Source organism: Mesonia sp. K7, assembly GCF_003233725.1.
Lineage (GTDB): Bacteria > Bacteroidota > Bacteroidia > Flavobacteriales > Flavobacteriaceae > Mesonia.
Window position 1 is genome coordinate 1 of the sequence record NZ_QKQV01000010.1, and the last position, 56,090, is coordinate 56,090.

The window sequence follows — 56,090 nt, forward strand, 5'->3', positions numbered from 1 at the left end:
TGGACTACCCGGCGTTCTTCACTCCGAACAACGATGGCTACAACGACACCTGGAACATCTACGGACTGGCGGAGAGCAACCCATCGGCCAAGATCTATATTTTTGACAGGTACGGCAAGCTCCTGAAGCAGATCAGCCCAATAGGTGAAGGTTGGGATGGAAGCTACAACGGCACGCAGATGCCAAGTGGCGACTACTGGTTCAAGGTGGAATACCAGGAACTGGATGTAAACACCGGACAATTGGTGAGAAAGGAACTGGTGGACAACATCACCCTGAAGCGATAACGAATGATTTGATAATTTAGATAGACAAAACCCCACTTGAAAGAGTGGGGTTTTTATTTAATTAAAGTAGAAGAGAAAACATACAGAACTTTTGAGTAAAACATCCGAAGCTTTTACCAAGATATGCGGAATTTTTAATCATTTAATCTGGAGGAAATTATTATTGGTCAGCATGTATTTGGATTATAAAGAAAATTCGATGGAATAAAGAGATAAGCTCAATTAAAAATTTATCGCTAAACAAAAAAACTTAATTAGTAATGCAAATTTTGGTATAGATTTTAATACTGTAATTTCATAACAACATCTGATATAACAAAAATAAGAGCAACAAGTGTAATTCAAAAGTAGATAATTCAAGAATAAAAAATGTGATTTTATAATTTATTAATCATACATGGTTTAACCATAGAAATGATTATGGAATATAATCCATATTAGTGTTGAGTTTTCTAGTATAAAGAGAAGTTTAGATAGGTGATTTTGAAAACAAATCAATAACTATATTTATTTTTCCATCTGTTTTTTAAAAAATTCTTAATCGATTCTTCGCGACTATTATTTCCTGGGGTATAAAGTTGTTTTCCGTTAATTTCTTCAGGAAGGAAGTTGGTTTTCACAAAATTATTTTCATAATTGTGCGCATATTTATAATCGTTTCCATAGCCAATTTCTTTCATCAATTTGGTAGGGGCATTTCTTAAGGAAAGAGGTACAGGTAAGTCTCCAGTCTGCTTTACAAGAGCTATCGCGTCATTTATCGCCATATAACTGGAGTTACTTTTTGGTGAAGTCGCTAGGTAGATTACACACTGGCTTAAAATGATTCGAGATTCGGGGTTTCCAATCTTAGTTACCGCATCAAAGGTATTGTTGGCCAGTATAAGTGCGGTAGGGTTAGCATTTCCAATATCTTCACTAGCTAAAATAATAAGCCTACGCGCAATAAACTTGATGTCTTCACCACCTTCGAGCATTCTGGCAAGCCAATAAATGGCAGCATTAGGGTCGCTTCCGCGGATAGATTTGATAAAAGCCGAAATGATGTCATAATGTTGTTCTCCTGTTTTGTCATAGCGGACTATTTTGGTCTGAATTTTTTGTTCGACCAAATCATTAGTGATGATGATTTTATTAGAAGTTTCTGAATTGACTATGAGTTCAAAAATATTGAGCAGCTTTCTGGCATCACCACCGCTATAGCGAATTAACGATTCTGTTTCTTTTAGCTGAATATTTTTTGAACGGATAACTGTATCTTCCTTTAAAGCTTTTTGTAATATTTTCTTCAAATCTTCTTTCGAAAAAGAATTTAAAATATAAACCTGACATCTTGATAAAAGTGCTGGAATAACTTCAAAACTCGGGTTTTCTGTGGTTGCACCAATCAATGTTACCCAGCCTTTCTCTACCGCTCCCAAAAGCGAATCTTGTTGAGATTTACTAAATCGATGAATTTCATCAATAAAAAGGATGGGGTTTTTTGCAGTAAACAGACCTTGATCTTTTTTAGCTTTTTCTATCACCTCACGTACATCTTTTACGCCACTATTGATGGCACTTAGAATATAAAAAGGGCGTTTAGAAGTTTCAGCAATGATCTGTGCTAAAGTTGTTTTTCCCACGCCAGGAGGACCCCAAAAAATAAGTGAAGGAATAATTCCTTCTTTAATTTGGTGATATAAGACACCTTTTTTACCCACCAAGTGTTCTTGGCTCACATATTCTTCTATGGTTTTGGGTCGTAATCTTTCTGCAAGTGGAGTATTCATAATTACAAAAATACTTATAAAACTGACAATTTTGCATTAGTTCCATTTTGGTTTTTTATTTGCTATCTTATTGGTATGAAAAATAAATCGGCTTCAAATTTTCAGTTTTCTATCTATACAGTTTTGCTGCCAATAGTTTTTGTTTTGATGATGTGGTTGGTCTATTGGGTAGAAGTACGATTTCACGTAAGTTTAAATAAATACGGATTGCAACCCAAAAAACTTATCGGGTTAAGAGGAATTTTCTTTTCACCCTTTTTACACGGGAGTTTAAAACATTTGTTTAGCAACACTTTACCGATGTTAATTTTGTTTTCTGGCCTAAAATATTTCTATACACAGCTGAGCAATAAAGTTTTTATCATTGGTTTTATTCTTTCGGGTGTTTTCACATGGTTGTTAGGAGAGAAGGGAAGTTTACATATTGGGGCAAGCGGAATGGTCTATTTCCTCACTAGTTTTCTTTTTTTTATGGGTATTTGGTCTAGACATTACCGGATGATTGCTTTATCGTTGGCTGTTGTTTTTGTATACGGAAGTTTGATTTGGGGTGTTTTCCCTGGTGAAGAAGGGATTAGTTGGGAAGGCCATCTCGCAGGTTTTATTGCTGGTTTTATCATCGCTTTTGTGTATCGAAAAAACACCATCGAAAAAGAAAGTTTTGAATGGCAAAAGGAAACCTATCAGGAAGAAGAAGATGATTTCCTCAAACATTTTGATGAGAATGGAAATTTTATTCCTTCCTCTGAATTAGAAAAGCGTCAACTTCTCGATAGAGAGGTTTTTGATGAAATCGAAATTAAATACCATTTTAAAGACGATAAACAGAACTTATAACCTTTGTCTTATCACTTCGTATAAAATAGCACCGCAAGCTACAGAAACGTTTAGAGAGGAAGTTTTTCCTAACATAGGTAACTTTGCCTTTTCGTCCACCATTTTTAATAGACCTTGTGAGACACCATTGCCTTCACTTCCCATAATAATGGCAAGCGGTTTTTTGAGGTCAAGATCATAAATCATATGTTGTGTTTTTTCTGTTGCGGCAATCGTAGAAATACCATAGCTTTTAAGGTAAAATAAAGCATCTTTTAGATGACTTACTTTACAGATAGGAATATGAAAAACCGCTCCTGTTGAAGTCTTAACAGTTTGTTCGTTTATTGGAGCGCTTCCCTGCTGGGGGACAATAATTCCGTTAACGTTAAGTGACTCTGCGGTTCTAATAATAGCTCCAAAATTTCTGACATCAGTTATTTCATCTAACAATAAAAAAAGTGGGGTAGAAGAGTTGTTTTCCATATTTTCTAATAAGCTTTCTAAACTTATATAGGAAATAGGTGAGCTATAAGCAAAAACACCTTGGTGATTACTGTTTTTAGAAAGTTTGTTTAGTTTTTCTACAGGTACATAAGAAATAGCAATATTTTCTTTTTTAACCAAAGATTCTATATGACTGACTTGAGGGTTTTTAATACCTTTCTGAATATATACTTTTTCTAAATTTTGTTTCGCTTCAAGCGCTTCTATTACTGGGTGAATTCCAAAAATTGAATTTGACATAGTTGATGTTATGATAAACAAAAATAGGGTTTGAAAACTTCAAACCCTATTGAATTTTAAAAATAATATGATTTATTCCTTTATAATCTTTTTCTGAATAGAATCTTCTCCATCAGTTATATTTAAAATATACATACCAGATTGTAAACTTCTAGTATCTATACTAATTTGAGTATTAACATTGTTATAAGAACTAGAAATAACTTTTCTACCTTGAATATCTATTAATGATATTTCAATATTTGAGGCATTTAATTCTTTTAAATCAACATTTAGTATACCGTCTTTTTTAACAGGATTTGGCCAAATAGAGATACTTTTGTTATTAAATGTTTCTGTAGAAACAGTGCCTTCAAGACCTGTAACAATTAGACTATAATTTTGGGTGCCACCACTAAGAGTTCCTTTATGTGATACGATAATGGTATAAGCTCCTGCTGATGGAAATTCTATTTCTACTTGTTCTACGTTATCAACATTATTATCCGCACGAGTTGCGGCAGATGCTACATTCGATAAATTTAAACGATATGGCATATGCGTTTCGTTGTCAGCATTTTCGATAATTCTAATATCTAAATTGTTTACTAATGCAGGGCTTGGAGAATTTAACTGTCCGTTTCTAGGTGTTCCTACAGGATCTGTCCAAGATATTGTCGCTTTTAATGGCTCAGAACCATCTGTTTGCACCTGTATGTTATAGGTCTGTCCTTGAGATAAAGAACGCTCGTCTATGATAGATCGGTTTATATCTGTGTTTTGAATAGTTTCTATAGCGTACTTTGAGTTTAAAAGCCCCCACCCAAAAATGGCATCTGGGCCATTATTTCCTGCGTCATCAGCAGTATGACATGCTAAGCCTTTAAGGGTTGCAGCTAAAAGGTAGTTACTGTTAACTTGATTGTAATATTGTTGAATTAAAAGTAATGAACCTGCAACATTAGGTGCTGCCATAGAGGTTCCAGTTAAGCTAGCGTATGAAGTATTTGCAGCATCAGAGGTTGAAAATACATTTGTTCCATTGCCTGTAATATCAGGCTTTATTCTTCCGTCATCTGAAGGACCTTGGCTACTACTAGAATTGATAAATAAAGAACCTAAAAGCTCACCACTTCCGTTTGGGTTTATCAAAGCATCTTGAGCATTAGCAACCACTAAATTATTTTTTGAATTTTTATTCCCAGTTAATTTGTCATAACCATTCTTAAGACCACCCGTATAGGAAACATCTCCGTCATTCCCAGCAGAGACCACTGCTAAAAAATAAGGTGCAGAGACATATACTTGATCCCAAGCTGCTGAGTCAGAGCTGTAACACCCCGGAAGCCATGTGGGTACCTGAAAATTCCCATTACTATCTGCAATAGGAATACCATACGAATGATTAGAAATCAATAAACCGTTTGTAGTTGCTTCAGCGAGTACTTCTTGTTCATCATTATCCCAGTCGTATGATGTTAATAAGCATTCTGGTGCCATCCCTTTAGCTTGAGGACTTAATCCTGCGGCTGCGATAGTTCCGGATACGTGTGTAGAGTGCATACTTTGGTCGTTAGAAGCAGAAGCATCAGGAGTTGTAATTCTGGAGTTTCCGTTGTCTTGGAACTCGATATGTGTTTTTAGAGTTGGACCACCGTCCCAAGTAGCAATGTGCATGTTTTCCCCATTCACATTTACACCTAAACTTCCGCCTGTGTGCAAAAAGTTAGTTCTTGTAGATTCAGCAGCGTCAGTATTATCTACTTTATAATATAAAGGGATTGTATCTGAAATTACTTTTTTTAAGTATGCATAGGTATCGTCGTTATATTTAATTTTTTCAGGATAACCCTTTACATTAATTAAATAATCAACTAGTAGGTTGTTTTTCTCAGATTTTTTTTGCAGTTCACTTTTTAGGGAATTTATTTTTCCAGTATTATAATTTGATATAATCTCTGTTTTTTCAGCATTATTTTGAGAAAAAACAATAATAGGGAAAAATAAAATGAATAGGATTATTTGTTTCATTTCTTTATAAATTTTTTAACAATATTACTGCTTTTTTTTGAAATAAAAAAGCCAGCATATGCTGGCTTTTTAAAAATAACTAATATTAATCAGTTCTGAACTTACTACTATTGAACTTTTGTAAGTTGAACAGTAGTTTGTTGTGGTTCACCGCATCCAGAAGTTGAATCTTCTGTAAAAGTGATTGTAAACGTGCTGTCGTCAGTCTCGTCAAATGTCGCATTGGTATCTGGAGAGCCTATGTTTAAAGCAGCTCCACTACAAGCAAGGTTAGAGTTTTGGTCGTCTGGAACCTTTACTTCCCCGCAATCAAGTTCAAACATTACGGTAGCAGCTGGTTGACCTATCCCTAAATCAGGATAGAAAACAGTTTCAAACTGTCTTCCAAATTCAGAAGTTTCCGTTAATTCTAATACAGTGCCGTCACCAAATGTTGGTACACCTCCAGCAGCTTCTAAACCAGGGGTTAGTTGTGTTACCGTATATTCCCCTAAGAAAGTACCTTCTGCTAAAGGACAACCATACTTAATTAACAAGGTAAACTTATTTCTAAAATTAGCTATTCTACCGTCTTCTAAACTCACTAGATTTAAAATTAATTCTTTACCTGCAGTTGTTGCGGCATCAACATCACCTTGTACTTGAATAGAGGCTCTTGTTTTGCCACTTTCAACAAAATACGAGGTGTTCAAAATCTCAAAATCAACTCCTTCCATAGCTGAAGAGCTTGGGTCTATTTCTACCTCATAACTAAGATTTTTGCTAGGAGCATCAGATATAATTAAATTTACATCATAAATATTCTCATCGCCTTCAGCAACAAAGAATGTACCTGAGTTTGCAGAAAAGAATAGACTAGGATCATTTTGTTGTATATCATCCACTTTATCAGGGTCACAAGAAACAAAGAACCCTAAGGTAAGAATGATCATTAAAGTTTTATATAATTTCATAGTTTTAAAGATTAATTTGTTTGTAATACTTCTGGCCAACCGTTAGGGTTAGTAATTGTTGCTCTACCTCCATCACCATAGGTATTGGACCAATCAATAACCATTTCAGTCTCACTTACTGAAACTATAGTATAAGTGTATGAATCACCATATTGGTCGGTTGTATTTGGGTCAACAGTGATTTCAGCGCAATTGTGAGTAAACTGTATTCCAGTGGCTGGACCATCATTCCAGCAAGATCCAAATTGTCCGAAGCTAGCATCAGATGTAGAATATCTACCTTCTTCAACTTCTGTCCAAGTAACTTCACCTGTTGCATCAGGACAGCTGTCTCCAGATTGTCCTTGAACTAAATTAGTAGAAGTGTAAGAATAAGTTCCTGATAATTCAGAAGTACAGCTTTTTGATAAAATCATCATATAATTATACCTAAAATCTGCCACGTCAGCTCCTGAAATACTAAAAGCTAAAGTGTCTTTTACTTCTGTAGAAAGTTCATCAAAATTTAAAGTTACAGGGATGTTTCCTATATGACTATCAGCAGGAATTGTTACTGAAGCTGGCATAGTGTATTGAATACCTGCTTCAACTGTACTTACTTCTTCATTGATAGTAATACTGTATGATCTATCCGATGAAGTTTTATCAGTCGAACCGATAGCTACATTTATAACATTATCGTCTTGAACACCCAATGCAACTGTTTGTATAGTATCTTGTTCTGCAAAATAGGTTAGACTATCGCCATTGTAGTTATGTCTGTCTAAATTGTTATCTACTTCACAAGAAGTAACAATTGCACTAAGTGCTAAAAGACCTAAAAATATTTTTTTCATAGTTAAATAATTTTAATATTTTAAATTATTAATAGTCAGGATTTTGTTGTAATTCTGGATATACGTTAATCTCTCCTAATGGTATAGGTAACTCCCATTTATGACTGCTTTCTGGTAAGTTAGTAAAGGTCGTTGGAGTTCCAGTTCCATCAAAAAACTCTCCTTCTGATGCTGATCTAGTAACGGGAAGATTCCATCTTTTTAGGTCAAAGAAACGGTGCCCTTCGAAAGCTAACTCTAATCTCCTCTCAAGCATAATAGCATCCATTAAAGATTGACCGGTTTCACCCGGACTTGTAAAGCCAGCATACCTGTTTGAACGGACTTCATCTAAAGCAATTAAAGCTTGAGCATCATTTTGTAATCTAGCATAAGCTTCTGCTTTGTTTAAATATACTTCTGCAGCTCTAATTATTTTAGGGTCAACAATACCATTGTTTTGACCAGCCTCTCCAAGATATTTGATGATAAAATTATAAATATTCCCTGCAGCATCTTGTTCTACAGACAAATAGGCATCTTTTCTGATGTCTGCATCTTCAAACTTTTCGAAAAACTCATAAGTAATTACATATTCAGGAACTACTCCAGTAGGAGTGGTTTGGCTATATTCAACGCCAATCGCTATTCCGTCTAAATTTCTATCTTGGTCTATTTTAAAGATTACTCCGTCGTCGTTGGAATCTGTCCATACACCAGGGAAAACGTCTCTAGCTGCAACTTCAGTAGTTACTGCATCTGCATTGTCAATTGCTTTTTGATATTCTCCATTGTAAAGGTAAACTCTAGAAAGCATTGCATAAACAGTATTTCTACTGATATTGTTTCCTACTGCTCCATTTTCTAAAAGTAAATCTTTAGCCTCTTCTAATTCATCAATAACAAATTGCATAGATTCTTGAACGCTAGGTCTAACGGCAGTAAAAGTAGGGTCTGTAGTAGTGTTTATAGGCATGCCTAAAGCACCGTTTGCTTCAGCTCCTTCTTGAGGAATTACGGAATATACTCTTAACATATCAAACATAGCTATTGCTCTTGCAGCTTTTGCTTGACCAAGAAAGTTATCTTTTTCAGCCCCATCAGGCAAGTTATCGATATTTTCTATAATTCGATTAGCTCTATTGGTAATTAAATATGGGGATACCATAATATTCCAAGTAATTTGAGGGTTGTACCTCCATTCATAAAAAAACTGATTAGTTCTTCTACCTTGCTGAGCCAATATTAAGTTATCAGTCATAATATCAGGTCTGCTTATGTATGATCCTCCATAATAACCAGCACCTAAGAAACCTGAGTAAACACCTCTCATTGCGTTTTGAAAGTCATCACTAGTTTGATAATAGGTGTCAGGAACAAAAGAATTATTTGGTAATTGTTCTAACTCGTCTTCACAAGAAGAAAATAAACCTGTAATAATAGTTATTACAAATAATTTATAAAATATTTTTTTCATTTTCATTAATTTTTAAAATTTAATATCTACTCCGACAGAAACCGATTGTGTAGTTGGGTAACTATATAGACTATAAGCACCAAAAGTGTCAAAGTTTGTTGTTTCTCCACTACCAATACCAATTTCTGGATCACCTTTATATTCTGGAGCAAATACCCATAAGTTTTGTCCTTGAACAAATAGTTTAACTCCATTAAAGAACGAATCTTTTAACCATCTTTCTGGTAGATTATACCCAAATGTTAAGTTTCTTAAACGGATGTAGTCACCTTTTTGAAGGAATCTATCTGAAGTTTGATTTGATTCATTTCCATAGATAGGGTTAGGTAATACATTGGTTTGACCAGGTGTAGTCCAGTAATTAAAGGCGTCGAGCCTTTGATTAGAGTCTACTGAGGTACCATCACTTAACATGTTTTGCTCCATAATGTTATAAACATAATGTCCAACTTTAAAATAGAAATCTGTGGTTAATTCCCATCCTTTATAAGAAGCATAAAGATTGAATCCACCATCAAAATCTGCTGTCGGAGATTTTCCTGAGAGTAATTCGTTAGCATCTGCATCATATTCAGAAGTTATATTGCCATCAGAATCATAAAATAACGGTGCTCCGTTGGCAGGGTTAACTCCAGCCCATCTTGGGATGTAAAAAGTATTGATTTCTTCACCTACAGCTATTCTTGTGTAAGAACCATCGATAGGAGCTCCATCAGGATATTCTACTGTTGATACTAATTTAGTTACTTCATTATCTAAGAAGGCGATATTGGCTCCTAAGCGTACTCTCCAGTCTTCATTTCTTACTACATCTCCGTTTAATGAAATCTCAATACCTTTATTTACCATCTCTCCGATGTTACTAAAAATAACGCCATCAGGCTCACCTCCAATAGATGATAGAGGTCTGTTTAATAATAAATCAGAAGTAGTTCTCTCGTAATAATCTATAGTACCTCTCAATCTGTTTTTAAGCATAGCAAATTCTACACCGATATCCCAAATGCGGTTTTTTTCAAAACCTAAATCTTCATTTCCATTATCAGTAGGGACTGCAGTAGTCAATCCTCCTAAACTTCCAAAGCCTATAGTAGCAACAGCTGGATAAAAACCTATACCAGCTCTGTTTCCTGAAGTACCTATAGAAGCTCTAAGCTTTAACGCATTAAAGAAAGAATCTTGCATAAAGTCTTCTTTGTGAATATTCCATGCAGCACTTGTAGACCAAAAAACACCATACCTGTTATTTCTTCCGAACACAGAACTTTCATCCCGTCTTATTGAAGCGGTAAAGAGGTATTTTTCCATATAGTCATAATTAGCAAAGGCGCCAATACCTAATAAAGAAGACTCTGAATAGTTTGTGCTTACTGCAGTAGGTTCTGCTGAAATAGATTGTACTGACAAATCTTCAGAAGCAAAACCAATACTAGATAAAGCATAGGTTCTAAAAGTATTTCTGTTAAATTCGAATAAACCAGAAATAGAGTAATTGTGCTTTTCATTAATTTGATCAGCCCAAGTTAAACGATTAGTAATGGTATAGTCAAAATTATATGATCCGTTGTCAGTTTTTGAACCAGGATTAGTAGCGTCTCCCACGATGTCGTCTAGTATAGAGCCTGGTTTTACAAAATATTCTCTTCTGAAATTGTTATTTGTAGCACCAACTTGAAAGAAGTTAGATAAGTTTTCAGTAAGATCTATATTTGCAAACATTCTTCCAGTAATGGTATTATTTTGATTCATTTCAGGGTTATTTAAGATCGCTTCAGAAATAGAGAAACCTTGACGAGTTGGGTTAAATTGTTTTTCACCGTTTTCGTCTAATAAGAAATCTCCGTTTGCATCCAATAAAAACTCTGGTTCGTATGGGTTGTAATCGTAAATAGCTCTAAAAGGGTTTTGTACGTTATTTCTATCACGAGGTTCGTCACTTTTAGAATAAGTGTAACTCATGTTAGCCCCTACTTGTAACCAGTCTTTTGCTTGGTATGTAGCGTTAAGACGTGCGGTCATTCTCTCAAAACCGGATAAGTGGTCTATAATACCAGAATTCCTATCATGACCAACACTAGAAAAATAAGTGAAATCTTTAGAACCTCCTTGAATAGAGAGCTGATTTGACTGAACAACACCTCTTCTTAATAAAGTTTCAAACCAATCATGACCATTATTTACCAAGTAGTCGTAATCTTCTTGAGTTGCAGTATTGGCTCCTGGCAGTCCTTGAGCATTGGTTACTCCTAAAGCTGCAAGCTCAGCTTCATATTGAAGCTTTTGAGCTGCATTCATCATTTCATATGGGTTTTCAACCATTTGAGTCAAACCGTATCTTGAGTTGAAATTGATGATTGCATCTTGTCCTTTAGTACCTTGCTTAGTTGTAATTACGATTACACCGTTTGCTGCTCTAGAACCATATAAAGAAGCTGTAGCAGCATCTTTTAAAATAGAAATACTTTCGATTTCATTAGGATTCACAGAATTCATATTTGGTGCAACAACCCCATCAATCACATACAATGGAGCACTACTTGCATTGATAGAGCCAACACCCCTGATTCTTACAAATGCAGTTTGCCCTGGTTTACCATTACCTGCGGTAACATTGACACCAGCAGCCTTACCTTGAAGTAATTGGTCTACTGAAGTAGTAGGAGACATTTCTGTTAACTCTTCTCCTGTAACCACTGATACTGCTGACGTTAACTTGTCTCTTTCGGTCGTACCATAAGCTGTAACAACTACCTCGTCGAGTTCATTATCTGGAACCATACTGATAGAGTATGAGTTTTGAACTCCAACTGTGATTTCTTGTGTAGCAAAGCCAACATAGCTAAAGACTAACACGTCGCCACTTGCAGCCATCAACGAATAATTTCCGTCAAAATCTGTCTGTGTACCAACCGTGGTTCCTTTAATAACAATGTTAACTCCTGGTAACGGCATGCCCTGATCATCAGTAACAGTACCGGAAACAGTTTTTTGTTGTGCAAAAGTGAGTTGCACCATAAACGCTAGGAATAGCGTTAAAATTCCACTAAACTTTGTTCTCATTTTATAATTTATTTGAATTAGCCAATGTCAAAAATCTTAATAAAAACTTAAATAAACAAAAAAAACTAAGGGAATTTTAAAAATTCTGTTAATCTAAATTCATTTTTGGTTATTAAAATGTTACGGTGTAAACAATATGAACTTTAGTACTATTGAATTGAAAGTTCTGATTTTCAGTCTTTCCATTGGCAAACATTAGGTGTAATATGCCAGAATTGGTCATGAGTTTTAAGCCAAAACCTATAGATGTTAAAGTTTCAGATGTAGTATCGATGTTGTTTTTGAAATAGGCGAAATCAGTTATGCTGTGCAAAACTAAATTGCTGGAAGCTAAATATTGATACTCCAACTGTGTTATGGTGTATAAATTTGCGGGAATACTGTTTTCTTGGAAACCTCTGATGGTGTTTATTCCGCCAAAACGTGGTAACTCATTTAGGAGGTAGTTATCCGAGATCAAATAAAAGTTGTGGTTGTTAAGGTAAATAAAGTTTCTGTCGTTTAGCGGAAACTGAAACTGGTAATTCCCTATTAGGTCTATTTGGTCGGTCTTAAGGTCGCCGACATCTCTGCTTCCAAAGCCTATCTCGGTGTAAAGTCGGTTTGGTTCTCGGGTTAAATTATTTTCAATTTGATTTAAAATAAGATTAGCGCCCACATAAACTTTGTTGCTTTTAAAATCTTGAACTGCATTAATGAGATTTTCGTTAGCCAGATTGGTTGAACTTGTAAACCTGTATTTTGTAAAAAAAGTGCTAGTTGAATTGAGAATGTAGTTGAGTCCGATTTTTTGTTGTGTATTGTTGAAGGTGGAATCTTTTCTGAAAATATTCAATCCGGCTTCAAGACCAAAAGGAGTTTTAAAAATGTAAGGAAAATTCATGTCGAGGTTAAACTCAATCTGTCCTTCACCGTCGTTTCGGTATAAGAGTTTAAGGCTTTCACCGAAATTCAAATTGTTCAATAAATTCAAATCTACCAAACCATTTAGTTGAAGGCTGTTGTCAACTTCGTTAGTGGCAAAGCCCAAATAACCATTAAAATTGTTCTGATTTCTTTTTTTGAGGTAAACATACAAGATCGTCGAATCCTTTTCGAAAAGAATTTCGGCGGGTTTTGCGATTTCGACAAAGTTTAGTGTTTTTAGCGAATTTATTTTTTTGTCGATAATACTTTTGTTGAATTTCTGATTGGCTTTTATTTTCAGAAAATGCTTGAGATAGCCTTTCGGGAATTTCTCGTAACCGAGAATTTTAATCCCGTCAATTTTTCTGTCTTCCGAATAGTAAAAAACCAAATTCCCAAAAAGTAAATTTTCTCGTTTAAAAATGTCCTTTATATATAGGAGAGAAAATGGCTTTCCGGAATTGGAGATCTTCTGGTTCAGATTCTGTAAATAAATTTCCGTTTCCGAAAAAGAAATTTTTAAGGTGTCTTTGAGTGGGATTTGCAATTCTTGCTCAAGAAAATCACGATCTTCTTGCGAGGTTAAAAGATGTATGGTTTCAATTTTATTACCGGCTATATATATAAAGGTGTAAATATTTTCATTTTTATTGAAATCTTTCCTTGTGATTTTCGCGTCGATATAACCCATTTTCTGAAGGTTGTTCAGGAGTAAATTCACTTCGCTTTCAGCGGAATTTAAATCTTGATGGTTTTTTTGGTAAGAAATGTTTTCCAGAAGCTTTTTGTCGTATTCTTTTTCACCAATTATTTGCAACGTGATGTTTTGTGCTTCCGCGAAAAACGAAATGAAAAAAAAGAGAGTGAAAATGTATCGAAAAATATTCAAAGAAGTAATTTTAAGCAAGAACGAAATTATGTTTTATTTAGCGTTCTAATTTCCGAAAAAATAATCTTATTGAAAATTAATATGTTATTGTTTGATTAATAAAAAAATATATATACATTTGCAAACCCAAAAAATGGGTATTATATAAATTAAAATTAGTGTAATTAAGAATTTATGCCAACAATTCAACAATTAGTAAGAAAAGGAAGAGCCAAAATAACCAAGAAGAGTAAATCGGCTGCTTTAGATTCTTGCCCTCAAAGAAGAGGAGTTTGTACGCGTGTTTATACTACTACACCTAAAAAACCTAACTCGGCTATGCGTAAAGTAGCAAGGGTTAGATTAACCAATGGTAAGGAAGTAAACGCATACATTCCTGGAGAGGGTCACAATCTACAAGAGCACTCGATAGTATTGGTTAGAGGTGGAAGGGTAAAAGATTTGCCTGGTGTTAGATATCACATCGTGCGTGGTGCATTAGATACTGCCGGTGTTGAAGGAAGAACTCAACGTAGATCTAAGTACGGAGCAAAACGCCCTAAAAAGTAATTTAAAAACTTTTAAAGAGAAGAAATGAGAAAAAGACAGGCAAAAAAGAGACCACTATTACCGGATCCAAAATTTAATGATCAGTTGGTGACACGTTTCGTTAATATGATGATGTGGGATGGTAAGAAATCGGTTGCTTTCAAAATATTTTACGATGCAATTGCTATCGTAGAGGAAAAAAATCAAGACGAAGAAAAAACTGCTTTAGAGTTGTGGAAGGATGCATTATCTAATGTAATGCCACATGTGGAAGTAAGAAGTAGAAGAGTTGGTGGTGCTACCTTCCAAATTCCGATGCAAATTAGACCAGATCGTAAGGTTTCTACCGCGATGAAATGGTTAATTTCTTTTTCGCGTAAGCGTAATGAAAAAGGGATGGCTGCAAAATTAGCTGCAGAAATATTAGCTGCTGCGAAAGAAGAAGGAGCTGCGGTGAAGAAAAGAGTAGATACGCACAAAATGGCAGAAGCAAATAAAGCATTCTCACACTTTAGATTCTAATAAAAAATGGCACAAAGAGATTTAAAATTTACAAGAAATATTGGTATTGCAGCGCATATTGATGCGGGTAAAACAACTACTACCGAACGTATTTTGTTCTATACTGGTGTTTCTCACAAAATAGGAGAGGTTCACGACGGAGCTGCAACAATGGACTGGATGGAGCAAGAGCAAGAAAGAGGTATTACTATTACTTCTGCTGCAACCACTTGTACATGGAAGTTCCCAATGGAAAACGCGCAACCGCTTCCAGAAACTAAAGATTATCACTTTAACATCATCGATACTCCTGGTCACGTTGATTTTACCGTAGAGGTGAACCGCTCGTTGAGAGTATTAGATGGTTTAGTGTTCTTGTTTAGTGCTGTAGATGGTGTTGAGCCACAATCAGAAACTAACTGGAGACTTGCAGATAACTACGGTGTTCCAAGAATTGGTTTCGTTAATAAAATGGACCGTCAAGGTTCTAACTTCTTAGCGGTTTGTAACCAAGTAAAAGAAATGTTAGGTTCTAATGCAGTGCCTATCGTTTTGCCAATTGGTTCTGAGGCTGATTTTAGAGGAATCGTAGATTTAGCAAAAAATAGAGCGATTGTATGGCACGACGATAACTTTGGTTCTACTTTCGACGTAGTAGATATTCCTGCAGATATGCAAGAAGAAGTGCGTGAGTACCGTGCAAAACTTATCGAAGAAGTTGCAGAGTATGATGAGAATTTGATGGAGAAGTTCTTCGAAGACGAAGACTCTATTACAGAAGAAGAAGTACACGCGGCTTTAAGAGCGGCGGTTATGGATAGAGCTATCATTCCTATGGTTTGTGGTTCTTCATTCAAAAATAAAGGAGTTCAGTTTTTATTAGATGCGGTTTGTCGTTATTTGCCTTCACCGGTAGACAAAGAAGCTATTGTGGGAACTAATCCAGATACAGGTGCTGAAGAAAAAAGAAAGCCAGATGTAACTGCGCCTTTTTCAGCTTTAGCATTCAAAATTGCTACCGATCCTTTCGTAGGTCGTTTGGCATTCTTTAGAGCATATTCAGGAAGATTAGATGCAGGATCATACGTGTTGAACAATAGGTCTGGTAAAAAAGAAAGAATTTCTAGAATTTACCAAATGCACTCTAACAAACAAAATGCAATAGAATATATTGAGGCTGGAGATATTGGAGCTGCTGTAGGGTTTAAAGATATTAAAACGGGTGATACTTTATCAGACGAAAAAGCGCCAATCGTTTTAGAGTCTATGGATTTCCCAGATCCGGTAATTGGTATCGCTGTTGAGCCAAAAACAAAAGCAGATGTAGATAAAATGGGTATGGCTTTAGCTAAATTAGCAGAAGAAGATCCAACTTTTACAGCTAAGACAGATGAGGCTTCAGGTCAGACGATCATCTCAGGAATGGGTGAGCTTCATTTAGATATTATTATCGATCGTTTACGAAGAGAGTTTAAAGTAGAAGTAAATCAAGGTCAACCTAGAGTTGAATATAAAGAAGCAATTACCAGAAAAGCAGATCACAGAGAGGTTTACAAAAAACAATCGGGTGGTCGTGGTAAATTTGCTGATATCGTATTTACGCTTGAGCCTGCAGAAGAAGGCAAGTCAGGTTTAGAGTTTATTTCTGAGATTAAAGGTGGTAACGTTCCTAAGGAATTTATCCCTTCAATCGAAAAAGGATTTAAAATGGCAATGATTAACGGTCCTTTGGCAGGTTACGAAGTAGATGCTATGAAAGTAACCTTGACAGATGGTTCTTACCACGATGTAGATTCTGATCAATTATCGTTCGAGCTTGCTGCGAAATTAGGTTTCAAGGCTGCGGCAAAGGCTGCAAAAGCTGTAATTATGGAGCCAATTATGAAGTTGGAAGTATTAACTCCGGAAGAAAGTATGGGTGATATCGTTGGTGACTTAAACCGTCGTCGTGGCCAAGTGAACAATATGAGCGATAGAGCAGGTTCTAAAGTAATCAAGGCTCACGTTCCGTTATCAGAAATGTTTGGGTATGTAACGGCTTTACGTACATTATCTTCTGGTAGAGCAACCTCTACAATGGAATTTTCTCACTATGCAGAAACTCCATCGAATATTTCGGAAGAAGTGATTAAAGAAGCAAAAGGTGGTAACGATTAAAAGCTAAGAAAATGAGTCAAAAAATTAGAATAAAATTAAAGTCTTACGATCATAACTTAGTTGATAAATCAGCTGAAAAGATTGTAAAAACTGTAAAAACAACAGGTGCTGCGGTAACGGGTCCAATTCCATTGCCAACACACAAGAAAATTTTCACAGTATTGCGTTCGCCGCACGTGAACAAGAAATCAAGAGAGCAATTTCAATTAAGTTCTTACAAAAGACTTTTAGATATTTATAGCTCATCATCAAAAACGATTGATGCTTTAATGAAACTTGAATTGCCGAGTGGAGTTGAAGTAGAGATCAAAGTCTGATGATTTGAATACTGAACTTTGGTTTCAGTTACATGTCCTGAGCTGCGGGCGAGGGAAAAACGGAAGAAAATACATTCAGGATTGAACGTGTTTTCAATCCTGAAGTTTTTTAAATAATAAATAAAATAGTAATTAATAATTAAATTTTTATGTCTGGGTTAATAGGAAAAAAAATCGGCATGACTAGCGTTTTTGATGAAAACGGGAAAAACATTCCTTGTACAGTAATTCAAGCTGGTCCATGTGTTGTTACCCAAGTCAGAACCACAGAGGTTGACGGGTATGAAGCGCTTCAACTTGGTTTCGATGACAAGGCAGAGAAAAGTACTACAAAAGCGACTCAAGGTCACTTTAAAAAAGCGGGTACTTCAGCGAAGCGTAAAGTTGTCGAATTCAAAGGATTTGAAGGTGAGTTTAAATTAGGTGACGAGATCACTGTAGAGCATTTTGTTGAAGGAGAGTTTGTAGATGTAGCTGGTACTTCAAAAGGTAAAGGTTTCCAAGGTGTTGTAAAAAGACACGGTTTTGGTGGTGTGGGGCAAGCGACTCACGGTCAGCATAACCGTTTAAGAGCTCCAGGTTCTATTGGTGCGGCATCTTATCCTGCAAGAGTTTTCAAAGGAATGAGAATGGCGGGACAAATGGGTAACGAGAGAGTAAAAGTTGAAAACTTAAGAGTATTGAAGGTAGTACCAGAAAAAAATCTTTTAGTATTAAAAGGTTGTGTTCCTGGTCACAAAAATGCTTACGTAACAATTGAAAAGTAATGAAAGTAGCAGTTTTAGATATAAAAGGAAAGAAGACAAGCAAAGAGGTAACTCTTTCTGACGATATTTTCGGAATCGAGCCAAACAACCATGCTATTTATTTAGATGTAAAGCAATTCTTGGCAAATCAACGTCAAGGTACTCACAAAGCTAAAGAAAGAGCAGAGATTACGGGTTCTACCAGAAAAATTAAGAAGCAAAAAGGTACAGGTACAGCTAGAGCTGGAAGTATAAAATCTGGAGTTTTTAAAGGTGGTGGTCGTATGTTCGGTCCAAGACCAAGAAACTATGGTTTTAAACTGAATAAAAACCTTAAGCGCTTAGCGCGTAAATCGGTGTTAAGCCAAAAAGCTAAAAACAATGAATTATTAGTGGTGGAAGATTTTAATTTTGATACGCCAAAAACAAAAAATCTTATCGATGTATTGAAAGGTTTAGGTATCGAAAATAAAAAATCACTGATAGTGTTGGGAGAGTCAAATAAAAACCTATATTTGTCATCTCGTAATTTGAAGACTTCTAAAGTTGTAAACCATACAGAATTAAGCACTTACGATATTTTAAATGCTAATAATTTGGTTCTTTTAGAAGGTTCATTAGAAGGAATTGAGTCGAATTTGATTAAATAAGAACGTTATGAGTATCTTAATAAAACCTATTATTACAGAAAAAGCTACAAACGATAGCGAGTTAAACAACCGTTTCGCTTTTGTAGTAAATAATAAGGCGAACAAGATTGAAATCAAGCAAGCAATTGAGTCTGCTTATGGCGTTTCTGTTTTGAAAGTTCGCACAATAAATGTACGTCCCGATAGAAAAACTCGATACACTAAAACAGGTATCGTAACTGGTAAAACAAGTGCTTTCAAAAAAGCAATTGTACAGGTGGCTGAGGGTGATACAATAGATTTATATGCTAATCTTTAAGAGATTTAAAAAATGTCAGTAAAAAAATTAAAGCCAATCACACCAGGGCAGCGTTTTAGAGTAGTAAATGGTTTTGACGCCATTACTACTGATAAGCCGGAGAAAAGTTTATTAGCTCCGAACAAAAGGTCTGGTGGTAGAAACAGTCAAGGAAAAATGACCATGCGCTATATTGGTGGGGGTCATAAGAAAAAGTATCGTATCGTCGATTTTAAAAGAGACAAAGCGGGAGTTCCTGCAACAGTTGCTTCTATCGAGTACGATCCAAACAGAACAGCATTTATCGCTTTGTTAAATTACCAAGATGGTGAGAAGCGATACATTATTGCTCCAAACGGATTGCAAGTAAATCAAAATGTTGTTTCTGGTAGCAATATTGCTACAGAAATTGGTAATGCAATGCCTTTAAGCGAGATACCTTTAGGTACAATTATTTCTTGTATTGAGTTACGTCCTGGTCAAGGAGCGGTAATGGCGAGAAGTGCAGGTGCTTTTGCTCAGTTAATGGCGAGAGAAGGTAAGTATGCAACCATTAAACTACCATCGGGAGAAACTCGCATGGTTTTAGCAGATTGTATGGCAACTATCGGTGCTGTTTCTAACAGTGATCACCAGTTGTTAGTCTCTGGTAAAGCAGGTAGAAGTAGATGGTTGGGTAGAAGACCAAGAACTAGAGCGGTGGTAATGAACCCAGTAGATCACCCAATGGGTGGTGGTGAAGGTCGTGCTTCTGGAGGTCATCCGAGATCAAGAAAAGGATTGCCTGCAAAAGGGTATAGAACTCGTTCTAAGACCAAATCAAGTAATAAATACATCATCGAACGTAGAAAGAAATAATAAGTTATGGCAAGATCATTAAAAAAAGGACCTTACGTTCACTATAAATTAGAAAAGAAAGTTGCTCAAAATGTAGAGTCAGGAAAGAAGTCGGTTATCAAAACTTGGTCAAGAGCTTCTATGATTACTCCAGATTTCGTTGGGCAAACTATAGGAGTTCATAACGGAAAACAATTTGTGCCGGTTTATGTAACAGAGAATATGGTAGGTCACAAATTAGGAGAATTTTCACCAACGCGTTCTTTTAGAGGTCACGCAGGTGCAAAAAATAAAGGTAAAAAATAATTGAAGCTATGGGAGTTCGTAAAAGAGAAAGAGCAGAGCAAATAAAAGAAGCTAATAAGCAGTTGGCATTTGCAAAACTAAATAACTGCCCAACTTCGCCTCGTAAAATGCGATTGGTTGCAGATTTAGTAAGAGGTGAAGGTGTAGAAAAAGCACTTCAAATATTAAAATTTAGTAATAAAGAAGCATCAATAAGATTAGAAAAGCTATTGTTATCTGCGATTGCCAACTGGCAAGCAAAAAACGAAGATGCTACTATCGAAGATGCAGACTTATTTATTAAAGAAATTCGTGTAGACGGAGGAAGTATGTTAAAAAGACTTCGTCCTGCTCCACAAGGAAGAGCACATAGAATAAGAAAGAGATCTAATCACGTTACGTTGATTTTAGATGCTAAAAATAATACACAAAGCTAAGATATAGTATGGGACAAAAAACAAATCCAATAGGGAACAGACTTGGTATCATTAGAGGATGGGAATCTAACTGGTACGGTGGGAACGACTATGGAGATAAATTAGCTGAAGATGACAAAATCAGAAAGTATATCCATGCTCGTCTTTCTAAAGCTAGTGTATCTCGTGTAATTATCGAAAGAACTTTAAAACTTGTAACCGTTACTATCACTACGGCTAGACCTGGTATTATTATCGGAAAAGGCGGTCAAGAGGTAGACAAGTTAAAAGAAGAACTTAAGAAAATTACAGGAAAAGAAGTTCAGGTTAATATTTTTGAAATCAAAAGACCGGAACTTGACGCGCATTTAGTTGCTGCAAGTATAGCAAGACAAATCGAAAACAGAATTTCTTACCGTCGTGCTATCAAAATGGCTATTGCTGCTGCAATGCGTATGAATGCTGAAGGTATCAAAGTTCAAATTTCTGGTCGTTTAAACGGAGCGGAAATGGCAAGATCTGAAGCATACAAAGACGGAAGAATTCCATTATCTACATTTAGAGCAGATATTGATTATGCTCTAGTTGAATCTCACACTACCTATGGTAGATTGGGAGTAAAAGTTTGGATAATGAAAGGTGAAGTTTATGGAAAAAGAGAACTTTCTCCTTTGGTAGGTTTATCAAAAAAACAATCAGGTGCTAATAAAGCGGCTTCTGGAGGTAGAGGTAAACAACGTAGAAGAAAGTAAATTTTTTAAAAAGTAAGAAATGTTACAGCCTAAAAGAACAAAATATCGCAAGCAACAAAAAGGACGTATGAAAGGTGTAGCCGGAAGAGGTCACAGACTTTCAAACGGTACTTTCGGAATCAAGTCTTTAGATTCTAATTTTGTGACTGCTCGACAAATAGAAGCAGCTCGTATTGCCGCAACACGTTATATGAAAAGGGAAGGATCTATATGGATTAAAATTTTCCCAGACAAGCCAATTACTAAAAAGCCTCTTGAGGTTCGTATGGGTAAAGGTAAGGGTAACGTAGAGTATTGGGCAGCCGTTGTAAAACCAGGAAGAATGCTTTTCGAAATCGGTGGTGTACCACACGATGTCGCTAAAGAAGCCTTGAGGTTAGCTGCTCAAAAATTACCAGTAAGAACAAAATTTGTAGTTGCTAGAGACTATCAAGAATAATTTTTGAATTATGAAACAATCAGAAATAAAAGAATTATCAACTGAAGAATTGCAAGAGAAAATAGTTTCCTCTAAGCAATCTTACAGAGACTTGAAAATGGCGCACACCATTACTCCTATCGAAAACCCATCTCAAATTAGGGGTTTAAGAAGAAGTATCGCGCGTATGGAAACAGAAATCACCAATAGAGAATTAAATAATTCTGCTGAGTAAGATGGAAAAAAGAAATTTAAGAAAAGAGCGTATCGGTGTTGTAACCAGTAACAAAATGCAGAAATCTATCGTGGTTTCTGAGGTTAAAAAAGTAAAACACCCTATGTATGGAAAATTCGTTTTGAAAACGAAAAAATACGTAGCACACGACGAAAAAAATGACTGCAACGAAGGAGATACTGTAAGAATCATGGAAACTAGACCTTTAAGTAAATCTAAATGTTGGAGATTAGTAGAAATCATTGAAAGAGCTAAATAATTATGGTACAACAAGAATCAAGATTAAGGGTAGCAGACAACACCGGAGCTAAAGAAGTTTTAGCCATTAGAGTGTTGGGGGGAACTAAAAGACGTTATGCTTCTGTTGGTGACAAAATTGTTGTAAGTGTAAAAGAAGCAACTCCTAATGGAAACATTAAAAAAGGAGCGGTTTCTACAGCAGTTGTAGTTCGTACCAAAAAAGAAGTAAGAAGACCAGACGGATCTTACATTCGTTTTGATGATAATGCTTGCGTATTGTTAAACCCTGCAGGAGAAATGAGAGGAACTCGTGTTTTTGGTCCTGTAGCGAGAGAATTACGTGATAAGCAATTTTTAAAGATTGTTTCATTAGCACCAGAAGTGCTTTAATACACAAACAATGACAAAGATTAAAATAAAATCAGGAGATACCGTACGAGTAATTGCCGGAGAACACAAAGGCAAAGAAGGAAAAGTACAAAAAGTATTTATTGATAAGAACAAAGCCATTGTAGAAGGAGTAAATTTAGTTTCTAAACACCAAAAGCCAAGTGCTACAAATCCGCAAGGAGGTATTAAAGAAGTAGAAGCTCCAATTCATATTTCAAATTTATCTTTGTTAGATAAAGACGGAAACACTACAAGAGTAGGTTATAGAATAGAAGGGGATAAAAAAGTGAGATTTTCAAAAAAATCTAACGAAGTAATTTAAGAAGGTTATGAGTTACGTACCAAGACTTAAACAAGAGTATAAAGAGCGCGTTATCGATGCGCTTACAAAAGAATTTAGTTATAACAATGTGATGGAAGTTCCTAAACTTTCTAAGATTGTTTTAAGTAGAGGAGTAGGTGCAGCTGTTGCTGATAAAAAACTTATTGACTATGCGGTTGACGAATTAACAGCTATCTCTGGTCAAAAAGCAATTTCAACAATATCTAAAAAAGATGTTGCATCTTTCAAATTAAGAAAAGGAATGCCAATCGGGGCTAAAGTTACTTTGAGAGGTGATAAAATGTACGAGTTTTTAGATCGTCTTATCACTGCTTCATTACCACGAGTAAGAGACTTTAACGGTATCAAAGCAACTGGTTTTGATGGTAGAGGAAACTATAACTTAGGTATTACAGAACAAATTATTTTTCCTGAGATTAATATCGATAAGGTAAACAAAGTATCAGGTATGGACATCACTTTTGTGACCACAGCCAATACCGATAAAGAAGCCAAATCATTATTAAGTGAATTAGGATTACCATTTAAAAAGAACTAATTATGGCAAAAGAATCAATGAAAGCCCGTGAGGTAAAAAGGGAAAAATTGGTAGAAAAGTATGCTGAAAAAAGAAAAGCTTTAAAAGAAGCTGGTGATTACGAAGCATTACAAAAATTACCAAAAAACGCTTCTCCGGTAAGATTACATAACCGTTGTAAGTTAACTGGAAGACCTAGAGGCTATATGAGAACTTTTGGAATCTCTCGTGTAATGTTTAGAGAGATGGCTAACCAAGGCCTAATTCCAGGAGTTACAAAAGCAAGTTGGTAAAAGAATATTAACAGGTTGAAGGTTTAGGTATAAAACTAAAAACCACAATCGTAAATTTAAATAAATGAATACAGATCCTATTGCAGATTATTTGACAAGAATTAGGAATGCGGTCGCAGCAAACCACAGAGTTGTTGAGATACCAGCGTCTAATCTTAAAAAGCAGATCACAAAAATCTTGTTTGATCAAGGTTATATTTTAAGCTACAAATTTGAAGACGATGCTACACAAGGCAAAATCAAGATAGCTTTAAAGTATGATAAAGAAACAAAAGAACCTGTAATTAAAAAATTACAGAGAATTAGTACGCCAGGTTTAAGACAATATGCTGGAGCTAAAGAGCTACCAAGAATTTTAAATGGTTTAGGAGTTGCTATCGTTTCTACTTCTCACGGAGTAATGACAGGTAAGCAAGCTAAACGCGAAAATGTAGGAGGAGAAATTCTTTGTTACGTTTACTAATCTTATAAAAGGTATTAAGTTATGTCAAGAATAGGAAAAAGCCCAGTTTCAATCCCAGAAGGAGTTGATGTAAAGATAGAAGACGGAGTTGTAACGGTAAAAGGAAAATTAGGAGAGTTAACACAGAATTTTTCTGATGTTGATATCAAACTAGAAGAAAACGAAGTAATCCTTGAAAGAGGTTCAGATCATAAAGACCATAGAGCAAAACACGGTTTGTATAGAGCCTTGATTCAAAATATGGTTGAAGGAGTTTCTCAAGGATTTACGAAAGAATTAGAGTTGGTAGGGGTTGGTTATAGAGCTTCAAACCAAGGTCAAAAATTAGATATAGCAGTTGGTTTTTCACACAACATCGTTATCGATTTAGCACCAGAAGTAAAAGTAGAAACGGTTTCTGAAAAAGGAAAGAACCCAATCATCAAGCTAACTTCACATGACAAACAGTTAGTAGGTCAAGTTGCTGCTAAGATAAGATCATTCCGTAAGCCAGAGCCTTACAAAGGAAAAGGTATTAAGTTTGTAGGAGAACAAATCAGAAGAAAAGCTGGTAAATCAGCTTAATAAACAAGTTTAGTTATGGCATTTTCAAAAGAAAATAGAAGAAATAAAATCAGAAGAAGAATACGTCAGAGTATTGTAGGTACTGCACAAAAACCTAGATTGTCTGTTTTTAGAAGTAATAAAGAAATTTATGCTCAAATTATAGATGATGTAAATGGTAAAACTATTGCAGCAGCTTCTTCTAGAGATAAGCAAATAGATGCAAAAGGAACTAAATCTGAGGTTTCTCAAGCAGTAGGAAAATTAATTGCTGAAAAAGCAAAAGACGCAGGTGTAGAAACCATCACATTTGATAGAGGAGGTTATTTATACCACGGAAGAGTTAAATCATTGGCAGAAGGTGCACGCGAAGCAGGACTAAAATTCTAAAAAGATATGTATCAAGATTATAAAAATGTAGAGCTTGTTAAACCAAGCGGATTAGATTTAAAAGACCGTTTAGTAGGAGTTCAACGTGTTACTAAAGTAACCAAAGGAGGTAGAGCTTTCGGATTTTCGGCTATCGTTGTTGTAGGTGACGAAAATGGTGTTGTAGGACACGGTTTAGGAAAATCTAAAGAAGTAGCAGAAGCAATCTCTAAAGCGGTTGAAGATGCTAAGAAGAATTTAGTTCGTATCCCTTTACATAAAGGTACTTTGCCACACGAGCAAAAAGGAAAGTACGGTGGAGCTAGAGTGTTGTTATTACCAGCTGCAACGGGTACCGGAGTTATCGCAGGTGGAGCAATCCGTGCGGTATTAGAAGCTGTTGGTGTACACGATGTATTATCAAAAAACCAAGGTTCTTCAAACCCTCACAACGTGGTAAAAGCTACTTTTGATGCTTTATTACAACTGAGAAGTGCAGAAACGGTAGCGAAGCAACGTGGTATTTCTTTAGATAAAGTTTTTAACGGATAATAATTTTAGGGATGGGAAAGATCAAAGTAACAAAAGTAAAAAGTGCTATTAATCGTACCAAAAACCAAAAGCAAACCTTAGAAGCTTTAGGATTAAGAAAAATGGGACAAACAGTAGAGCACGAAGATTCTCCAAATATACTTGGAATGGTAAATAAAGTAAAACACTTAGTTTCTGTAGAAGAAGCTTAATGATAAAAACTATGGAATTAAATAACTTACAACCTGCAGAAGGTTCAGTTAAATCAAACGGAAAGCGAGTTGGTCGTGGTGAAGGTTCTGGTAAAGGCGGAACAGCTACCAGAGGTCACAAAGGGGCTAAGTCTCGTTCTGGTTATTCTAAAAAGATTGGTTTTGAAGGTGGTCAGATGCCGCTACAAAGAAGAGTGCCAAAATTTGGTTTTAAAAACATCAACAGAGTAGAATATCAAGGTGTAAACTTAGATGTTTTACAACAAATGGTTGATGATGGTAAAATCAAAGATACAGTAGATATGACTTCTTATATCGAAAACAGATTGGCTACCAAAAACGAACTTGTAAAGATTTTAGGTAGAGGTGAGTTAAAAGCAAAACTTAAAGTTTCTGCTCATAAATTTACCAAATCTGCGCAAGAAGCGATTGAAAAAGCTGGCGGAGAAGTAATTACTCTTTAAAAAAAACCAATCAATTAAGATGAAATTTATTGAAACAATAAAAAATATCTGGAAGATTGAAGAGCTCAAGAATAGAATATTAGTTACTCTTGGGCTTTTACTTGTTTACCGTTTTGGTACACAAGTTCCTCTGCCAGGTATCGATGTATCTCAACTAGCAAACCTCGCCAACCAAACCGATGGCGGTTTATTAGGTCTTTTAAATTCCTTTACAGGAGGAGCGTTTTCTAATGCTTCTGTTTTTGCTTTAGGAATTATGCCTTATATCTCTGCTTCTATTGTAGTGCAATTAATGGGAATTGCAATTCCTTATCTGCAAAAACTACAGAAAGAAGGAGAAAGCGGTAGAAGAAGAATCAACCAAATCACAAGATGGTTAACCATTGCTATTACGTTAGTACAAGGTCCAGGTTATATATATAACTTGTATGCAACCTTACCTGAAGGTGCGTTTTTGTTAGAAAACTCAACTACGTTTGTGGTTTCTTCTGTAATCCTACTTACCACGGGTTGTATTTTTGCCATGTGGCTAGGAGAGAGAATTACCGATAAAGGAATTGGTAACGGTATCTCGTTATTAATTATGGTTGGTATTATTGCTACTTTACCACAATCATTTGTACAAGAAGTATCATCAAGAATGACTTCAAACGGTGGTTTAATTATGATCTTAATTGAGCTTGCTATTTGGTTTATTATTATTCTTGCTTCGGTGATGTTGGTCATGGCAGTAAGAAAAATACCAGTACAGTATGCAAGAAGAAATGCTACAGGAGGTTACGAGAAAAATATTTTTGGTGGGGCAAGACAATTTATTCCTTTAAAGTTAAACGCTTCTGGGGTAATGCCAATCATTTTTGCACAAGCGATTATGTTTATTCCTGCAGCTGTGGCTGGATTATCAGAATCTGAAACCGCACAAAGCATTACAACAACCTTTAACGATATGTTTGGCTTTTGGTATAATTTAGTATTCGCTTTATTAATTATTGTATTTACATATTTCTATACAGCGATCACAGTACCAACCAACAAAATGGCAGACGATTTAAAGCGTAACGGAGGTTTTATTCCAGGAATAAGACCAGGAACAGAAACCGCAGAATATTTAGACAGAATTATGTCTCAAATCACCTTACCGGGATCTATTTTCTTAGCATTAATTGCGATTTTTCCTGCAATTATTGTTTCAATAGGTGTACAACAAGGGTTTGCGTTATTCTTTGGAGGAACTTCACTACTTATTATGGTAGGTGTAGCGATAGATACAATTCAACAAGTAAATAGCTATTTATTAAATAGACATTACGACGGATTGATGAAAACAGGTAAAAATAGAAAAGCAGTAGCATAAGTATGGCAAAACAACCAGCAATAGAACAAGACGGAACAATTGTAGAAGCATTATCTAATGCAATGTTTAGAGTAGAATTAGAAAATGGTCACATTGTCACAGCACATATTTCTGGAAAAATGCGTATGCATTATATCAAGTTATTACCAGGCGATAAAGTAAAACTAGAGATGAGTCCGTATGACTTATCAAAAGCAAGAATTACATATCGTTATTAAAAATAATGCTATTTGTAATTTTTTTATTACTTTTGCAACCTGAAAATTAGAAAATTAAATATAGATAGTAAAACTATCCGTAAAAATAAATAAGATGAAAGTAAGAGCATCGATAAAGAAGAGAAGCGCCGAGTGCAAAATTGTACGTCGTAAAGGCAGACTTTATGTAATTAACAAAAAGAATCCTAGATTCAAACAAAGACAAGGCTAATTATGGCAAGAATAGCAGGGGTTGATATACCAAAACAAAAAAGAGGGGTTATTGCATTAACCTACATTTTCGGAATTGGCAAGAGCAGAGCTCAAGAAATTCTTAAGAATGCCAATGTAGATGAGAGCAAGAAAGTTTCTGATTGGAACGATGACGAAATTGGAAACATTCGTGAACAAGTTGGTAAATTCACTATCGAAGGTGAACTACGTTCTGAAACACAATTAAACATCAAGCGTTTGATGGATATTGGTTGTTACAGAGGTATCAGACACAGAGTTGGTTTGCCATTAAGAGGTCAACGTACGAAGAATAACTCTAGAACGAGAAAAGGTAAGAGAAAAACAGTTGCAAACAAGAAAAAAGCAACTAAATAATAATTTTTGACACGTTAGTCATTAGTATTTAGAAGTTAGACGAATCTGCTTGAAATAGAAATGTTTAGGATTCTAACAACTATAACTGACAACTAAAAGCTAAAAGTATGGCGAAAACAGCAAAATCATCAAAAACAACTACAAAAAAGCGTAAAGTTAATGTAGAGTCTATTGGAGAAGCTCATATCAATGCTTCTTTCAATAACATTATTGTATCATTAACCAATAAAAAAGGAGACGTTATTTCTTGGTCATCTGCCGGGAAAATGGGCTTTAGAGGAAGCAAGAAAAACACTCCTTATGCTGCTCAATTAGCTGCAGAAGATGCAACAAAAGTTGCGCACGAAGCAGGTTTGAGAAAAGTAAAAGTTTTTGTAAAAGGTCCTGGAAACGGTAGAGAATCTGCTATCAGATCCATTCACAATGGTGGTGTAGAAGTAACTGAAATTATCGATGTTACTCCAATTCCACACAACGGATGTAGACCTCCAAAAAGACGTAGAGTATAATTATAAATATTTATAACTAAGGGAAAAACGATTATCGAAGGATAAATTTTAGCCTTAATTCATAATCACCCTTAATAATTCAATTAGAATGGCAAGATATACAGGTCCAAAAACTAAAATAGCTCGTAAGTTTGGTGAAGCTATTTACGGAGAAGACAAATCTTTCGAGAAAAGAAACTACCCTCCAGGTCAGCACGGTAACAACAGACGCCGTGGTAAAAAATCTGAATACGCTATCCAGTTAATGGAAAAGCAAAAAGCAAAATATACTTACGGTATATTAGAGCGTCAGTTTAGAAACATGTTTAAGAAAGCAACCAGTGCACCAGGAATTACGGGTGAGGTGTTGTTACAACTTTGTGAGTCACGTCTAGATAACGTTGTTTACAGAATGGGAATTTCTCCTTCTAGAAGCGGTGCAAGACAATTGGTTTCTCACAGACATATTACTGTTAATGGTGAGTTAGTAAACATTCCATCATATCAGTTAAAAGCAGGTGATGTTGTTGGTGTAAGAGAAAAATCAAAATCATTGACTGCTATTCAAGATTCTTTAGAGAATTCATCGACAGTTTACGAGTGGATTTCTTGGAACAGCGAAAAGAAAGAAGGTACTTATGTTGCACTTCCTTCTAGAATCCAAATTCCTGAGAACATCAACGAGCAGTTTATTGTCGAATTATATTCAAAATAATTTTAATTAACAGAAATCATAATATGGCCATATTAAATTTTCAAAAGCCCGATAAAGTTATCTTAATAGACTCTACTGAGTTTGAAGGTAAATTTGAATTCAGACCCTTAGAACCAGGTTACGGACTAACTGTTGGTAACGCATTAAGAAGAGTACTGTTATCATCGCTTGAAGGTTTTGCCATTACATCTGTACGTATCGAAGGTATCGACCACGAGTTTTCAACCATTTCTGGTGTTGTAGAAGACGTTACTGAGATTATCCTAAATCTAAAACAAGTTCGTTTCAAACAACAAATCGAAGACATCGATAACGAAACCGTAACCGTACAAGTTTCTGGTAAAGAGCAGTTGACTGCTGGAGATTTCCAAAAGTTCATTTCAGGTTTCCAAGTTTTAAATCCAGATTTAGTGATTTGTAACATGGAAAAGAATGTTAACCTTAATATCGAATTAACGATAGACAAAGGAAGAGGTTATGTTCCTGCAGAAGAAAACAAAAAAGGAAATGCTCCTTTAGGAACTATTTTTACAGACTCTATTTATACCCCAATAAAGAATGTAAAGTATAGCATAGAAAACTATCGTGTAGAGCAAAAAACAGATTACGAAAAATTAGTTTTCGAAATCATTACCGATGGTTCTATTCATCCACAAGAAGCATTAACAGAAGCTGCAAAAATCCTAATTCACCACTTTATGTTATTCTCTGATGAGAGAATCACGCTAGAAGCGGATGAAATTGCACAAACAGAAACGTATGACGAAGAGTCATTACATATGCGTCAGTTACTAAAGACCAAGTTAGTAGATTTAGATCTTTCGGTAAGAGCATTAAACTGTTTAAAAGCAGCAGAAGTAGATACTTTAGGTGACTTAGTATCATACAACAAAAACGATTTAATGAAGTTCCGTAACTTCGGTAAAAAATCTTTAACAGAGCTAGAAGAATTAGTAAACGTTAAAGGTTTGAATTTCGGAATGGATTTATCAAAATATAAATTAGATAAAGATTAATACATCATATTTTGCTCTCTCGTAATTACGGGATTTGGAAGCAAGATGGTGATTAAATGAAAACGTCATGAGACACGGAAAAAAAGTAAACCACTTAGGTAGAAAAACAGCTCACAGGAAGGCAATGCTTGCGAATATGGCAGGTTCTTTAATCGAGCACAAAAGAATCAACACTACGTTGGCAAAAGCAAAAGCTTTAAAGCAATTTGTTGAGCCTTTAGTAACAAAGTCTAAAGAAGACACTACGCACAACAGAAGATTGGTTTTTTCAAAATTAAGAAGCAAGTATGCGGTTGGTGAATTGTTTAGAGAAGTAGCTCCAAAAGTGGGTGATCGTCCAGGAGGTTACACTAGAATTATCAAATTAGGTAATCGTTTAGGTGATAATGCAGAAATGGCAATGATCGAGTTAGTAGATTTCAACGAATTATACAACGCTGGAGAAACTAAGAAGAAATCTACTCGTCGTAGTAGAAGATCAAAAAAATCTAACGTAGCTGAAACTACTGCTGCTGAAAAACCAGCAAAAGAAGAAGCTGCTAAAAAAGAAGAAAAATCATCTAATGAAGAAGAATAATAAGATGATAATTTATTCAAAATAAATTAAAAGGGATAAGCTATTTATAGTTTATCCCTTTTTTTTAAACTTAAAAATACATGAAATATCAAGTTCGTAAAAAAGCATTTTTATTATTAGAAGACGGAACCATTTTTTGGGGAAAGATTGTAGGTGATTCAGAAGGTAGTTCTTTTGGTGAGGTGTGTTTTAATACCGGAATGACAGGTTACCAAGAGATATTTACAGACCCATCTTATTACGGGCAGCTTATGGTAACGACCAATGCACACATTGGTAACTACGGAACTTATTCTGATGAGGTAGAATCAGAAGACATTAAGATTGCGGGGCTTATTTGTAAAAACTTTAGTTATAATTATTCTCGACCAAAATCAGATTTAAGCTTAGAGGAGTTTTTAAAACAGAATAATTTATTGGCAATTTCAGATGTAGATACCAGAGCTTTGGTTTCTTACATTCGTGACAACGGGGCGATGAATGGTGTCATTAGTACGGAATTAGATAATATAGATACCTTAAAAAAACAGCTTTCTGAAATGCCAGATATGAAAGGTTTAGAGTTGGCATCAAAAGTTTCAACTAAAGAACCTTATTTCTTGGGTGATGAAAATGCTACTTATAAAGTTTCGGCTTTAGATATTGGGATCAAGAAAAATATCCTGCGTAACCTTACTAGAAGAGATTGCTATGTAAAGGTGTTTCCTTACAATGCTACTTACGAGGAAATGACCGAGTGGAATCCAGATGGGTTTTTCTTATCTAATGGTCCTGGAGATCCAGAACCTTTAGAAAGTGCCATCAGTACAGCCAAGAAGATTATTGAGAGTGGTCAACCTCTTTTCGGAATTTGTCTTGGGCATCAAGTCATAGCCTTGGCAAACGGAGTTTCTACCTTTAAAATGCATCACGGGCACAGAGGAATCAACCATCCGATTTTAAATCTCGAAACAGGGAAAGGAGAAATTACTTCTCAAAATCACGGTTTTGCGGTTGATAGAGACGAATTAGAAAAAAATAGCGAATTAGAAATTACGCACGTTCACCTAAACGATAACACGGTTGCAGGTTTAAAAATGAAAAATAAACCCGTATTTTCGGTACAATACCATCCAGAAGCAAGTCCTGGACCACACGATGCAGATTATTTATTCGATCAGTTTTTAGAAAATATCAAACAACATAAATCAAATTCATAAAACGATGGCTTTAATTATTGAGATTCACGCAAGACAAATTTTCGACTCGAGAGGTAATCCAACCGTAGAAGTAGATGTCTATACAGAAAATGGTATTCTAGGTAGAGCAGCCGTTCCTTCAGGAGCTTCAACAGGAGAGCACGAAGCGGTCGAACTTCGTGATGGTGGGAAAACCTATATGGGAAAAGGAGTTTTAAAAGCCGTAGAAAATGTAAATACCATTATCGCTGAAAACTTATTGGGCATATCGGTTTTCGAACAAGAAGCGATTGATAAGTTAATGATTGATCTGGACGGAACACCAAACAAATCGAAACTTGGTGCCAACGCTATTCTAGGTGTTTCGCTTGCCGTGGCTAAAGCAGCGGCCAATGAACTCAATATGCCGTTATATCGTTATGTTGGTGGTGTAAGTGCCAAAACACTTCCCGTTCCTATGATGAATATCATCAATGGTGGTTCACACTCAGATGCGCCAATTGCTTTTCAAGAGTTTATGGTGATGCCGGTAAAAGCAGAAACTTTTACGCAGGCAATGCAAATGGGATCAGAAATTTTTCACCACCTAAAGAAGGTATTGCACGACAGAAGTCTGAGTACAGCTGTGGGTGACGAAGGTGGCTTTGCACCAACGCTAAATGGTACGGAAGATGCTTTAGATTCCATCAAGCAAGCCACGGAAAATGCGGGCTATAAGTTTGGGGATGAGATTATGATTGCCTTAGATTGTGCTTCTGCGGAATTTTACAAAGACGGAAAGTACAACTACCAAATTTTTGAAGGCGATACCGGAAAAGTAAGAACAAGCCAGGAGCAGGCCGAATATTTAGCGGAACTATGTGCGAATTACCCCATTATCTCTATCGAAGACGGTATGGATGAAAACGATTGGGAAGGCTGGAAAATATTAACCGAAAAAGTAGGTGACAAAGTACAGTTGGTAGGTGACGATTTGTTTGTAACCAATGTGGAAAGATTAGAAAGAGGAATCAACGAAAATATTGCTAATTCTATCTTAATTAAAGTGAACCAAATTGGTACCTTAACCGAAACTATTGCTGCAGTAAACATGGCTCATAATGCAGGTTACACTTCCGTCATGTCACATCGTTCTGGAGAAACAGAAGACAACACCATTGCCGATTTAGCAGTAGCGTTAAACACTGGACAAATCAAAACAGGTTCAGCTTCGCGAAGTGATCGTATGGCAAAATACAATCAGTTGCTACGTATCGAAGAACAATTGGGTGATGTTGCCGTTTATCCAAAAGAAAAAGCCTTTAAAGTAAAAAGGTAAATATTTCGCGAAAGCGCTAAAAACAATAGTCGATTTAATGTTAAATTAACACGATTTTTCGTAAATTAGCGACTCTTGAAAATTAACGATAAAAACAAAATAAATACATGTCAAAAACAGCTATACTAGAATTTGATGGGAAAAAATATGAATTTCCCGTTACTGAAGGAACAGAAGGAGAAGTTGCCGTAAAAATAGATAAATTGCGTGGCGAAACAGGAGGTTTGATCACTTTAGATCCGGGTTATAAAAACACGGGTTCTTGTGAGAGCGCAATTACTTTTTTAGATGGTGAAAAAGGAATTCTGAGGTATAGAGGTTACACCATCGAAGAATTGGCAGAAAAAGCAAGCTTCTTGGAAGTTGCTTATTTGTTGATTTTTGGAGAACTACCGACACAAGAAAAATTAGATAGATTCTATAAAGACATCAAAGGACAATCGCACGTAGATGAAGAGATGAAAAAAATCTTAGACGGTTTTCCTAAATCGGCTCACCCAATGGGTGTTTTATCTTCGCTGACGAATGCATTAATTGCTTTTAATCCAAGCTCTGTAAACGTAGACTCAGAAGAAGATATGTACAAAGCTATTGTAAAGCTATTAGCAAAATTTCCAGTTTTAGTAGCTTGGACACTTAGAAAAAGGCAAGGTCAACCATTAGATTATGGTGATGGTTCTTTAGGTTATGTAGAGAACATCTTAAAAATGATGTTTAAACAACCGCATGAAACCTATGAAGTTGATCCAGTAGTAGCGGCAGCATTAAATAAACTTTTGATTTTACATGCCGATCATGAGCAAAATTGCTCTACTTCTACGGTAAGAATGGTAGGCTCTTCACATGCAGGTTTATTTGCTTCTATTTCTGCGGGTATCTCAGCTTTGTGGGGTCCTTTACACGGAGGTGCTAACCAAGCAGTGATCGAGATGCTGGAAGGTATCAAAAATGACGGAGGTGATACCCATAAATATATGGAAAAGGCGAAAGATAAAAATGATCCATTCCGTTTAATGGGCTTTGGCCATAGAGTATACAAAAACTTTGACCCAAGGGCAAGAATCATCAAAAAAGCAGCAGATGATGTTTTAGGAAAGTTGGGTGTAGAAGACCCTGTGCTTGATATTGCTAAAGGATTAGAAAAAGAAGCATTGGAAGATAGCTACTTTGTAGATAGAAAATTATATCCAAACGTAGATTTCTATTCAGGAATTATTTACCGAGCTCTCGGAATTCCAACAGAAATGTTTACTGTAATGTTTGCGCTTGGTAGATTACCAGGTTGGATTTCACAATGGAGAGAAATGCGTTTACGCAAAGAGCCAATAGGTCGTCCGAGACAGGTATATATTGGAGAAAACCAAAGGGCTTATGTGCCGATGGACCAACGATAAAATTTTAAAACCAAAGAGCTTCATAGAAATATGAAGCTTTTTTTTTATTTTTGGGTTATAAATTAAAAGGATGATACAACCCAAGATAGCAGACGAAACCTCGAGACTCAAAGCCGTAATTTTAGGAACAGCCCAAAGTAACGGGCCAACACCTACAGTAGAAGAGGCTTATGACCCAAAATCTTTAGAACATATTATTGCAGGAACTTACCCGTTAGAAGAAGATATGGTAAAGGAAATGACTGCTTTCGAAAAAGTGCTTAAAAAGTATGATGTAAAAGTTTATCGCCCCGAAGTTATCAATGATTACAACCAGATTTTTTCTCGGGATATTGGTTTTGTGGTAGAAGATATCTTTTTTAAGGCCAATATTTTACCCGATCGTGAGCGTGAGATAGAGGCGATTCAATACGTAATCGACCAAATTCCTGCAGCGAACGTAAAACGCTTTCCTGAAGATTGCCATATCGAAGGAGGAGATGTGATCCCTCATCACGATTATATCTTTATCGGAACTTATCGTGAAGACGATTATAGTAATTACATCACTGCACGAACAAACATGAAAGCAGTACGGCAAATGCAAGAAATGTTTCCGCAGAAAAAAGTCGTCTCTTTTAACCTTAGAAAATCAAAAGTCAACCCAAGGCTTAATGCCTTGCACCTCGATTGTTGTTTTCAGCCTATTGGCGAAAATAAAGCAATTATTCACCCCAACGGATTTTTAGAAGAAGAAGAGTACCATTGGTTGCTCAATTTCTTTGGAAAAGAAAATGTCTTTGAAATCAGTAAAGACGAAATGTACCATATGAACAGTAATATTTTCTCGATCGATAAAAATGTTGTAGTTTCCGAAAAGAATTTCACGCGTTTAAATACTTGGTTGAGAACAAAAGGCTTTACCGTAGAAGAAATCCCTTATGGAGAAATCGCCAAGCAAGAAGGTCTATTACGTTGTTCTACTTTACCCCTAATCAGAGCCTAAGCTCATATAATTATGAAACAAATCACCAATAACATATTAATGATTCGTCCAGTAAATTTCAGGATGAATGAGCAAACCGCAGTCAATAACTATTTTCAAAAAGAAACAAGTGTTTCCACGGAAGTGATTACGCAAAAAGCGCAGCAGGAGTTCGATGCTTTTGTCGAAAAACTTAAAAGTGTAGGTGTAAATGTGGTTGTGGTTGACGATATTTTAGAAAACGACACCCCAGATTCTATTTTCCCTAACAATTGGATATCGTTTCACCAAAACGGAAATATAGCTTTATATCCGATGTTTGCCGAAAACAGAAGACGAGAACGTCGAGCAGATATTTTAGAGGTTTTGGAAGAAAAAGGTTTCGAAATTAAGGATATTGTAGATTATACTTTAGCGGAAGAAGAAGAAGTTTTTCTAGAAGGAACCGGAAGCTTAATCCTAGATCGTCAAAACGAAAAAGCTTATTGTGCACTCTCAGATCGAGCAGACGAAGATTTGGTTATCGAGTTTTGTGAAGATTTTGAATATTCACCTATTATTTTTCACGCCTACCAAACTGTAGATGATAAAAGGTTACCCATATATCACACCAATGTGATGATGTGTGTTGCCGATAAGTTTGCAGTGATTTGTCTGGACACTATCGACGATAAAAAAGAGCGTAAAGCCGTGGTCAATAGCTTACAAGAAGACGATAAAGAAATTATTACCATCACCGAAGAGCAAATGCATCAGTTTGCCGGAAATATGTTACAAGTAGAAGGAAGAGATGATAAAAAATATTTGGTGATGAGTGCCAAAGCACACCAAAGTTTATCACAAGAGCAGATCAATAAGATTACTGCTCATTGTGAGATTTTGAGTAGCGATCTCAACTTGATAGAAACACTCGGTGGGGGAAGTGCTAGATGTATGATGGCAGAAGTATTTTTACCGAAAAAACTATAAGATGAAAAATACACTAAAATTAGCGCTTTTGCTTATTGGTTTTTTTCTGATAGGTTTTGGATTGACCAAAATTTTATTTTCAGAAAACATCATCGACGAAGCCAATACGCAAAATTATGCGATGGTGATCGTGGGCGTTTTATTTGCTTTGGTAGGCTGGGCTTTTAAAAAGCGGTAAATATTACTCAAAAAGTTTTACCACAGACGAAGTAATATATTCGATACCTATGGCAATTACAATAAATCCGATAATTCTCGAAATGGCATTAATTCCTGAAGCACCAAGTTTTTTCACAATAAAATGACCGCTTTTCAAAATCAAAAATGTAGCTAAACAAACCGCAGCTACAGCACCTACGATAATACCTTTATCTAAAAAAAGTTGATGTTCGTCATTTAGGGCAATCAATAAAGAAATAGAGCCTGGTCCAGCAAGCATTGGGATGGCAAGTGGCGTTAGAGAAACACTTTCACGTTCTTCGATGTCAGCTTGTACTTTCTCTTTGTGCATCCCTTTGTGTTTTTTAAAGTTTCCGGTAAGCAAGGCAAAACCTGAAGATACAATAATCAAACCGCCAGCAATGCGCAGCGAATCGATACTAATACCAAAAAACGCTAAAATATAATTTCCTGCAAAGAACGAAAGTAACAGAATGACAAAGATGTTAAGTGCTGTTTTTACTGAAGTTTTTGACTGTTCAGCTTTGGTGTCTTCTTGCGTCAATCCTACAAAAACAGGTACAGTTCCCAACGGATTAATGACCGAGAAAAGGGCTGCGAAAACATATACAAATAAGTCCATGGTTTTTTTCGCAAAAGTCTCTGCATTTGTCAAATTTCAGATAAAGTTTAGGTTAATTGTAGGTTAATGAAAAGCAAAATTTTAGGTCTATAAATTCATCAAAATCCATAAAGCTTAAAAAATTTCATTTAGCTATCTTTGCCTTTTCAAAACAAAGACAGGATGCAAGCAGTAATCGAAAACCAGGTCAAACAGTTCGTTAAAGAAAAATTTGATGTCCAAATAGAAAATGTTGAATTTCAAGCTACTCGTAAGGAGTTTGAAGGCGATGTGACCATGGTGGTTTTTCCGTTGCTCAAGCACATCAAAACCAACCCTGTTGTTTTAGGAAACGAAATAGGTCAAAACTTGGTCGAAAATATTGTAGGAATAGAAAGGTTTAATGTAGTGAGTGGTTTTCTGAACATTGTTCTAAGTCAGGATTATTTTGTCAAAAAATTCAACGAAATACAAGATACCACCAATTTTGGTTTTGAACACCCTACAGAAGTTTCGCCAACGTTGATGGTAGAATATTCTTCGCCCAACACCAACAAACCTTTACACTTAGGTCATATTAGAAATAACTTGTTGGGTTACGCTGTCGCGGAAATTTTAGGCGCTTCAGGAAATCATGTCGTAAAAACACAAATCATTAACGATCGAGGGATACATATTTGTAAGAGTATGCTCGCTTGGCAAAAATTTGGCAAGGGCGAAACCACAGAAACCACAGGTTTAAAAGGCGATAAATTGGTGGGGAATTACTACGTTAAATTCGATCAAGAATATAAAAAGGAAATAGAAACCTTGGTTGCACAAGGAAAAACTCAAGAAGAGGCTAAAAAGGAAGCTCCGTCGTTATTAGAAGCCCAAAATATGCTAAAAAAATGGGAAAGTGGTGACGAAGAAGTAGTTGCTTTATGGAAAAAAATGAATGCTTGGGTTTATGAGGGTTTTGAGAAAACTTATAAGGAGCTTGGGGTAGATTTCGATAAAAACTATTATGAAAGCGATACCTACTTGCTCGGGAAAGATATCGTACAAGAAGGTTTAGATAAAGGAGTTTTCTATAAAAAAGAAGACGGTAGTGTTTGGATAGATTTAACTGACGAAGGGCTAGACGAAAAACTGGTTTTACGTGCCGACGGAACGGCGGTTTACATGACACAAGATATTGGTACGGCGATACAACGTGTAAAAGATTATAATATCGACGGAATGGTTTATACCGTTGGTAATGAACAAGATTACCACTTTAAGGTCTTATTTCTTATCTTAAAAAAACTAGGCTATTCATGGGCAAACAATCTATACCATCTTAGTTACGGAATGGTAGATTTACCCAGCGGTAAAATGAAGAGTAGAGAAGGAACCGTTGTCGATGCTGACGATTTGATGCAAGAAATGACGCAAACGGCAAAAAACATTTCCGAGGAGTTGGGTAAACTCGACGGTTATACCGAGGCCGAAAAAGATGAATTGTATAAGACTATTGGTTTAGGTGCTTTAAAATATTACATTTTAAAAGTCGATCCGCGAAAGAGAATTTTATTTAATCCAGAAGAATCGGTAGATTTTCAAGGAAATACCGGGCCATTTATTCAGTATACCTATGCTAGAATCCAATCGATTTTGAGAAAAGCCAATATCAATTTCGATCAACGTATAGAAAATTTCGCTTTAAGTGAAAAGGAAACCGCTGTTATCAAACAATTGTTGCAATACCCAGAAGTGATTCAGCAAGCGGCAGCACAACACAGTCCGGCTCTCATTGCCAATTATATATATGATTTGGTGAAAGAGTTTAACTCCTTCTACCAAAATATACCGATTTTAGCTGCTGATACGGAAAACGAAATTATTTTTAGAGTTCAATTATCTAACGAAGTGGCAAAAGTAATCAAGTCTGGCTTTGGCCTGTTGGGAATTGGAGTTCCTGAAAGAATGTAGTTAGTGTAATGGGCGACGTTTGATCATTCCACCTTTGATGTCTTTTACAGGGGTCATCACGACAAATGCATTACTATCTATTTTCATGATTTCACGTTTCAGTTTGTTGAGTTCTAAACGCGTTAAAACAGTATAAAGAATATCAAGTTCATCGTTCCCGCCTTCGTGTTTTACACCTCTTTCGCCTTTGTAAATGGTTACACCACGACGAAGTTTATTTAGAATCATTTCTCTTATTTCTTCGCTGTGTACCGAAACGATATTCACAGAAATGTACTCTTCAATACCTTCAATCACAAAATCTAAGGTTTTGGAAGCTGCAAAATAGGTTATCATCGAGTATAGAGCAGCTTCGATAGAAAGCACCATCGCAGCTACAGAGAAAATAATGATATTGATAATGATAATCACATCGCCAATTGTGACGCTTAATTTTCTACTCAAAAAAATTGCCAATACTTCAGTGCCATCTATGACGGCGCCACCACGAACGGAAAACCCAATTCCGGCACCTAAAAAGAAACCACCAAATACAGCAACCAAAAGCTTATCATGTGTAATTTCCGGAAAATGCACTGTTGCGATGATAAGCGCTAGAAGTGAAATAGCAATGGTAGTTTTTATCGCAAATTGTTTGCCGACAATTTTAGTTCCTAGAAGGATAAAAGGTAAATTCACCAATAAGATAAACCAGTGAAACGGTATGTTGGTAATCTGGGCTATTAACAAGGCAATTCCAGTTGCGCCACCATCGATAAAATAATTGGGAAGAATAAAACTTTCTAGACCAAAAGCAGCCGAAAAAATACCGCAAATAATAAAAATGGCTTCTTTTGCAAATTGTTTAATGGCAGTTCTAAAACGGCGATAGGCTTTGGCTTGCTTATACTCAGAAAGATTTTCGTAATCGGGAAGATTTTCTTCGATACGAATAAACCGATGTAAAAGTTTTTTCCAAAAATCACTCATTCCGCTTTTTTTTGGAAAAATAGTCGATTATTATCAAATACAAGTTAATTCTACTTAAAAAATAAGTCTGAAAACTAAATTTGGCGTGATTCCCAAACCTTCTTGTTCTATAAAAACAATTTCATTGTCGATTTGCTCGTAATAAGCGTTTACCGTATTTTTTCGGTTAAGGAGATTCCAGACCGAAATTCCTGCGTAAGCTTTTATATTTTCGTGAATTTCGAAAGCCTTACTTGCCGAAAAATCCAAACGTAAATAAGGGTTTAAATCTTCACTATTCGGCGATAAATAATCAAATTGATTGTTAGCTAAACCTTCTTGACTAATAGGAGTGTAGTGTCTTCCCGATCGCCATTTGAGACCAGTTGCAAGCTTTAAGTCATTATAATCATAAGAAGCAATTACCGAAAGCGAATTGACAATCTCTAAGTTACTAGGAATAGGTTCTTCTGAAATCGCATCAAACTGATAATCGTTATTGGTAAGTGAATAATTGATAGAAGTTTGAAATTTTTTAAACCTTCGGTTAATTATAAAATCGATACCGCGGATAAACGTTTCGCCAACAAGCGAAACCAACTCGTATTGATCTTGAAAACCCTGGCTTTGTGTATTGACGTTATTTACTTTTTTGGTATAAGCCTCCAAACTTGCCAACCAATTTTTTCTTTTATAATTGATACCAATGGAAAGTTGTAAACTCTCCTGAATTGGTCTGTCAAGGTTGTTGGACAACACCCAGCGTTGGTTTTCGACACCTAGAAAATCTTTCTGAAAATCGATGTATTGAGAAATATATTGGCTTTTGGTTTCACCAAGAAACTCAAACGAGATTTCGTCGGTCAGCACTTGATTGAAACTAAATCTTGGCTCGACTAAAAACTTTTCCTGTACATCAAAATAATTAAAACGTAAACCAAAATTAGCATAAGTTCTTTTGTCTAAACTTTTGAAATGGATATTTGAAAAGAAAGCTGGAGAAAACATTTTCTCTTCACTTTCTGAAAGGTTATTATCATTTTCTTGTTGGTTGATAATTTCAGTTTGAAGTAACTCAGCTCCGTTTTCTAACTGAATTTTATCGTTGAGTTGGTAATTGGTTTGTAACTTAAAGCTCGTCTCGGCAACTTCATTGTTTTGGGTTAATTCGGTAATCGTATTTTCATCAAAATTTTGAGCGTTTAGCTTGTAGTTGCTATAATAAACTTGGGCGTTTGTAGAAAATTTATCGCTCCAGTTGCGTCGGTAATTAAGGCCTAAACCTAAATTGTTTTGCTCCAAATTACTTCTTTTGGAAGTAAGAGTGTCAGCTAATATCTGGTTTTCGCTAAAATCTAACTGATTGGAAAGATACATAAAGTTAAACCGTAACTTATCTTTAGCTGAAGCTTGAAAAAGTCCACGTAAACTGAGATCATAAAAAGAAAAATCTTCATTACGTTGAATAATATCTTCGTTTACGTTGGTAATATCTGTATTCTGAAATGCTCTATCGAAATATTGATTATAAGTAGGTGTTACAAAAACACTGTTGATAGAAGTTCGTGCCGCAGTGATAACCGAAAAGTTTTTACTTACCGGGACATCAGCTAGACCGTAAATACTTAAGTAATTTACACCTGTTTCTGCAGAAAAACCTTGATTAATTTCATCTTCGGTATTCAGAAGGATAACACTCGAAACGCTGTTTCCGTAAGTAGGATTGGTGCCGTTTTTGATGAGCATCGTATTTTTAGTTAAATACGGATTGATCGCTGAAATCAATCCCAAAAAATGACCGTATTGGTACATTCTTATGCCGTCCCAAATAAGCATATTTTGGTCAGAAGAACCACCACGAATGTTGAGGTCGCTAATCTTTTCGTTCACACTTTCTACACCTGGTAAAGCTTGTAGAGACTGCAAGGCATCGGGTTCTATTAAGCCGGGAAGAATACCAAAGTTCTTATAGTTAATCTCAAAAACACCTCGATCTTTTTTAGAAATACCACGCGCAAGATAATTGGTAATAACAATTTCGTTAAGCTTTTCGACGGGTATTTCTGTTTTTTGCTCTCGGTTTGAAGTGATGGCAATATTTCGCTCACCAATAAAGCGAAATTCCAACGAAGTCTGACGCTCAATTAAGTTGATAGAAGCATTAAAAGGTTTCGAAATATCGAAACCGATTATTTTGATGTCGTTCACATCCGCATCAGCGTACGTAAAATAATAACCAAATTTTTCTTCTAACTGTTGTAAAGCCTGAGGTAAAGCAATAGAGTCTGTGGCTTTCTGTGCAAGTGTTTTTGCAGAAAACAGCGTAAAAAAACAGCAAAAAAGAAATAAGAGTTTATAGTTTTTTGGCACTTATGACAACGCTATTGTTGCTTACTTGGTAAGTGTAACCAAAAGGTATTGTCACTGATTTTAAAGCAGTTTCAAGGTTTTTGTGGGTTATGTTACCGGTAAACAATTGTTGGTTATCAAATTTAATGTTTTTAAGCGTAATCTCAATATTATATTGGCGCTCTAATTCTTCTATCACTTCCTTTACAGGAATACTCTTGAAGATACTGTAGCCGTTTATCCAAGCGGAAGTGGCTTCTTTGGTGTTGTATTCGATAAGCTTTCCATTGGCAAACGTCAAGCCTTCTTGTGGCTCAAGCTGTATTTTTTTATTGTTGAAACGTACTTCTACTAGACCTTCATAACATTCTACACTCAAAAAACCATTTCTTTGATGAACGTTAAATTCGGTTCCTAGCACTTCTATTTCTCCCATTTTGGTCAAAACGGTAAACTTTTTTCCTTTTTCGACATCAAAAAAAGCTTCTCCTTGAAGTTGTAACTTTCTTTTATCGTCCCAATTCTTTTTTTCGTAGCTTAAAGCGGATTCTGCGTTCATTAGCACAACGGAATTGTCGGGTAACCTAATTTCTTTTGTCTGTTGTGCTAATGTGTTGTATTGTTGAGGTTGCGCAAAGAAAAAGGCAAAATAACAACCTACTACAACTACGATGACCGCAGCAATTTTATAGAGCACACTCCAATCGAAAGATTTTTGGTGTGCTTTTTCTTTTATTCTATTATAGCTTTTTACCTGATCAAAAACTGGAGCTTTAAAAACAGTAGCCTTATCAACGATTTTTTTATAATCTTGATATTCTACCAAGCTCTCCAAAAAGTAAGTTTCTTCTTGTGTGAGCGGCTCATGGTTTAGCCATTTGATAATGATTTCTTCTTTTTTCATAACCTTCATTCTGCCTATATAACAACTAAGTGGTAAAAACTCCTACCTTAAATTTCTTTTATATGTTCTCTTAATTTTTCTAACGCACTGTATATACGTTTTTCTACTGCTTTTTGGGAGATACCCAAAAGGTCTGCAATCTCTTTGTGTTTTTTGCCTTCAGTCTTATTCATCAAAAAAGCTACTCGTTGAGCTTCGCTAAGTTTTGCAATTGCTTTTTCGTATTTTTTCAGGTATTCTTTCTCTTCTAAAACAAATTGTGGGTCTTGTATGTTGTCTTGGTTACCGACTCTATTGTGATGTTTGAGAACTACTTTTTTATGTTTCGCTTCATTAAGCATGAGATTGTTGGCCGTCGTAAACAAGAAACTTTTGGCTTTATCTGGGGTCACTTTTTTGCAATTTTGCCAAAGCTTTACAAAAGCTTCCTGCATTTTGTCTTCGGGTTGTAGGCTTTCTCCAAACTTATAAAACAAAAAGTCGTGTATATCTTTCGCATACTTGTTGTATATCGAGGAGAAGATATGTTCTTCACAGACATTTTTAAATAGTTTTTTAGCCATAAATAAATTTTCGTTAAAAATATAAAGAAGAAAATTCAAATCAAAGGTAGGAGTTTTTTGGTTTGAGTTGTTATATAGGTACAAAAACCATGTGAAAAAGGGGTGTTTATGCTATAAACATCTTATCGAAAGCAAAGTTTTTGTTGTTTGGTTAAGAGAGCCACTCTATTATTTTAGAGTGGTTTTTTTTATTTCAAAACTTGATAAAACCTCTTTTTTACTTCTGCGGCAAATTTGTATCTTTGAACTCTTAAAAATGTAGGAAATTTATGTTTGATAATTTAAGTGATAAGTTAGATAAAGCCTTACACGTTCTCAAAGGGCATGGGCAAATTACTGAAGTAAACGTTGCAGAAACGCTTAAAGAAGTAAGAAGAGCCTTGGTAGATGCCGATGTAAACTATAAAATCGCTAAAGATTTTACCAGTACCGTAAAAGAAAAAGCTTTGGGTCAAGACGTTCTTACGACGTTAAAACCAGGCCAATTGATGGTAAAACTGGTAAAAGATGAGTTGACAGAGTTAATGGGTGGCGATGCTGCAGGAGTCAACCTTTCGGGGAATCCGAGTGTGATTTTGATGTCTGGTTTACAAGGTAGTGGTAAAACAACATTTTCCGGAAAACTAGCCAATTACCTCAAAAATAAGAAAAGTAAAAAACCACTTTTAGTAGCTTGTGATGTTTACCGTCCTGCGGCGATCGATCAGTTGCATGTGGTTGGTGAACAAATAAATGTTGAGGTTTATTCGAATCGAGAGATTAATGACCCTGTAAAAATTTCGCAGGATGCTATCGCTTACGCGAAACAAAATGGACACAATGTGGTGATTATCGATACCGCTGGTCGTTTAGCAGTTGATGAAGCGATGATGACCGAAATCTCCAACATTCATAAAGCGATACAACCACAAGAAACTTTATTTGTTGTCGATTCGATGACAGGGCAAGATGCGGTAAATACGGCAAAAGCCTTTAATGACGTTTTAAATTTCGATGGTGTTATTCTTACCAAATTAGACGGTGATACCAGAGGTGGAGCTGCGATTTCGATTAAATCGGTGGTGAACAAGCCTATTAAGTTTATTGGTACAGGAGAGAAGATGGAAGCGATTGATGTTTTCTATCCTGCTCGTATGGCCGACCGTATTTTGGGAATGGGAGACGTAGTTTCTTTAGTAGAAAGAGCTCAAGAGCAATACGACGAAGATGAAGCGAGAAAACTGCAGAAGAAAATTGCAAAAAACCAATTTGGTTTCGACGATTTTCTAAAGCAAATCCAGCAAGTGAAGAAGATGGGGAATATGAAAGACTTGATGGGGATGATTCCCGGAGCCGGTAAAATGGTGAAAAATCTAGATATCGATGACGATGCATTTAAGCATATCGAAGCGATTATTCACTCGATGACCCCAGAAGAGAGAAGTACACCTTCTATCATCAACGGAAGTAGAAAGAAAAGAATTGGAAAAGGTTCTGGTACTTCGGTAACGCAAGTCAATCAGTTGTTAAAACAGTTTGACCAAATGAGCAAAATGATGAAAATGATGCAAGGTGGTGGCGGAAAACGTATGATGCAAATGATGAAAGGAATGCGATAATCAAAATGAAACAATATCATTCTTTATCAGAATTTTGGTAAGAATTTCATAATACTTAATAATCATAATTATAAGATTCCGCATCAAGTGCGGAATGATAAATCAGATGGCACAGATTCTAGACGGAAAAAAGGTAAGCAACGACATTAAAAACGAAATCACCGCTGAAGTTGCAAAAATGAAAGAAAACGGTGAAAAGGTTCCGCATTTAGCGGCAATTATTGTTGGAAATGACGGTGCGAGTATGACCTATGTCAACAGCAAGGTAAAAGCCTGTGAGCGCGTAGGCTTTGAGTCTACTTTGGTACGAATGTCTAGCACCACCAGCGAAGTAGAATTACTAGACAAAATTGAAGAACTCAACCAAGACGATACCATCGATGGTTTTATTGTGCAATTGCCTTTGCCAAAACAAATCAATACCCAAAAGGTTTTGATGGCGGTAGATCCAGATAAAGATGTAGATGGTTTTCACCCGACCAATTTTGGGAAAATGTCTTTAGATATGAGTTCGTTTATTCCTGCGACACCGTTTGGGATTTTAGAATTGTTAGAGCGTTATGATATTCCGACACAAGGAAAACATACCGTGGTTATAGGAAGAAGCCATATTGTAGGAAGGCCCATGAGTATTTTGATGGGAAGAAGTGGTTTCCCTGGAAACTCTACCGTAACGCTTACGCACAAATACACTAAAAATATTACGCAAATCACTTCGCAAGCCGATATCATTATCATAGCGGTAGGAATACCAGATTTCTTAAAAGTAGAAATGATTAAAGACGATGCGGTCATAATAGATGTCGGCATCACACGAGTTCCTGACGAAAGTAACGAAAGAGGTTACGTGATTAAAGGAGATGTCGATTTTGAAAATGTTCAAAAAAGAGCTTCGCATATTACGCCAGTTCCTGGAGGTGTTGGTCCCATGACCATTGCGATGTTGCTCAAAAATACGCTGCTTGCTAGAGAAAGACACCGTTTAGAGGGAAGAAGGTAAAAATAAAAAAGCAACTCAGTTGAGTTGCTTTTTTATTAGTGTTTTTCTGGCGGTGGAGGTGGCGGAATTGGAACAGGTTCAAAGTAATCTATAAAAGATAAATGACCTACAAATTCTTCGTTCAATTCTAACAATTCTTTGCTTGATAATTCTGAAATATGTTTTTTATAAATTTTCAAAGATTGTTCATCTGCATACTCGTATATTCCTTCTAAAATTTCATAAAACCTTTGTTTAATTTGAACTGAGTCTAATCCATTTTTCCAAGTAATTAAATAGACTAATGACTTTCGGTCTTTCCCATTAATTAATTCTTTTGTTTCTCTAACTATTTCATTTTTAATGTCGTTGCTTATTTTTTTTGAAAAAATAATGACACTATCATTTTCAATAATATTGATGTGTATTACACCAGTATCTATATCGTAATCTTTTTGGCAATTTTTTAAAACAAATATGGGTAATTTAAATTCAGTATTTTTTAAATGGAACTTTCCGGTTAAAGTTGGGCTTTTACATAAATCTACTTTTATCTTTTCTTCAATGTCATTTACAAATAATAATGAATCAGATAAAGAAAAGTCTAATTCTGCTACTAGGTTGTCTTTATGAATATGGGAATTAAAGTATTTAGCAATTTTTTCAGCTTTATGGTCTTGTTTTTCACAACTGTAGAGTGAAAATATGATAAGAAGCGTTAGGTTAAATATAGATTTCAATATATAATATTTTCTTACTCACCATCCAACTTCCAGTCAAGGTAGTTATGGATATCGGTTTCGATAAACTTAAGGGCAAAACCTAATACCGTCACATCATCGATATAACCTAAAACAGGAATAAAATCGGGAACAATATCGAGTGGGTTTAAAATGTATAAAAGTGAAAAAACCACAGCGCCAATCGTAAACCAAGGCACTTTCTTATAAAAACCATTTTTATAGTCACGCAACATCGAAATCATCACTTTTACAATTTCAACATATTTGTCTAATACACTAGAACTGCTTATTTTTTCTTCAATCACATCAGCTTCTTGTACGGTTGTGTCAAGGTCTGTCGATTTCACTTGTTGTGATTTTTCTTTGACAAAATCTTCGGTAATATGCTTTAGTTTTTCGAGGAAATTCATATTTAAAATTTTATTCTAAGTTAGGATTTATCGTGGAGTCTCCGTACTCTTTTTTGTAAATTTTAATAATTAATAAAAACAACGAAATCAATAAAGGTCCAAAAATGAGGCCTATAAAACCAAATAATGGTACACCAACTACAACTCCAATTAAAGTGATTAACGGATGCACGTTAGATAACCTTTTAAGCACATACAATCTTACAAGGTTGTCGGTAGACCCCACAACGATCATTCCGTAAAGCAAGACGGCAATCGCATTAAAGTTTTCTCCTTGAGCCATCAGTAAAATAGTGACAGGAATAAAACCAATAGCTGTTCCTATAAAAGGAATCATCGACCCAATGGTAGTAATGACAAACCAGAAAAACGGATTTTCTACACCAAAAATAAGGTAACCAATCAAAGCAATAACTCCTTGGAAAAAGGCAACCAAAGGTATACCGATAGCGTTAGAGCGAACCATGTCGGTACTTTCTTTACCTATAATATGAATGTTTTCATCGCTAAGTGGTATATAATGATAAAGCTTTACTCTTAAAGAGTCTTGATGAATAAGCATATAATAAAGTAGAAAGTACATAATACCAACCGCGATGATGGCATTAAAAGTTCCTCCAGCTAAATTTTGGAGGTTTTCGGATATCCATACTCCAATTTCGCTTGTGTTTATTTGAGAACTGATATCGTAATTAAAATAATGCTCCCATTCGTCTATTTGAGACTTTAGCGCAGTCACTACTGCTTCAGAATTTTTTGCGGCTTTACTTATTTTGTTTGTAAGCATTAGAATAATTCCTGAAATAGGTGCTAAAATTGCTATAAACGAAAAGACCATGAGTAAAGCTGCCGCTAAGGATTTGTTCCATTTTCGGGCAACGAGTTTTTTCATCCAACCTTTAAGTAAAACATACAAAGTAATGGCACCTAAAATGCCCGACAAAAAAGGTAATAATTCTGTAAAAATAAGAAACCCAATGAGCAATATGAGCAATAATACAAAGAGTTGTCTAACTAAAGGAGCCGAAAGATGTTTCATACTTATTTGCTAAAAAGATTTCGGATGTCCTTAAAAGCTTTGAACTCTAGCGCATTACCACAACAATCATAAAAAAACATGGTGGCTTGCTCGCCAACTTCTCCTTTAAATCTGATGTAAGGTTCAATCTCAAAAGTAATGCCCTTGCTTTTTAGCTTTTCAGCGAAAGCGTAAAACTCATCCCAATCTAAAACTACCCCAAAATGCGGAATCGGTACTTCTTTAAGGTCGACCACATTAGTTGGTTTGGTAATTTGGTGCTGATGCGATTGGTGAATCACCAATTGATGCCCAAAAAAATTATAATCTATCCAGTGTTCACTAGACCTGCCTTCTTCAAGTTCTAGCGTGTTGGTATAAAAGTTTCTAGCACTTTTTAGATCCTTCACGGGAATAGCCAGATGAAAAGGTTGTATTTTCATAAACGTAAGTTTTACTTGAATTATAAAGTTACTAACTTAAGTGATGAAAATACTTAAAAAAATGTTAGTTTTTACGTCGGTTTTTTCCTGAAAATTTTCTGGTGGGTTTTTTAGAAGCTTTTGCTTGTGGTTCGTTTGTTTTGTTGGAACCTTTGAGTAATTCTTTCATGGTGCTCAATTCACTGGCAGTAAGATCGCGGTATTTTCCAACAGGTAAATCCAACTGAATATTTAGTACCCTAATGCGTTTGAGCTTGACGACTTCATAGCCTAAGGCTTCACACATCCGTCTAATTTGTCTATTGAGGCCTTGTGTGAGCACAATTCTAAAGTCGTAATCGGTTACTTTTTCTACTTCACATTTTTTGGTAATGGTGTCGAGAATTTTTATTCCGTTTGCCATACGATTTACAAAATCATCAGTCACCGGTCGGTTTACTTTTACCAAATATTCTTTACCGTGATTGTTACGCGAGCGTAATATTTTGTTGACAATATCACCGTCATTTGTCAAGAGAATTAAGCCTTCACTCGCTTTGTCTAATCTTCCGATAGGGAAAATACGTGTAGGATAATTGATGTAATCGATAATGTTGTCTTTTTCGACTTTGGTGTCGGTTGTGCAAACAATACCGACAGGTTTGTTAAAGGCAATGTAAACGGGTTTTTCTTTGGCTTCGATGAGTTTTCCGTCTACATGAACTTCATCGTTTGGGAAAATTTTAGTGCCCATTTCGGGGATTTTCCCGTTGATGGTCACTCGTTTTTGCTCGATAAGTTCGTCGGCTTTTCTACGGGAACAGAAACCAGCTTCGCTGAGGTATTTGTTAATTCTTATGCCTTTGTTTTCTTCCAAAACTTTAGTTTTCTATAAATTGGATAATCTTCTCGTTAATCGCATCGTTGTATAGTGAATGTCCTGCACCTTCGGTAAGCATAAGCTCAGCGTTTTTCCAGTTTTTGTGGATGAGTTCTGCGTTGTTTACAGTTACAATTTTGTCTAGCTTATCATGAATAATGAGTCCTTTTTCTTTGATATTCTTTACAAAAATAGCTGACGAAAATTCGTGAAAATTATATCCAAATCTTTCTTTGAAATAGTTTTCTAAAGCTTTCATCAATCTTGGTTTTAAACCTAGAAGATGTTGGTAATCGTTCATAATTTCTGTTAACTCAGAAGGAGCTCCCAGCGAAACAATTTTGATATCTTTTATGGGTTGTTTGGCTTGCTGATATAAAACCGTCATTCCGCCAACGCTGTGGCCAATCATGACTTCGGGATGATATTTTTCGATAAGTTTTTCCAAAACTGAAGCGTACTCGGGCACGACAAACTTTAAACCTGAAGAATTTCCGTGTGCAGGAGCATCTAAAGCGATGATGTTATAATTCTTTGCTTGTAGTTTTTCGATGAGCGATTTCCAGCGATGTGCATTGCTTTCCCAACCGTGAACCAATAAAACGGTTTTTTTATTACCTTTCCAATGATAGGTTTGTATTTCTGAGTTGTTTACGGTAATTTTTTCGCGTAAAGCAGAATCTAAAAAGACTTGTTGTTCTGGAGTGATTTTGCCATTTCTGGGTGAACAAAACAAGTAAAAAGCTCTTTTGACAGCATTTTTAGGCCGAAAAGAAAAAAGAGAATTGAGATGAAAACCAACTAGTTTTGGGGTAATCTTCTTGATCGTTTTTTTCATACCCCAAAACTAAGGTATTGTTAGTTAATTTCGTCGGTATCTTTTTTATTTTTAATAATGCCAATTCCAGAAAGAAAGAAAATAACACCTACAATGGCAACTGCCCAAGGGCTAACCCCAATATTCATATCGCCAAAGATTCCAAAAACGCCCATAACTAAACCAATCATTCCTACCACGGTAAGAATTATTCCTAAAATTTTAATCATTTTAATAAATTTATTAGTTAATTGATTTACTAAGCTATAAAAGATATTTCAAAAACGTAATTAATTAACATTTTTTGTTAAGCTATTTTAGCCATTTTTTGATGATGCTATCAGCAGTCTTTTCGCCATACCAGCCTTTTACTAAAACTTGGTCGTTGTTTTTATTGTAGTTAGAAAACCAAGCATTGATGATTTTTCTGATTTCGGGATAATTCAATACAAAGTCTTCAAAATTATCGGCATCAATAATTCTAAGTTTTTTATCTGCTGGAATTGCGATAATTTTATCATCTTCCTCACCTTCGTCTATAAGCCTTAACACACCAATAGGGATCACTTTGCTAATGCTTCCTGTTTTTTGGTTTTCTGAAATCACCAAAATATCTAAAGCATCGCCATCGCCGCCTTTATTTTTGTCGGAAAGGGTAGAAGGAATAAACCCGTAATTGCCTGGGTAGGGTAAAAAATTGATGGTGCGTTCTTTTCCGTTAAGACTGTCGGGAAAAAATTGATTGGTTTCTGTGTTGTATTCTATTTTTTTGTTGGTTCCTGCAGGAATTTCCACCACCATTTGTAAAGTGTCGTTAACGTAGGCAGGTACTTCATAGAAGTTGATTTCTTTTTTGGTTATCGCTTGTTTTTTTTCTTTACAGGAAAAAAAGGAAATGATAAAAAAGATGATGAGTATTTTACTTCCAACCAATCCAGAAATGTTTGATTTTTGCATTATCGGGAATTTGTGTAGGTTCTATTGCAATGTCTGTGTTGTATTTGGCTTCGCCGTCTATAAAAGCTTTGTCGATGGTCACGTAAATGTTTATTTCATCAATAAAAATAACTATTGCATTTAGGGTGTTTTCGATACGTGAAATTTTATAATTGGTGGTGATGTCTTTAAAAGTGCTGTTGATGTTTAAGCCTTTTTTTGTGTGGTAAACACTGTCTTTTACTTGTATGTTTCCAATCTCACTGGTGCTGTCAAACTCAATGTGTGGATTTAGAATGAGCTTTTCGTTACCATTATTATTGTAAACCACAATTTGACTGCTTTGTTTGTACAAATAGTCTGTTTTTTTACGGGCTACAGAATCGGCTGAAAAAATAGAATCCAGCTGAAATACCTTTGCGGTTTTAGTAAGAGGGCCAATTTTATCTGCGGTAATCAAGTTGCCATCATCTTTTTCGTCATTTTGGCAACTGCAAAGGGATACTATGATAAGTAATAAAAGTATTCTGTTCATAATTTTTCTTTAGAAAAAGTAAAAATATAAATACTTCAACAGCCTGTAAAATATATTTTCAAAAATCTATTGTGTATCTTTGCCAACTATGGATAAAAAGCTGGTCGAAACTTTAGTAAATCAAGGTAAAATGTTACCTTTAATGGAGGAATTCTACACCATTCAGGGCGAAGGTTTTCATAAAGGTACAGCAGCCTATTTTATTAGAGTTGGAGGTTGTGATGTGGGCTGTCATTGGTGTGATGTAAAAGAAAGTTGGGATGCAGAAAAACATCCGCCAACGGTGACGGAAAAAATTGTAGAAAACGCCACAAAATATAGCGATACTATTGTGGTTACTGGCGGTGAGCCACTTACGTGGAATATGAGTCCGCTCACAACGATGCTGAAACAAAAAGGTGTGCAAACGCACATTGAGACTTCGGGTGCTTATGAATTAACTGGTGAATGGGACTGGATTTGCCTCTCGCCAAAAAAACTTAAGTTGCCTACCGAAGAAGTTTATCAAAAAGCCAACGAATTAAAAGTGATTGTGTACAACAATAACGATTTTAAATTTGCCGAAGAACAAGCCGCAAAAGTTTCTGGCAATTGTGTTTTATACTTACAGCCCGAATGGAGCGTTAGAGAAAAAGTGATTCCTAAAATTGTGGATTATGTGATGCGAAACCCGAAATGGAAAGTATCCTTGCAGACCCATAAATATTTAAATATTCCGTAAAAAGTGGTTTTGTTGGAAAAACACATTTTTATCATCAAATTGTTAATAACTTTAAAGACCAATTGGTATAAGGGTTTTCATTAAAAAACACCTTTTTCTATATTTGTTTTTGGTATAAAAATTAGAGAAATTTTATGAGTGAAGAAAATAAGAAAGCCTATTCGGCAGACAGTATTCAGGCGTTAGAAGGGATGGAGCACGTGCGTATGCGTCCGTCAATGTATATTGGCGACGTTGGTAACAGAGGTTTGCATCACTTGGTTTATGAGGTAGTTGACAACTCCATCGATGAGGCAATGGCTGGATATTGTGATAGAATTGATGTTGCTATCAACGAAGACGGCTCGATTACAACTCAAGATAATGGTCGTGGTATTCCGGTAGATATCCATAAAAAAGAAGGTGTTTCGGCACTTGAGGTCGTAATGACCAAAATTGGAGCAGGAGGTAAGTTTGATAAAGATTCGTATAAAGTTTCTGGAGGTCTGCACGGTGTTGGTGTAAGTTGTGTAAATGCACTTTCTAACCATTTAAGAGCAGAAGTGCACCGTCAAGGAAAAGTATGGGAGCAAGAATACGAAAGAGGAAAGCCGCTTTACCCTGTAAGAAGCATTGGTGAAACCGATAAAACGGGTACCATCGTGACTTTTATGCCAGATGATAGTATTTTTAAAGATTCTACAAGATATAGTTATGATACTTTGGCAGGTCGCTTGCGCGAATTGGCATTCTTGAATAAAGGCATCAAAATTTCTTTAACCGACAAAAGAGAAGTTGATAAAGAAGGAAACTTTATCCGTGAAGAATTCTTTTCTGAAGAAGGATTAAAAGAGTTTATCCGTTTTCTTGACGGAAACCGTGAGCCACTTATCACAGATGTTGTTTCTATGGAAGGGGAGAAAAACGATATTCCTGTTGAAGTAGCAATGATATATAACAATTCGTATAACGAAAATTTACATTCGTACGTCAACAATATCAATACGCACGAAGGAGGAACACATTTGTCTGGATTTAGAAGAGGTCTCACCACTACGTTAAAGAAATATGCAGACGCTTCAGGAATGTTGGATAAACTAAAATTTGAAATTTCAGGAGACGACTTTAGAGAGGGTTTAACCGCAATTGTTTCGGTAAAAGTTGCCGAGCCACAATTTGAAGGTCAAACCAAAACCAAATTAGGTAACCGTGAAGTGACGGCTGCAGTTTCTCAGGCTGTTTCAGAAATGCTCGAAAATTACTTAGAAGAAAATCCTAACGACGCCAAAACCATTGTGCAAAAAGTGATTTTGGCGGCACAAGCAAGACACGCTGCTAAAAAAGCACGCGAAATGGTGCAGCGTAAAACCGTAATGAGCGGTGGTGGCTTGCCGGGAAAATTATCTGACTGTTCAGAGCAAGATCCAGAACAATGTGAAGTGTTTTTAGTAGAGGGAGACTCGGCAGGTGGAACAGCAAAACAAGGGCGTGATCGTAAATTTCAAGCAATTTTGCCTTTGAGAGGTAAAATCTTGAACGTCGAAAAAGCCATGCAGCACAAAGTTTTCGAAAACGAAGAAATTAGAAATATCTACACAGCACTTGGTGTAACGATAGGAACAGAAGAAGATAGCAAGGCATTAAACTTATCTAAATTACGTTATCATAAAATCGTGATTATGTGTGATGCTGATGTTGATGGCTCGCATATTGCTACACTTATTTTAACGTTCTTTTTTAGGTATATGAAAGAATTGATAGAAGCAGGTCATATTTATATTGCGACACCACCTTTATATTTAATCAAAAAAGGAAGCAAAAAACGTTATGCTTGGTCAGAAAAAGAGCGAGACGAAATTGCGGCAGAATATGCGGGAGGAATCACGGTTCAGAGGTATAAAGGTCTGGGAGAAATGAATGCAGAGCAACTTTGGGACACTACCATGAACCCTGAGTTTAGAACACTTCGTCAAGTAACTATCGATAACGGCAGCGAAGCAGATCGTATTTTCTCAATGCTGATGGGTGATGAAGTACCACCACGTAGAGAGTTTATCGAAAAGAACGCTGTTTATGCTAATATCGACGCATAAAAAATGAAAAACTAACCACTTTATTAATCGCCCTCATTTTGATGAATGGGGGCATTTTTATTTCAATTAAAATGAAAAAACTACTATTTACTCTTGTACTAATTTCCACATTTGCCCAAGCACAAAACGAGTTAACAACTTTTATTGAGGAAACCTATGCAGATGCTCAAAAATTTGGAAAAGCTTATATCGATCCTGCGGTTATTGGTGTGATGTATAATGTAAATAGCGGTTGGTATCATTCCGCGAAAGCAAAAGATTTTTTAGAATTTGACATCGCCATTACTGGTAATGTGACTTTGATCAAACGTGATCGAGCGACTTTCAATATGAATGTAAACGACTACAACAACATTAGATTTTCTGATGGAAGCACCCAAAAGCAGGTAGCGACTATTTTCGGAATTAATAATCCAGATGTTGTGGTCTTATTGGATTACGATGGTGAAACCACAGAAATACAACT

Annotated in this window: 68 protein-coding genes (1 of these 68 running past the window's edge); 46 read left to right on the top strand and 22 right to left on the bottom strand. The window is 35.8% G+C overall.

Annotated elements, in window-relative coordinates; genetic code table 11:
• Positions 1-287: T9SS type B sorting domain-containing protein (locus DNG35_RS08070; protein ID WP_146228846.1), on the top strand; the 287-nt coding region annotated here is incomplete at its 5' end.
• A gap of 494 nt (positions 288-781) precedes the next feature.
• On the opposite strand, the gene DNG35_RS08075 is transcribed toward DNG35_RS08070, so the two are convergent.
• A complete protein-coding gene (locus DNG35_RS08075) occupies positions 782-2,059 on the bottom strand; it encodes a replication-associated recombination protein A (protein ID WP_111127678.1) in 1,278 nt (425 codons plus the stop codon).
• 75 nt (positions 2,060-2,134) lie between these two features.
• On the opposite strand from DNG35_RS08075, the gene DNG35_RS08080 reads away from it, so the two are divergent.
• On the top strand, positions 2,135-2,896 hold the full coding sequence (locus DNG35_RS08080; protein WP_111127680.1) for a rhomboid family intramembrane serine protease: 762 nt from the start codon (positions 2,135-2,137) through the stop codon (positions 2,894-2,896).
• Here DNG35_RS08080 and rlmB read toward each other — a convergent pair.
• From rlmB to DNG35_RS08115, 7 genes are all read right to left on the bottom strand, one after another.
• On the bottom strand, positions 2,891-3,622 hold the full coding sequence (rlmB, locus tag DNG35_RS08085; protein ID WP_111127682.1) for a 23S rRNA (guanosine(2251)-2'-O)-methyltransferase RlmB: 732 nt from the start codon (positions 3,620-3,622) through the stop codon (positions 2,891-2,893). The two genes, DNG35_RS08080 and rlmB, sit on opposite strands and share 6 nt — an antisense overlap.
• Before the next feature lie 72 nt (positions 3,623-3,694).
• Positions 3,695-5,632: a S8 family serine peptidase gene (locus DNG35_RS08090; RefSeq protein WP_111127684.1), complete on the bottom strand. Its 1,938-nt coding sequence runs from the start codon at positions 5,630-5,632 to the stop codon at positions 3,695-3,697.
• Between the two features lie 107 nt (positions 5,633-5,739).
• A complete protein-coding gene (locus DNG35_RS08095; protein WP_111127687.1) occupies positions 5,740-6,585 on the bottom strand; it encodes a hypothetical protein in 846 nt (281 codons plus the stop codon).
• An 11-nt stretch (positions 6,586-6,596) separates the two neighbouring features.
• The gene (locus DNG35_RS08100) at positions 6,597-7,280 is read right to left on the bottom strand and encodes a hypothetical protein (protein ID WP_146228847.1); all 684 of its coding nucleotides are present in this window, start codon (positions 7,278-7,280) and stop codon (positions 6,597-6,599) included.
• 169 nt (positions 7,281-7,449) lie between these two features.
• Complete coding sequence (locus tag DNG35_RS08105; protein ID WP_158524884.1) at positions 7,450-8,877, bottom strand: RagB/SusD family nutrient uptake outer membrane protein; 1,428 nt, start codon at positions 8,875-8,877, stop codon at positions 7,450-7,452.
• A 12-nt stretch (positions 8,878-8,889) separates the two neighbouring features.
• Positions 8,890-11,937, bottom strand: coding sequence for a TonB-dependent receptor (locus DNG35_RS08110; protein WP_111127693.1), 3,048 nt, complete (start codon positions 11,935-11,937; stop codon positions 8,890-8,892).
• Positions 11,938-12,049: 112 nt separating this feature from the next.
• The gene (locus DNG35_RS08115) at positions 12,050-13,660 is read right to left on the bottom strand and encodes a hypothetical protein (protein ID WP_111127695.1); all 1,611 of its coding nucleotides are present in this window, start codon (positions 13,658-13,660) and stop codon (positions 12,050-12,052) included.
• A gap of 246 nt (positions 13,661-13,906) precedes the next feature.
• Between DNG35_RS08115 and rpsL the strand changes: the two genes are divergently transcribed.
• From rpsL to DNG35_RS12185, 38 genes are all read left to right on the top strand, one after another.
• The gene (rpsL, locus tag DNG35_RS08120) at positions 13,907-14,281 is read left to right on the top strand and encodes a 30S ribosomal protein S12 (RefSeq protein WP_111127696.1); all 375 of its coding nucleotides are present in this window, start codon (positions 13,907-13,909) and stop codon (positions 14,279-14,281) included.
• Between the two features lie 24 nt (positions 14,282-14,305).
• The gene (gene rpsG, locus DNG35_RS08125) at positions 14,306-14,782 is read left to right on the top strand and encodes a 30S ribosomal protein S7 (RefSeq protein ID WP_111127697.1); all 477 of its coding nucleotides are present in this window, start codon (positions 14,306-14,308) and stop codon (positions 14,780-14,782) included.
• Between the two features lie 6 nt (positions 14,783-14,788).
• Positions 14,789-16,918, top strand: coding sequence for an elongation factor G (fusA, locus tag DNG35_RS08130; RefSeq protein ID WP_111127698.1), 2,130 nt, complete (start codon positions 14,789-14,791; stop codon positions 16,916-16,918).
• A gap of 11 nt (positions 16,919-16,929) precedes the next feature.
• Positions 16,930-17,235 (top strand): 30S ribosomal protein S10, encoded by a 306-nt coding sequence (gene rpsJ / locus DNG35_RS08135; protein ID WP_111127700.1) that lies wholly within the window; start codon positions 16,930-16,932, stop codon positions 17,233-17,235.
• 149 nt (positions 17,236-17,384) lie between these two features.
• Positions 17,385-18,002, top strand: coding sequence for a 50S ribosomal protein L3 (gene rplC, locus DNG35_RS08140; RefSeq protein WP_111127702.1), 618 nt, complete (start codon positions 17,385-17,387; stop codon positions 18,000-18,002).
• Positions 18,002-18,631: a 50S ribosomal protein L4 gene (gene rplD, locus DNG35_RS08145; protein WP_111127705.1), complete on the top strand. Its 630-nt coding sequence runs from the start codon at positions 18,002-18,004 to the stop codon at positions 18,629-18,631. The genes rplC and rplD overlap by 1 nt, the downstream gene beginning before the upstream one ends.
• 7 nt (positions 18,632-18,638) lie before the next feature.
• Positions 18,639-18,929: a 50S ribosomal protein L23 gene (gene rplW, locus DNG35_RS08150; protein ID WP_111127708.1), complete on the top strand. Its 291-nt coding sequence runs from the start codon at positions 18,639-18,641 to the stop codon at positions 18,927-18,929.
• Between the two features lie 12 nt (positions 18,930-18,941).
• Positions 18,942-19,766, top strand: coding sequence for a 50S ribosomal protein L2 (gene rplB, locus DNG35_RS08155; RefSeq protein ID WP_111127711.1), 825 nt, complete (start codon positions 18,942-18,944; stop codon positions 19,764-19,766).
• 6 nt (positions 19,767-19,772) lie between these two features.
• Positions 19,773-20,051 carry a 30S ribosomal protein S19 gene (gene rpsS, locus DNG35_RS08160; protein ID WP_111127716.1) on the top strand — a complete coding sequence of 93 codons (279 nt, stop codon included), beginning with the start codon at positions 19,773-19,775 and terminating at the stop codon, positions 20,049-20,051.
• An 8-nt stretch (positions 20,052-20,059) separates the two neighbouring features.
• Positions 20,060-20,467, top strand: coding sequence for a 50S ribosomal protein L22 (gene rplV, locus DNG35_RS08165; protein WP_111127720.1), 408 nt, complete (start codon positions 20,060-20,062; stop codon positions 20,465-20,467).
• Between the two features lie 8 nt (positions 20,468-20,475).
• The gene (rpsC, locus tag DNG35_RS08170) at positions 20,476-21,198 is read left to right on the top strand and encodes a 30S ribosomal protein S3 (RefSeq protein WP_111127725.1); all 723 of its coding nucleotides are present in this window, start codon (positions 20,476-20,478) and stop codon (positions 21,196-21,198) included.
• 19 nt (positions 21,199-21,217) lie between these two features.
• A complete protein-coding gene (gene rplP / locus DNG35_RS08175; protein ID WP_111127729.1) occupies positions 21,218-21,637 on the top strand; it encodes a 50S ribosomal protein L16 in 420 nt (139 codons plus the stop codon).
• Positions 21,638-21,647: 10 nt separating this feature from the next.
• Positions 21,648-21,851, top strand: a complete 204-nt coding sequence (gene rpmC / locus DNG35_RS08180; protein WP_111127734.1) for a 50S ribosomal protein L29 — start codon at positions 21,648-21,650, stop codon at positions 21,849-21,851.
• A 1-nt stretch (position 21,852) separates the two neighbouring features.
• Positions 21,853-22,110, top strand: coding sequence for a 30S ribosomal protein S17 (gene rpsQ, locus DNG35_RS08185; protein WP_111127738.1), 258 nt, complete (start codon positions 21,853-21,855; stop codon positions 22,108-22,110).
• A 2-nt stretch (positions 22,111-22,112) separates the two neighbouring features.
• Entirely contained in the window at positions 22,113-22,481 is a 369-nt protein-coding gene (gene rplN, locus DNG35_RS08190) for a 50S ribosomal protein L14 (protein WP_111127741.1), read from the top strand.
• Positions 22,482-22,491: 10 nt separating this feature from the next.
• Positions 22,492-22,803, top strand: coding sequence for a 50S ribosomal protein L24 (gene rplX, locus DNG35_RS08195; protein ID WP_111127744.1), 312 nt, complete (start codon positions 22,492-22,494; stop codon positions 22,801-22,803).
• A gap of 7 nt (positions 22,804-22,810) precedes the next feature.
• Positions 22,811-23,362: a 50S ribosomal protein L5 gene (gene rplE / locus DNG35_RS08200; protein WP_111127747.1), complete on the top strand. Its 552-nt coding sequence runs from the start codon at positions 22,811-22,813 to the stop codon at positions 23,360-23,362.
• Between the two features lie 2 nt (positions 23,363-23,364).
• Positions 23,365-23,634, top strand: a complete 270-nt coding sequence (gene rpsN, locus DNG35_RS08205) for a 30S ribosomal protein S14 (protein ID WP_111127752.1) — start codon at positions 23,365-23,367, stop codon at positions 23,632-23,634.
• A gap of 64 nt (positions 23,635-23,698) precedes the next feature.
• The gene (gene rpsH / locus DNG35_RS08210) at positions 23,699-24,097 is read left to right on the top strand and encodes a 30S ribosomal protein S8 (protein WP_111127756.1); all 399 of its coding nucleotides are present in this window, start codon (positions 23,699-23,701) and stop codon (positions 24,095-24,097) included.
• 21 nt (positions 24,098-24,118) lie between these two features.
• Positions 24,119-24,661, top strand: a complete 543-nt coding sequence (gene rplF, locus DNG35_RS08215) for a 50S ribosomal protein L6 (RefSeq protein WP_111127758.1) — start codon at positions 24,119-24,121, stop codon at positions 24,659-24,661.
• Positions 24,662-24,676: 15 nt separating this feature from the next.
• A complete protein-coding gene (rplR, locus tag DNG35_RS08220; protein WP_111127764.1) occupies positions 24,677-25,030 on the top strand; it encodes a 50S ribosomal protein L18 in 354 nt (117 codons plus the stop codon).
• Between the two features lie 6 nt (positions 25,031-25,036).
• Positions 25,037-25,561, top strand: coding sequence for a 30S ribosomal protein S5 (gene rpsE / locus DNG35_RS08225; RefSeq protein ID WP_111127767.1), 525 nt, complete (start codon positions 25,037-25,039; stop codon positions 25,559-25,561).
• A gap of 11 nt (positions 25,562-25,572) precedes the next feature.
• The gene (gene rpmD, locus DNG35_RS08230) at positions 25,573-25,752 is read left to right on the top strand and encodes a 50S ribosomal protein L30 (protein WP_111127769.1); all 180 of its coding nucleotides are present in this window, start codon (positions 25,573-25,575) and stop codon (positions 25,750-25,752) included.
• Positions 25,753-25,763: 11 nt separating this feature from the next.
• Entirely contained in the window at positions 25,764-26,216 is a 453-nt protein-coding gene (gene rplO / locus DNG35_RS08235) for a 50S ribosomal protein L15 (RefSeq protein WP_111127990.1), read from the top strand.
• A 19-nt stretch (positions 26,217-26,235) separates the two neighbouring features.
• Positions 26,236-27,570 (top strand): preprotein translocase subunit SecY, encoded by a 1,335-nt coding sequence (gene secY / locus DNG35_RS08240; protein WP_111127772.1) that lies wholly within the window; start codon positions 26,236-26,238, stop codon positions 27,568-27,570.
• 2 nt (positions 27,571-27,572) lie between these two features.
• Positions 27,573-27,788 carry a translation initiation factor IF-1 gene (gene infA, locus DNG35_RS08245; RefSeq protein WP_111127775.1) on the top strand — a complete coding sequence of 72 codons (216 nt, stop codon included), beginning with the start codon at positions 27,573-27,575 and terminating at the stop codon, positions 27,786-27,788.
• 94 nt (positions 27,789-27,882) lie between these two features.
• Entirely contained in the window at positions 27,883-27,999 is a 117-nt protein-coding gene (gene ykgO / locus DNG35_RS08250) for a type B 50S ribosomal protein L36 (protein ID WP_013621733.1), read from the top strand.
• 2 nt (positions 28,000-28,001) lie between these two features.
• Positions 28,002-28,376, top strand: a complete 375-nt coding sequence (gene rpsM / locus DNG35_RS08255) for a 30S ribosomal protein S13 (RefSeq protein WP_111127778.1) — start codon at positions 28,002-28,004, stop codon at positions 28,374-28,376.
• Positions 28,377-28,483: 107 nt separating this feature from the next.
• Entirely contained in the window at positions 28,484-28,885 is a 402-nt protein-coding gene (rpsK, locus tag DNG35_RS08260) for a 30S ribosomal protein S11 (protein ID WP_111127781.1), read from the top strand.
• 88 nt (positions 28,886-28,973) lie between these two features.
• A complete protein-coding gene (gene rpsD / locus DNG35_RS08265; RefSeq protein ID WP_111127785.1) occupies positions 28,974-29,579 on the top strand; it encodes a 30S ribosomal protein S4 in 606 nt (201 codons plus the stop codon).
• A gap of 23 nt (positions 29,580-29,602) precedes the next feature.
• The gene (locus tag DNG35_RS08270) at positions 29,603-30,595 is read left to right on the top strand and encodes a DNA-directed RNA polymerase subunit alpha (protein WP_111127788.1); all 993 of its coding nucleotides are present in this window, start codon (positions 29,603-29,605) and stop codon (positions 30,593-30,595) included.
• A 67-nt stretch (positions 30,596-30,662) separates the two neighbouring features.
• A complete protein-coding gene (gene rplQ, locus DNG35_RS08275) occupies positions 30,663-31,172 on the top strand; it encodes a 50S ribosomal protein L17 (protein WP_111127790.1) in 510 nt (169 codons plus the stop codon).
• An 80-nt stretch (positions 31,173-31,252) separates the two neighbouring features.
• Complete coding sequence (gene carA, locus DNG35_RS08280; RefSeq protein ID WP_111127793.1) at positions 31,253-32,371, top strand: glutamine-hydrolyzing carbamoyl-phosphate synthase small subunit; 1,119 nt, start codon at positions 31,253-31,255, stop codon at positions 32,369-32,371.
• Positions 32,372-32,375: 4 nt separating this feature from the next.
• Positions 32,376-33,668, top strand: a complete 1,293-nt coding sequence (gene eno / locus DNG35_RS08285) for a phosphopyruvate hydratase (protein WP_111127795.1) — start codon at positions 32,376-32,378, stop codon at positions 33,666-33,668.
• A gap of 107 nt (positions 33,669-33,775) precedes the next feature.
• The gene (locus DNG35_RS08290) at positions 33,776-35,062 is read left to right on the top strand and encodes a citrate synthase (protein ID WP_111127798.1); all 1,287 of its coding nucleotides are present in this window, start codon (positions 33,776-33,778) and stop codon (positions 35,060-35,062) included.
• A gap of 70 nt (positions 35,063-35,132) precedes the next feature.
• Positions 35,133-36,047 (top strand): dimethylarginine dimethylaminohydrolase family protein, encoded by a 915-nt coding sequence (locus tag DNG35_RS08295; RefSeq protein ID WP_111127801.1) that lies wholly within the window; start codon positions 35,133-35,135, stop codon positions 36,045-36,047.
• A 12-nt stretch (positions 36,048-36,059) separates the two neighbouring features.
• Positions 36,060-36,995, top strand: coding sequence for a citrulline utilization hydrolase CtlX (gene ctlX / locus DNG35_RS08300; RefSeq protein ID WP_111127803.1), 936 nt, complete (start codon positions 36,060-36,062; stop codon positions 36,993-36,995).
• A gap of 1 nt (position 36,996) precedes the next feature.
• A complete protein-coding gene (locus DNG35_RS12185; protein ID WP_158524885.1) occupies positions 36,997-37,173 on the top strand; it encodes a hypothetical protein in 177 nt (58 codons plus the stop codon).
• A gap of 3 nt (positions 37,174-37,176) precedes the next feature.
• Here DNG35_RS12185 and DNG35_RS08305 read toward each other — a convergent pair whose 3' ends face one another.
• Positions 37,177-37,797, bottom strand: coding sequence for a MarC family protein (locus DNG35_RS08305; RefSeq protein WP_111127993.1), 621 nt, complete (start codon positions 37,795-37,797; stop codon positions 37,177-37,179).
• Between the two features lie 162 nt (positions 37,798-37,959).
• On the opposite strand from DNG35_RS08305, the gene argS reads away from it, so the two are divergent.
• Entirely contained in the window at positions 37,960-39,729 is a 1,770-nt protein-coding gene (argS, locus tag DNG35_RS08310) for an arginine--tRNA ligase (RefSeq protein WP_111127806.1), read from the top strand.
• Here the strand turns inward: argS and DNG35_RS08315 are convergent, their stop codons facing one another.
• Genes DNG35_RS08315 through DNG35_RS08330 form a run of 4 tightly spaced genes read right to left on the bottom strand, consistent with a single transcriptional unit; the run spans position 39,730 to position 44,493 of the window.
• Complete coding sequence (locus DNG35_RS08315) at positions 39,730-40,698, bottom strand: YitT family protein (RefSeq protein WP_111127809.1); 969 nt, start codon at positions 40,696-40,698, stop codon at positions 39,730-39,732.
• 54 nt (positions 40,699-40,752) lie between these two features.
• The gene (locus DNG35_RS08320; RefSeq protein ID WP_111127812.1) at positions 40,753-43,047 is read right to left on the bottom strand and encodes a TonB-dependent siderophore receptor; all 2,295 of its coding nucleotides are present in this window, start codon (positions 43,045-43,047) and stop codon (positions 40,753-40,755) included.
• Complete coding sequence (locus DNG35_RS08325; protein ID WP_158524886.1) at positions 43,031-43,930, bottom strand: FecR family protein; 900 nt, start codon at positions 43,928-43,930, stop codon at positions 43,031-43,033. Before DNG35_RS08325 ends, DNG35_RS08320 begins: the two co-directional genes overlap by 17 nt.
• Positions 43,931-43,977: 47 nt before the next feature.
• A complete protein-coding gene (locus tag DNG35_RS08330; RefSeq protein ID WP_111127996.1) occupies positions 43,978-44,493 on the bottom strand; it encodes an RNA polymerase sigma factor in 516 nt (171 codons plus the stop codon).
• Positions 44,494-44,762: 269 nt separating this feature from the next.
• Between DNG35_RS08330 and ffh the strand changes: the two genes are divergently transcribed.
• Positions 44,763-46,091, top strand: coding sequence for a signal recognition particle protein (gene ffh / locus DNG35_RS08335; RefSeq protein ID WP_111127819.1), 1,329 nt, complete (start codon positions 44,763-44,765; stop codon positions 46,089-46,091).
• 106 nt (positions 46,092-46,197) lie between these two features.
• Positions 46,198-47,091: a bifunctional 5,10-methylenetetrahydrofolate dehydrogenase/5,10-methenyltetrahydrofolate cyclohydrolase gene (locus DNG35_RS08340; RefSeq protein ID WP_111127821.1), complete on the top strand. Its 894-nt coding sequence runs from the start codon at positions 46,198-46,200 to the stop codon at positions 47,089-47,091.
• Between the two features lie 35 nt (positions 47,092-47,126).
• Here DNG35_RS08340 and DNG35_RS08345 read toward each other — a convergent pair whose 3' ends face one another.
• The 9 genes from DNG35_RS08345 to DNG35_RS08385 all read right to left on the bottom strand — a co-directional run bounded on the left by DNG35_RS08345 (position 47,127) and on the right by DNG35_RS08385 (position 52,831).
• Positions 47,127-47,810 (bottom strand): hypothetical protein, encoded by a 684-nt coding sequence (locus tag DNG35_RS08345; protein WP_111127823.1) that lies wholly within the window; start codon positions 47,808-47,810, stop codon positions 47,127-47,129.
• 14 nt (positions 47,811-47,824) lie between these two features.
• The gene (locus tag DNG35_RS08350) at positions 47,825-48,223 is read right to left on the bottom strand and encodes a YkvA family protein (protein WP_111127826.1); all 399 of its coding nucleotides are present in this window, start codon (positions 48,221-48,223) and stop codon (positions 47,825-47,827) included.
• 10 nt (positions 48,224-48,233) lie between these two features.
• Entirely contained in the window at positions 48,234-49,262 is a 1,029-nt protein-coding gene (locus DNG35_RS08355) for an AI-2E family transporter (RefSeq protein WP_111127829.1), read from the bottom strand.
• 2 nt (positions 49,263-49,264) lie between these two features.
• The gene (locus DNG35_RS08360; protein ID WP_111127833.1) at positions 49,265-49,684 is read right to left on the bottom strand and encodes a VOC family protein; all 420 of its coding nucleotides are present in this window, start codon (positions 49,682-49,684) and stop codon (positions 49,265-49,267) included.
• A 64-nt stretch (positions 49,685-49,748) separates the two neighbouring features.
• The gene (gene rluF, locus DNG35_RS08365) at positions 49,749-50,540 is read right to left on the bottom strand and encodes a 23S rRNA pseudouridine(2604) synthase RluF (RefSeq protein WP_111127835.1); all 792 of its coding nucleotides are present in this window, start codon (positions 50,538-50,540) and stop codon (positions 49,749-49,751) included.
• A gap of 4 nt (positions 50,541-50,544) precedes the next feature.
• Positions 50,545-51,381, bottom strand: coding sequence for an alpha/beta fold hydrolase (locus DNG35_RS08370; RefSeq protein WP_111127838.1), 837 nt, complete (start codon positions 51,379-51,381; stop codon positions 50,545-50,547).
• 20 nt (positions 51,382-51,401) lie between these two features.
• The gene (locus DNG35_RS08375) at positions 51,402-51,590 is read right to left on the bottom strand and encodes a hypothetical protein (RefSeq protein WP_111127843.1); all 189 of its coding nucleotides are present in this window, start codon (positions 51,588-51,590) and stop codon (positions 51,402-51,404) included.
• A gap of 82 nt (positions 51,591-51,672) precedes the next feature.
• Positions 51,673-52,317 carry an inorganic diphosphatase gene (locus DNG35_RS08380; protein ID WP_111127846.1) on the bottom strand — a complete coding sequence of 215 codons (645 nt, stop codon included), beginning with the start codon at positions 52,315-52,317 and terminating at the stop codon, positions 51,673-51,675.
• On the bottom strand, positions 52,280-52,831 hold the full coding sequence (locus DNG35_RS08385; RefSeq protein WP_111127849.1) for a hypothetical protein: 552 nt from the start codon (positions 52,829-52,831) through the stop codon (positions 52,280-52,282). Before DNG35_RS08385 ends, DNG35_RS08380 begins: the two co-directional genes overlap by 38 nt.
• An 88-nt stretch (positions 52,832-52,919) precedes the next feature.
• On the opposite strand from DNG35_RS08385, the gene DNG35_RS08390 reads away from it, so the two are divergent.
• From DNG35_RS08390 to DNG35_RS08400, 3 genes are all read left to right on the top strand, one after another.
• Positions 52,920-53,552, top strand: a complete 633-nt coding sequence (locus DNG35_RS08390; RefSeq protein ID WP_111127852.1) for a 7-carboxy-7-deazaguanine synthase QueE — start codon at positions 52,920-52,922, stop codon at positions 53,550-53,552.
• A gap of 134 nt (positions 53,553-53,686) precedes the next feature.
• Positions 53,687-55,624, top strand: coding sequence for a DNA topoisomerase (ATP-hydrolyzing) subunit B (gene gyrB, locus DNG35_RS08395; protein WP_111127855.1), 1,938 nt, complete (start codon positions 53,687-53,689; stop codon positions 55,622-55,624).
• Positions 55,625-55,695: 71 nt separating this feature from the next.
• Positions 55,696-56,090: the start of a DUF6588 family protein gene (locus tag DNG35_RS08400; protein ID WP_146228848.1), read on the top strand. It continues 598 nt past the right edge of the window; 395 of the gene's 993 nt are visible here — the first part of the coding sequence; the start codon lies at positions 55,696-55,698; its stop codon lies beyond the right edge, outside the window.

Excerpts from the sequence above, each read along its gene's own strand:
- DNG35_RS08075 (WP_111127678.1), bottom strand. The coding sequence starts at position 2,059 with ATGAATACTCCACTTGCAGAAAGATTACGACCCAAAACCATAGAAGAA.
- DNG35_RS08080 (WP_111127680.1), top strand. The coding sequence starts at position 2,135 with ATGAAAAATAAATCGGCTTCAAATTTTCAGTTTTCTATCTATACAGTT.
- rlmB (WP_111127682.1), bottom strand. The coding sequence starts at position 3,622 with ATGTCAAATTCAATTTTTGGAATTCACCCAGTAATAGAAGCGCTTGAA.
- DNG35_RS08090 (WP_111127684.1), bottom strand. The coding sequence starts at position 5,632 with ATGAAACAAATAATCCTATTCATTTTATTTTTCCCTATTATTGTTTTT.
- DNG35_RS08095 (WP_111127687.1), bottom strand. The coding sequence starts at position 6,585 with ATGAAATTATATAAAACTTTAATGATCATTCTTACCTTAGGGTTCTTT.
- DNG35_RS08105 (WP_158524884.1), bottom strand. The coding sequence starts at position 8,877 with ATGAAAAAAATATTTTATAAATTATTTGTAATAACTATTATTACAGGT.
- DNG35_RS08110 (WP_111127693.1), bottom strand. The coding sequence starts at position 11,937 with ATGAGAACAAAGTTTAGTGGAATTTTAACGCTATTCCTAGCGTTTATG.
- rpsL (WP_111127696.1), top strand. The coding sequence starts at position 13,907 with ATGCCAACAATTCAACAATTAGTAAGAAAAGGAAGAGCCAAAATAACC.
- rpsG (WP_111127697.1), top strand. The coding sequence starts at position 14,306 with ATGAGAAAAAGACAGGCAAAAAAGAGACCACTATTACCGGATCCAAAA.
- fusA (WP_111127698.1), top strand. The coding sequence starts at position 14,789 with ATGGCACAAAGAGATTTAAAATTTACAAGAAATATTGGTATTGCAGCG.
- rpsJ (WP_111127700.1), top strand. The coding sequence starts at position 16,930 with ATGAGTCAAAAAATTAGAATAAAATTAAAGTCTTACGATCATAACTTA.
- rplC (WP_111127702.1), top strand. The coding sequence starts at position 17,385 with ATGTCTGGGTTAATAGGAAAAAAAATCGGCATGACTAGCGTTTTTGAT.
- rplD (WP_111127705.1), top strand. The coding sequence starts at position 18,002 with ATGAAAGTAGCAGTTTTAGATATAAAAGGAAAGAAGACAAGCAAAGAG.
- rplW (WP_111127708.1), top strand. The coding sequence starts at position 18,639 with ATGAGTATCTTAATAAAACCTATTATTACAGAAAAAGCTACAAACGAT.
- rplB (WP_111127711.1), top strand. The coding sequence starts at position 18,942 with ATGTCAGTAAAAAAATTAAAGCCAATCACACCAGGGCAGCGTTTTAGA.
- rpsS (WP_111127716.1), top strand. The coding sequence starts at position 19,773 with ATGGCAAGATCATTAAAAAAAGGACCTTACGTTCACTATAAATTAGAA.
- rplV (WP_111127720.1), top strand. The coding sequence starts at position 20,060 with ATGGGAGTTCGTAAAAGAGAAAGAGCAGAGCAAATAAAAGAAGCTAAT.
- rpsC (WP_111127725.1), top strand. The coding sequence starts at position 20,476 with ATGGGACAAAAAACAAATCCAATAGGGAACAGACTTGGTATCATTAGA.
- rplP (WP_111127729.1), top strand. The coding sequence starts at position 21,218 with ATGTTACAGCCTAAAAGAACAAAATATCGCAAGCAACAAAAAGGACGT.
- rpmC (WP_111127734.1), top strand. The coding sequence starts at position 21,648 with ATGAAACAATCAGAAATAAAAGAATTATCAACTGAAGAATTGCAAGAG.
- rpsQ (WP_111127738.1), top strand. The coding sequence starts at position 21,853 with ATGGAAAAAAGAAATTTAAGAAAAGAGCGTATCGGTGTTGTAACCAGT.
- rplN (WP_111127741.1), top strand. The coding sequence starts at position 22,113 with ATGGTACAACAAGAATCAAGATTAAGGGTAGCAGACAACACCGGAGCT.
- rplX (WP_111127744.1), top strand. The coding sequence starts at position 22,492 with ATGACAAAGATTAAAATAAAATCAGGAGATACCGTACGAGTAATTGCC.
- rplE (WP_111127747.1), top strand. The coding sequence starts at position 22,811 with ATGAGTTACGTACCAAGACTTAAACAAGAGTATAAAGAGCGCGTTATC.
- rpsN (WP_111127752.1), top strand. The coding sequence starts at position 23,365 with ATGGCAAAAGAATCAATGAAAGCCCGTGAGGTAAAAAGGGAAAAATTG.
- rpsH (WP_111127756.1), top strand. The coding sequence starts at position 23,699 with ATGAATACAGATCCTATTGCAGATTATTTGACAAGAATTAGGAATGCG.
- rplF (WP_111127758.1), top strand. The coding sequence starts at position 24,119 with ATGTCAAGAATAGGAAAAAGCCCAGTTTCAATCCCAGAAGGAGTTGAT.
- rplR (WP_111127764.1), top strand. The coding sequence starts at position 24,677 with ATGGCATTTTCAAAAGAAAATAGAAGAAATAAAATCAGAAGAAGAATA.
- rpsE (WP_111127767.1), top strand. The coding sequence starts at position 25,037 with ATGTATCAAGATTATAAAAATGTAGAGCTTGTTAAACCAAGCGGATTA.
- rpmD (WP_111127769.1), top strand. The coding sequence starts at position 25,573 with ATGGGAAAGATCAAAGTAACAAAAGTAAAAAGTGCTATTAATCGTACC.
- rplO (WP_111127990.1), top strand. The coding sequence starts at position 25,764 with ATGGAATTAAATAACTTACAACCTGCAGAAGGTTCAGTTAAATCAAAC.
- secY (WP_111127772.1), top strand. The coding sequence starts at position 26,236 with ATGAAATTTATTGAAACAATAAAAAATATCTGGAAGATTGAAGAGCTC.
- infA (WP_111127775.1), top strand. The coding sequence starts at position 27,573 with ATGGCAAAACAACCAGCAATAGAACAAGACGGAACAATTGTAGAAGCA.
- ykgO (WP_013621733.1), top strand. The coding sequence starts at position 27,883 with ATGAAAGTAAGAGCATCGATAAAGAAGAGAAGCGCCGAGTGCAAAATT.
- rpsM (WP_111127778.1), top strand. The coding sequence starts at position 28,002 with ATGGCAAGAATAGCAGGGGTTGATATACCAAAACAAAAAAGAGGGGTT.
- rpsK (WP_111127781.1), top strand. The coding sequence starts at position 28,484 with ATGGCGAAAACAGCAAAATCATCAAAAACAACTACAAAAAAGCGTAAA.
- rpsD (WP_111127785.1), top strand. The coding sequence starts at position 28,974 with ATGGCAAGATATACAGGTCCAAAAACTAAAATAGCTCGTAAGTTTGGT.
- DNG35_RS08270 (WP_111127788.1), top strand. The coding sequence starts at position 29,603 with ATGGCCATATTAAATTTTCAAAAGCCCGATAAAGTTATCTTAATAGAC.
- rplQ (WP_111127790.1), top strand. The coding sequence starts at position 30,663 with ATGAGACACGGAAAAAAAGTAAACCACTTAGGTAGAAAAACAGCTCAC.
- carA (WP_111127793.1), top strand. The coding sequence starts at position 31,253 with ATGAAATATCAAGTTCGTAAAAAAGCATTTTTATTATTAGAAGACGGA.
- eno (WP_111127795.1), top strand. The coding sequence starts at position 32,376 with ATGGCTTTAATTATTGAGATTCACGCAAGACAAATTTTCGACTCGAGA.
- DNG35_RS08290 (WP_111127798.1), top strand. The coding sequence starts at position 33,776 with ATGTCAAAAACAGCTATACTAGAATTTGATGGGAAAAAATATGAATTT.
- DNG35_RS08295 (WP_111127801.1), top strand. The coding sequence starts at position 35,133 with ATGATACAACCCAAGATAGCAGACGAAACCTCGAGACTCAAAGCCGTA.
- ctlX (WP_111127803.1), top strand. The coding sequence starts at position 36,060 with ATGAAACAAATCACCAATAACATATTAATGATTCGTCCAGTAAATTTC.
- DNG35_RS12185 (WP_158524885.1), top strand. The coding sequence starts at position 36,997 with ATGAAAAATACACTAAAATTAGCGCTTTTGCTTATTGGTTTTTTTCTG.
- DNG35_RS08305 (WP_111127993.1), bottom strand. The coding sequence starts at position 37,797 with ATGGACTTATTTGTATATGTTTTCGCAGCCCTTTTCTCGGTCATTAAT.
- argS (WP_111127806.1), top strand. The coding sequence starts at position 37,960 with ATGCAAGCAGTAATCGAAAACCAGGTCAAACAGTTCGTTAAAGAAAAA.
- DNG35_RS08315 (WP_111127809.1), bottom strand. The coding sequence starts at position 40,698 with ATGAGTGATTTTTGGAAAAAACTTTTACATCGGTTTATTCGTATCGAA.
- DNG35_RS08325 (WP_158524886.1), bottom strand. The coding sequence starts at position 43,930 with ATGAAAAAAGAAGAAATCATTATCAAATGGCTAAACCATGAGCCGCTC.
- DNG35_RS08330 (WP_111127996.1), bottom strand. The coding sequence starts at position 44,493 with ATGGCTAAAAAACTATTTAAAAATGTCTGTGAAGAACATATCTTCTCC.
- ffh (WP_111127819.1), top strand. The coding sequence starts at position 44,763 with ATGTTTGATAATTTAAGTGATAAGTTAGATAAAGCCTTACACGTTCTC.
- DNG35_RS08340 (WP_111127821.1), top strand. The coding sequence starts at position 46,198 with ATGGCACAGATTCTAGACGGAAAAAAGGTAAGCAACGACATTAAAAAC.
- DNG35_RS08350 (WP_111127826.1), bottom strand. The coding sequence starts at position 48,223 with ATGAATTTCCTCGAAAAACTAAAGCATATTACCGAAGATTTTGTCAAA.
- DNG35_RS08355 (WP_111127829.1), bottom strand. The coding sequence starts at position 49,262 with ATGAAACATCTTTCGGCTCCTTTAGTTAGACAACTCTTTGTATTATTG.
- DNG35_RS08360 (WP_111127833.1), bottom strand. The coding sequence starts at position 49,684 with ATGAAAATACAACCTTTTCATCTGGCTATTCCCGTGAAGGATCTAAAA.
- DNG35_RS08370 (WP_111127838.1), bottom strand. The coding sequence starts at position 51,381 with ATGAAAAAAACGATCAAGAAGATTACCCCAAAACTAGTTGGTTTTCAT.
- DNG35_RS08375 (WP_111127843.1), bottom strand. The coding sequence starts at position 51,590 with ATGATTAAAATTTTAGGAATAATTCTTACCGTGGTAGGAATGATTGGT.
- DNG35_RS08380 (WP_111127846.1), bottom strand. The coding sequence starts at position 52,317 with ATGCAAAAATCAAACATTTCTGGATTGGTTGGAAGTAAAATACTCATC.
- DNG35_RS08385 (WP_111127849.1), bottom strand. The coding sequence starts at position 52,831 with ATGAACAGAATACTTTTATTACTTATCATAGTATCCCTTTGCAGTTGC.
- DNG35_RS08390 (WP_111127852.1), top strand. The coding sequence starts at position 52,920 with ATGGATAAAAAGCTGGTCGAAACTTTAGTAAATCAAGGTAAAATGTTA.
- gyrB (WP_111127855.1), top strand. The coding sequence starts at position 53,687 with ATGAGTGAAGAAAATAAGAAAGCCTATTCGGCAGACAGTATTCAGGCG.